This is a genomic window from Curtobacterium sp. MCSS17_008 (assembly GCF_003234185.1).
Classification (GTDB): domain Bacteria; phylum Actinomycetota; class Actinomycetes; order Actinomycetales; family Microbacteriaceae; genus Curtobacterium.
The window spans coordinates 1-57,671 of record NZ_QKSM01000014.1 but is presented as its reverse complement, the minus strand read 5'-3'; the positions used below and the strand labels follow the sequence as shown (position 1 = coordinate 57,671).

Annotated in this window: 48 protein-coding genes and 1 tRNA gene (1 of these 49 running past the window's edge); 32 read left to right on the top strand and 17 right to left on the bottom strand. The window is 72.5% G+C overall.

Features of this window, described 5'->3' with window-relative positions:
* The 3 genes in view from DEJ23_RS12910 to DEJ23_RS12900 are tightly spaced (each overlapping or abutting the next) and all read right to left on the bottom strand, a layout consistent with a single transcriptional unit that may run on beyond the window.
* Positions 1–128: the start of an ABC transporter permease gene (locus DEJ23_RS12910; RefSeq protein WP_111240652.1), read on the bottom strand. The gene continues 751 nt to the left of window position 1, outside the view; the window shows 128 of its 879 coding nt (coding positions 1–128); it begins with the start codon at positions 126–128; its stop codon lies beyond the left edge, outside the window.
* Positions 125–1,198, bottom strand: a complete 1,074-nt coding sequence (locus DEJ23_RS12905; RefSeq protein ID WP_258375526.1) for an ABC transporter permease — start codon at positions 1,196–1,198, stop codon at positions 125–127. The genes DEJ23_RS12910 and DEJ23_RS12905 overlap by 4 nt, the downstream gene beginning before the upstream one ends.
* Positions 1,183–2,835, bottom strand: a complete 1,653-nt coding sequence (locus DEJ23_RS12900) for an ABC transporter substrate-binding protein (protein ID WP_111240651.1) — start codon at positions 2,833–2,835, stop codon at positions 1,183–1,185. Before DEJ23_RS12900 ends, DEJ23_RS12905 begins: the two co-directional genes overlap by 16 nt.
* A gap of 31 nt (positions 2,836–2,866) precedes the next feature.
* Here DEJ23_RS12900 and DEJ23_RS15800 point away from each other — a divergent pair, with 31 nt between their 5' ends.
* Positions 2,867–3,466: a TetR/AcrR family transcriptional regulator gene (locus DEJ23_RS15800; protein WP_181429258.1), complete on the top strand. Its 600-nt coding sequence runs from the start codon at positions 2,867–2,869 to the stop codon at positions 3,464–3,466.
* Between the two features lie 18 nt (positions 3,467–3,484).
* On the opposite strand, the gene DEJ23_RS12890 is transcribed toward DEJ23_RS15800, so the two are convergent.
* Complete coding sequence (locus DEJ23_RS12890) at positions 3,485–4,519, bottom strand: cation diffusion facilitator family transporter (RefSeq protein WP_111240650.1); 1,035 nt, start codon at positions 4,517–4,519, stop codon at positions 3,485–3,487.
* A 242-nt stretch (positions 4,520–4,761) separates the two neighbouring features.
* On the opposite strand from DEJ23_RS12890, the gene ileS reads away from it, so the two are divergent.
* Genes ileS through DEJ23_RS12865 form a run of 5 tightly spaced genes read left to right on the top strand, consistent with a single transcriptional unit; the run spans position 4,762 to position 11,260 of the window.
* Positions 4,762–8,028, top strand: a complete 3,267-nt coding sequence (gene ileS, locus DEJ23_RS12885) for an isoleucine--tRNA ligase (protein WP_111240649.1) — start codon at positions 4,762–4,764, stop codon at positions 8,026–8,028.
* Positions 8,025–9,527, top strand: coding sequence for a folylpolyglutamate synthase/dihydrofolate synthase family protein (locus DEJ23_RS12880; RefSeq protein ID WP_111240648.1), 1,503 nt, complete (start codon positions 8,025–8,027; stop codon positions 9,525–9,527). The genes ileS and DEJ23_RS12880 overlap by 4 nt, the downstream gene beginning before the upstream one ends.
* A gap of 41 nt (positions 9,528–9,568) precedes the next feature.
* Positions 9,569–9,940: a DUF4233 domain-containing protein gene (locus DEJ23_RS12875; RefSeq protein ID WP_181429257.1), complete on the top strand. Its 372-nt coding sequence runs from the start codon at positions 9,569–9,571 to the stop codon at positions 9,938–9,940.
* Positions 9,941–9,966: 26 nt separating this feature from the next.
* Entirely contained in the window at positions 9,967–10,386 is a 420-nt protein-coding gene (gene ndk, locus DEJ23_RS12870) for a nucleoside-diphosphate kinase (protein ID WP_111240646.1), read from the top strand.
* Between the two features lie 25 nt (positions 10,387–10,411).
* The gene (locus tag DEJ23_RS12865; RefSeq protein WP_111240645.1) at positions 10,412–11,260 is read left to right on the top strand and encodes a thioredoxin domain-containing protein; all 849 of its coding nucleotides are present in this window, start codon (positions 10,412–10,414) and stop codon (positions 11,258–11,260) included.
* Between the two features lie 396 nt (positions 11,261–11,656).
* Here the strand turns inward: DEJ23_RS12865 and DEJ23_RS12860 are convergent, their stop codons facing one another.
* Entirely contained in the window at positions 11,657–12,265 is a 609-nt protein-coding gene (locus tag DEJ23_RS12860) for a vitamin K epoxide reductase family protein (RefSeq protein ID WP_258375524.1), read from the bottom strand.
* Positions 12,266–12,599: 334 nt separating this feature from the next.
* On the opposite strand from DEJ23_RS12860, the gene DEJ23_RS12855 reads away from it, so the two are divergent.
* Together DEJ23_RS12855 and DEJ23_RS12850 are read left to right on the top strand one after the other, a co-directional pair.
* Positions 12,600–15,587, top strand: a complete 2,988-nt coding sequence (locus DEJ23_RS12855; protein ID WP_111240643.1) for an Rne/Rng family ribonuclease — start codon at positions 12,600–12,602, stop codon at positions 15,585–15,587.
* 1 nt (position 15,588) lies between these two features.
* The gene (locus DEJ23_RS12850; protein WP_111240642.1) at positions 15,589–16,557 is read left to right on the top strand and encodes a hypothetical protein; all 969 of its coding nucleotides are present in this window, start codon (positions 15,589–15,591) and stop codon (positions 16,555–16,557) included.
* A gap of 243 nt (positions 16,558–16,800) precedes the next feature.
* Here DEJ23_RS12850 and DEJ23_RS12845 read toward each other — a convergent pair whose 3' ends face one another.
* Positions 16,801–17,073 carry a DUF4031 domain-containing protein gene (locus tag DEJ23_RS12845; RefSeq protein WP_111240641.1) on the bottom strand — a complete coding sequence of 91 codons (273 nt, stop codon included), beginning with the start codon at positions 17,071–17,073 and terminating at the stop codon, positions 16,801–16,803.
* Positions 17,074–17,251: 178 nt separating this feature from the next.
* On the opposite strand from DEJ23_RS12845, the gene rplU reads away from it, so the two are divergent.
* The 15 genes from rplU (at position 17,252) to DEJ23_RS12770 (ending at position 33,657) form a co-directional block, all read left to right on the top strand.
* Complete coding sequence (gene rplU / locus DEJ23_RS12840) at positions 17,252–17,560, top strand: 50S ribosomal protein L21 (protein ID WP_058741645.1); 309 nt, start codon at positions 17,252–17,254, stop codon at positions 17,558–17,560.
* Between the two features lie 14 nt (positions 17,561–17,574).
* Positions 17,575–17,826, top strand: a complete 252-nt coding sequence (rpmA, locus tag DEJ23_RS12835; protein WP_022905368.1) for a 50S ribosomal protein L27 — start codon at positions 17,575–17,577, stop codon at positions 17,824–17,826.
* A 108-nt stretch (positions 17,827–17,934) separates the two neighbouring features.
* The gene (gene obgE / locus DEJ23_RS12830) at positions 17,935–19,452 is read left to right on the top strand and encodes a GTPase ObgE (RefSeq protein ID WP_111240640.1); all 1,518 of its coding nucleotides are present in this window, start codon (positions 17,935–17,937) and stop codon (positions 19,450–19,452) included.
* A 7-nt stretch (positions 19,453–19,459) separates the two neighbouring features.
* Entirely contained in the window at positions 19,460–20,278 is an 819-nt protein-coding gene (gene proB / locus DEJ23_RS12825) for a glutamate 5-kinase (protein WP_258375523.1), read from the top strand.
* Positions 20,279–20,646: 368 nt separating this feature from the next.
* Complete coding sequence (locus tag DEJ23_RS12820; protein WP_111240639.1) at positions 20,647–21,912, top strand: glutamate-5-semialdehyde dehydrogenase; 1,266 nt, start codon at positions 20,647–20,649, stop codon at positions 21,910–21,912.
* A 44-nt stretch (positions 21,913–21,956) separates the two neighbouring features.
* Complete coding sequence (locus DEJ23_RS12815) at positions 21,957–22,157, top strand: hypothetical protein (protein WP_111240638.1); 201 nt, start codon at positions 21,957–21,959, stop codon at positions 22,155–22,157.
* 11 nt (positions 22,158–22,168) lie between these two features.
* Positions 22,169–22,768, top strand: coding sequence for a nicotinate-nucleotide adenylyltransferase (nadD, locus tag DEJ23_RS12810; RefSeq protein ID WP_111240637.1), 600 nt, complete (start codon positions 22,169–22,171; stop codon positions 22,766–22,768).
* Positions 22,765–24,324: a hypothetical protein gene (locus DEJ23_RS12805; RefSeq protein ID WP_111240636.1), complete on the top strand. Its 1,560-nt coding sequence runs from the start codon at positions 22,765–22,767 to the stop codon at positions 24,322–24,324. The genes nadD and DEJ23_RS12805 overlap by 4 nt, the downstream gene beginning before the upstream one ends.
* A 145-nt stretch (positions 24,325–24,469) precedes the next feature.
* On the top strand, positions 24,470–24,844 hold the full coding sequence (rsfS, locus tag DEJ23_RS12800) for a ribosome silencing factor (RefSeq protein WP_111240635.1): 375 nt from the start codon (positions 24,470–24,472) through the stop codon (positions 24,842–24,844).
* A gap of 106 nt (positions 24,845–24,950) precedes the next feature.
* Positions 24,951–25,023, top strand: a tRNA-Ala gene (locus tag DEJ23_RS12795).
* Between the two features lie 117 nt (positions 25,024–25,140).
* Positions 25,141–26,064, top strand: coding sequence for an aldose 1-epimerase family protein (locus DEJ23_RS12790; protein WP_111240634.1), 924 nt, complete (start codon positions 25,141–25,143; stop codon positions 26,062–26,064).
* Positions 26,043–27,557, top strand: coding sequence for an anthranilate synthase component I family protein (locus DEJ23_RS12785; RefSeq protein ID WP_111240633.1), 1,515 nt, complete (start codon positions 26,043–26,045; stop codon positions 27,555–27,557). The genes DEJ23_RS12790 and DEJ23_RS12785 overlap by 22 nt, the downstream gene beginning before the upstream one ends.
* Positions 27,558–27,666: 109 nt before the next feature.
* The gene (locus tag DEJ23_RS12780; RefSeq protein WP_146240300.1) at positions 27,667–28,527 is read left to right on the top strand and encodes a hypothetical protein; all 861 of its coding nucleotides are present in this window, start codon (positions 27,667–27,669) and stop codon (positions 28,525–28,527) included.
* Between the two features lie 77 nt (positions 28,528–28,604).
* The gene (locus DEJ23_RS12775) at positions 28,605–30,215 is read left to right on the top strand and encodes a DNA polymerase Y family protein (protein ID WP_375342279.1); all 1,611 of its coding nucleotides are present in this window, start codon (positions 28,605–28,607) and stop codon (positions 30,213–30,215) included.
* A 10-nt stretch (positions 30,216–30,225) separates the two neighbouring features.
* Positions 30,226–33,657, top strand: a complete 3,432-nt coding sequence (locus tag DEJ23_RS12770; RefSeq protein WP_111240631.1) for an error-prone DNA polymerase — start codon at positions 30,226–30,228, stop codon at positions 33,655–33,657.
* A gap of 84 nt (positions 33,658–33,741) precedes the next feature.
* Here DEJ23_RS12770 and DEJ23_RS12765 read toward each other — a convergent pair whose 3' ends face one another.
* Positions 33,742–35,325 carry a cell wall metabolism sensor histidine kinase WalK gene (locus tag DEJ23_RS12765; RefSeq protein ID WP_111240630.1) on the bottom strand — a complete coding sequence of 528 codons (1,584 nt, stop codon included), beginning with the start codon at positions 35,323–35,325 and terminating at the stop codon, positions 33,742–33,744.
* Positions 35,322–35,999, bottom strand: a complete 678-nt coding sequence (locus DEJ23_RS12760; RefSeq protein WP_111240629.1) for a response regulator transcription factor — start codon at positions 35,997–35,999, stop codon at positions 35,322–35,324. The genes DEJ23_RS12765 and DEJ23_RS12760 overlap by 4 nt, the downstream gene beginning before the upstream one ends.
* 218 nt (positions 36,000–36,217) lie before the next feature.
* Here DEJ23_RS12760 and DEJ23_RS12755 point away from each other — a divergent pair, with 218 nt between their 5' ends.
* Positions 36,218–36,559: a hypothetical protein gene (locus DEJ23_RS12755; protein WP_111240628.1), complete on the top strand. Its 342-nt coding sequence runs from the start codon at positions 36,218–36,220 to the stop codon at positions 36,557–36,559.
* Positions 36,560–36,641: 82 nt separating this feature from the next.
* Here DEJ23_RS12755 and DEJ23_RS12750 read toward each other — a convergent pair whose 3' ends face one another.
* Positions 36,642–37,718, bottom strand: a complete 1,077-nt coding sequence (locus tag DEJ23_RS12750) for an aromatic acid exporter family protein (RefSeq protein WP_111240667.1) — start codon at positions 37,716–37,718, stop codon at positions 36,642–36,644.
* Positions 37,719–37,798: 80 nt separating this feature from the next.
* Here DEJ23_RS12750 and DEJ23_RS12745 point away from each other — a divergent pair, with 80 nt between their 5' ends.
* Together DEJ23_RS12745 and DEJ23_RS12740 are read left to right on the top strand one after the other, a co-directional pair.
* Positions 37,799–39,043 carry a phosphotransferase enzyme family protein gene (locus tag DEJ23_RS12745; protein WP_111240627.1) on the top strand — a complete coding sequence of 415 codons (1,245 nt, stop codon included), beginning with the start codon at positions 37,799–37,801 and terminating at the stop codon, positions 39,041–39,043.
* Between the two features lie 478 nt (positions 39,044–39,521).
* Complete coding sequence (locus tag DEJ23_RS12740; protein ID WP_181429256.1) at positions 39,522–41,648, top strand: DEAD/DEAH box helicase; 2,127 nt, start codon at positions 39,522–39,524, stop codon at positions 41,646–41,648.
* A 155-nt stretch (positions 41,649–41,803) separates the two neighbouring features.
* Here the strand turns inward: DEJ23_RS12740 and DEJ23_RS12735 are convergent, their stop codons facing one another.
* Positions 41,804–42,076 (bottom strand): mycoredoxin, encoded by a 273-nt coding sequence (locus tag DEJ23_RS12735; RefSeq protein ID WP_111240665.1) that lies wholly within the window; start codon positions 42,074–42,076, stop codon positions 41,804–41,806.
* A 60-nt stretch (positions 42,077–42,136) separates the two neighbouring features.
* Between DEJ23_RS12735 and DEJ23_RS12730 the strand changes: the two genes are divergently transcribed.
* Positions 42,137–43,669 carry a CYTH domain-containing protein gene (locus tag DEJ23_RS12730; protein ID WP_111240626.1) on the top strand — a complete coding sequence of 511 codons (1,533 nt, stop codon included), beginning with the start codon at positions 42,137–42,139 and terminating at the stop codon, positions 43,667–43,669.
* Positions 43,670–43,725: 56 nt separating this feature from the next.
* Here the strand turns inward: DEJ23_RS12730 and DEJ23_RS12725 are convergent, their stop codons facing one another.
* Positions 43,726–45,897 (bottom strand): S9 family peptidase, encoded by a 2,172-nt coding sequence (locus DEJ23_RS12725; protein WP_111240664.1) that lies wholly within the window; start codon positions 45,895–45,897, stop codon positions 43,726–43,728.
* 67 nt (positions 45,898–45,964) lie between these two features.
* Between DEJ23_RS12725 and DEJ23_RS12720 the strand changes: the two genes are divergently transcribed.
* Positions 45,965–47,164: an amidohydrolase gene (locus DEJ23_RS12720; RefSeq protein WP_111240625.1), complete on the top strand. Its 1,200-nt coding sequence runs from the start codon at positions 45,965–45,967 to the stop codon at positions 47,162–47,164.
* Positions 47,165–47,262: 98 nt separating this feature from the next.
* On the opposite strand, the gene DEJ23_RS12715 is transcribed toward DEJ23_RS12720, so the two are convergent.
* Positions 47,263–48,153: an aminodeoxychorismate lyase gene (locus tag DEJ23_RS12715; RefSeq protein ID WP_111240624.1), complete on the bottom strand. Its 891-nt coding sequence runs from the start codon at positions 48,151–48,153 to the stop codon at positions 47,263–47,265.
* 19 nt (positions 48,154–48,172) lie between these two features.
* Entirely contained in the window at positions 48,173–48,523 is a 351-nt protein-coding gene (locus DEJ23_RS12710) for a tryptophan synthase subunit alpha (RefSeq protein ID WP_111240623.1), read from the bottom strand.
* Positions 48,524–48,606: 83 nt separating this feature from the next.
* On the opposite strand from DEJ23_RS12710, the gene DEJ23_RS12705 reads away from it, so the two are divergent.
* Positions 48,607–49,113, top strand: coding sequence for an 8-oxo-dGTP diphosphatase (locus DEJ23_RS12705; RefSeq protein ID WP_181429255.1), 507 nt, complete (start codon positions 48,607–48,609; stop codon positions 49,111–49,113).
* Between the two features lie 25 nt (positions 49,114–49,138).
* Here the strand turns inward: DEJ23_RS12705 and DEJ23_RS12700 are convergent, their stop codons facing one another.
* The 3 genes from DEJ23_RS12700 to DEJ23_RS12690 form a co-directional block, all read right to left on the bottom strand.
* Positions 49,139–49,441, bottom strand: a complete 303-nt coding sequence (locus tag DEJ23_RS12700; protein WP_111240621.1) for a hypothetical protein — start codon at positions 49,439–49,441, stop codon at positions 49,139–49,141.
* Between the two features lie 30 nt (positions 49,442–49,471).
* Positions 49,472–51,082 carry an ABC transporter permease gene (locus DEJ23_RS12695; protein WP_111240620.1) on the bottom strand — a complete coding sequence of 537 codons (1,611 nt, stop codon included), beginning with the start codon at positions 51,080–51,082 and terminating at the stop codon, positions 49,472–49,474.
* 90 nt (positions 51,083–51,172) lie between these two features.
* Complete coding sequence (locus tag DEJ23_RS12690; protein WP_111240619.1) at positions 51,173–52,861, bottom strand: sodium:proton antiporter; 1,689 nt, start codon at positions 52,859–52,861, stop codon at positions 51,173–51,175.
* A gap of 116 nt (positions 52,862–52,977) precedes the next feature.
* Between DEJ23_RS12690 and DEJ23_RS12685 the strand changes: the two genes are divergently transcribed.
* The 3 genes from DEJ23_RS12685 to DEJ23_RS12675 all read left to right on the top strand — a co-directional run bounded on the left by DEJ23_RS12685 (position 52,978) and on the right by DEJ23_RS12675 (position 56,290).
* Complete coding sequence (locus DEJ23_RS12685) at positions 52,978–54,234, top strand: inorganic phosphate transporter (protein ID WP_111240618.1); 1,257 nt, start codon at positions 52,978–52,980, stop codon at positions 54,232–54,234.
* Positions 54,235–54,289: 55 nt separating this feature from the next.
* Entirely contained in the window at positions 54,290–54,586 is a 297-nt protein-coding gene (locus tag DEJ23_RS12680) for a hypothetical protein (RefSeq protein ID WP_258375515.1), read from the top strand.
* Between the two features lie 231 nt (positions 54,587–54,817).
* A complete protein-coding gene (locus tag DEJ23_RS12675; RefSeq protein WP_111240617.1) occupies positions 54,818–56,290 on the top strand; it encodes an aspartate ammonia-lyase in 1,473 nt (490 codons plus the stop codon).
* Positions 56,291–56,477: 187 nt separating this feature from the next.
* Here DEJ23_RS12675 and DEJ23_RS12670 read toward each other — a convergent pair whose 3' ends face one another.
* Complete coding sequence (locus tag DEJ23_RS12670) at positions 56,478–57,566, bottom strand: YihY/virulence factor BrkB family protein (RefSeq protein WP_111240616.1); 1,089 nt, start codon at positions 57,564–57,566, stop codon at positions 56,478–56,480.
* Between the last annotated feature and the right edge of the window lie 105 nt (positions 57,567–57,671).

The window sequence follows — 57,671 nt, the reverse complement described above, 5'->3', positions numbered from 1 at the left end:
GCGAACGCGACGACCACCGCGGCGACCGTGCCGGTCGGCCCGAGCGTCCCCCCACGAGACCGCTCGGACCGACCGCCGACCGCCGGACGCGCACCGGCCTGGAGGCCCGGGTCCACGATGCCGCTCACCGCGCGCCCGCCCCGTGCTCGGTCCGCAGACGTGCCCGCCGCCGCGCACCCGTCACGGTGCGCGCGTCGCGCCCGCGTGGGTCGACGACCCGCTCGACCACGTCCGCGACCGCGAGCACGACGACGTAGGCGGCCGCCGAGACGAGGGCGATCCCCGCCACGAGCGGCATGTCCCGCTGCGTCACCGCCGTCACCAGCGCACGCCCGATGCCGGGCAGGGCGAACACCGACTCGACGACCACGGCGCCGGACACCAGCGACCCGAACGCCCACGCGGACAGGGCGATGCCCGGGAGCGCCGCGTGCCGGAGCAGGTGCCGTCCGAACAGCCCCGCGCGGGACTCCCCGCGGCCCCGCGCGGCGAGTGCGAACGCCGACCGTTGGGCGTCGACGACCCCGTCACGCACCGTCTCGGCCAGGTACCCGGCGACCGGCACGGCGACCGTCAGGACGGGCAGGACCCACCCGCGCGGACTGCCGTCCGAGACAGCCGGCACCCACCCGAGGGAACTCGCGAAGACGACGATGAGCACGCTGCCGAGCCAGAAGTGCGGGACGACGCTCGCGGTCACCGTGATCGCGCCCGTCAGCGCCGCCGCGACCCGTCCGCGCTGGGTCGACCACCACGCGGCGACGACCGCCAGCACCCAGGCGACGACGAGCCCGGTGACCGCGAGCGTCAGCGTCACCGGCAGCTGCTGGGCGAGGAGCGTCGACACGGGCGTGCGGAACGCGTACGAGTCACCGAGGTGTCCGGTGGCCAGGCGACCGAGGAACACCGCGTACTGCACGAGCACCGGCTGGTCGAGCCCGTACTCGCGGCGCACCGCGTCGACGGCCTCGGCCGAGGCCTGCGACCCCGGCCCACCGAGGATCGCGAGTGCCGGGTCACCGGGGATGAGCCGGATCGCGACGAAGACGATCGTGGCGACCGCCCAGAGCACGCCGATGCCGCCGGCCAGCCGGCGGAGGCCCCACAGGGTCCATGCCGACCAGCCGGCGGAGCGGCGGTCGCGGGACGGGCGCAGGGGGTGCCTCCCGGCCAGCCCGCCCGTCAGCGTGCGATCCACGCGGAGCCGAACCAGGGCGTGGAGACCGAGGTGGTCTCGATGCCGTGGACGGCGGAGCGGTACAGGAAGTGGTTCTGCTGGTCGTACAGCGGCAGGACGGTGCCGCTCGCCAGGATGCGCTGCTGCGCCTGCCGGTACAGGTCGGCGCGCTCGTCCGCGGCGGACGTGCGTGCCGCGCGCCGGAGCAGGTCGTCGACGGTCGGGTCGTCGAGCTGGGCCAGGTTCGCGAAGTAGCCGGACGGTGCGGGCTCGATGCTCGCGCTGTCGTAGAGGGTCCGGAGCACGTCGGGGCCGACCTTCGTGTACGGCGCGCTGACGACGTCGTACTCGTTCGCGGCGAGGGCGGCGTACCAGCTCGACAGGTCCAGCTCCTCGAGCCGGACGTCGAACCCGACGGCCTTCTCCGAGGCCTGGATCTGATGGAACAGGCTCCGCTCGGCCGGCACGGACTGGTTCGTCGAGACCGGGAACGTGACCGTGAGGCGCTGGCCGTCCTTCTCGCGGACCCCGTCGCTGCCGACCTTCCAACCGGCCTCGTCGAGCAGCCTCTCGGCCGTACTCGGCGAGTACTCGAACAGTGCGGGGTCGGAGTACCCGTCGGGCTCGACGCTGGACAGCACCGAGTACGAGCGCTTCGCGGTGCCGAGGAACAGGCTCTCCAGGCCCGGGTCGATGTCGGCACCGGCGATGAAGGCCTTGCGGACGGCCTCGTCACGGAACACCCCGTGGCCGGAGTTCAGCTCGAGGCGGTTCGACGCGCCGGGGCGCGGCGCGTCGAGGTCGCGTACCGCGCCCTTCGTGGACGCAGACTCCAGCTGGTCGGGCTGGGCGTTGTCGATGACGTCGACCTGGCCGGCCTGCAGCGCCGCGTACCGCGAGGTCGAGTCCGGCAGGAACCGCCAGGTGATGCCGTCGAGCCGGGGGCCGTCGCCGTCCGTGAGGGGCGTGTAGGCCTCGTTCTTCGTGAGGGTGACCCGGTCGCCGTGCTGCCAGTCGCTGACCGTGAAGGGACCGGTGCCGACGGGGGACTCGCAGTTCGTCGCCTGCGGGCGCTGCAGCGCCTTCGGCGACTCCATGCCGACCCAGGGCTGCGAGAACGACTCGAGGAGCGCGCTGTCCGGGCGGCTCAACGAGAGCGTCACGGTGTGCTCGTCGGTCGCCGTGGCCTCGTCGACCGACTGCAGCGCGAGGTAGCCCGTGCTCGACGCGGTCGCCGGGTCCTGCACGTGCTCGATGTTCGCGACCACTGCGGCCGCGTCGAACGGGGTGCCGTCGGAGAACGTGACGTCCTCGCGCAGGTCGAGCGTCAGGGTCTTCCCGTCGTCGCTCGTGGTCCACCCCGTCGCGAGGGCCGGCGTCGGCTCCCCGTCGCGGTCGAGCCCGGTCAGCATCTCGATGTACTGGGTCGACAGCAGGGCCTGCGGGTAGTTGCCGCCGACGTGCGGGTCGAGGCAGGTCGGCTCGGCGTCGCCCGAGGCGTAGGTGAGCGTCCCGCCGTCGACGGGCGTGCTGTCGGAGGTGGCCGCACCGCCGCCGGTGCAGGCGGTGAGGGCGAGCAGGACCGCGGCGGCACCCGCGGACGCGGCCAGCGGTCGACGAGCGCGGGTTCGGGTTTGTTGTACTCGGTCCAAGATCATGGCTGGTCGAGTCTAGCGGTTTACTGGCGACATGGACGAGACGATGCGCCGCGGTGGCCGCCCCCGACGCTCCAGTGCCGAGGTGCTCGCCGACGCGGCAGCCGAGCTGTTCCTCGAGCAGGGCTACGCCCGCACGACCGTCGACCACATCGCCGTCCGCGCCGGGGTCAGTCGGGCGACGTTCTTCAACTACTTCGGCGCGAAGTCGGACGTGCTCTGGCTCGAGCTCGACGCCGCGGTCGCCGACATCCCGGTGTTCCTCGCCGCCTCGACGGAGCAGAGCCCGGTGCGTGCCGTGGAGGAGGCACTGCTCGCGGCGGCCCGGGCGCACGACCCGGAGCGGGTGCCGTGGGCGATCGCGCAGGCCGAGGTCATGGACATCGGCACCGAGCTCGTCGCGAGCGTGGCCGCGCGGGTGATGGCGCAGCACGGGGCGGTGTCGGCGTTCGTCGGTGCCCGGACGGGGGAGCACCCGACGTCGCTCTGGCCGCAGACCGTGTCCGGCGCGCTGCTCGGGGCGGCGGCCGCGGCGTTCGGGGTGTGGGTCGCGGACGGCGTCGGGAGGCGGTCGCTCGTCGAGTACGTCGGCGCGGCGCTCACCCCGGTGGCCGCCGGGCTCGACGCGCGCTGACCCCACCGGCGCAGGCTGCTACTCGGCGCGCAGCGTTCCCGCCCCGCCGGCCGCGACGTCCTCGACGGTGCCGTCGCGCACCATCGCCGGCACCGCTGTGTCGCCTCGGGGCACGAGCGAGGCGTCGCCCGGGATGCTCAGGGTGAGCACCGCCTCCTCGACGTACCGGCTCTCCTCGAGCGAGGCCTCCACCCGGCGCAGCCGCACGGCGACGTGCTCCTCGTCCTCGTTGCCGGTCAGGTCCACCGCGGCCACGAGGAACACCCGCGACGGCCCCACGAACTCCAGGTGCAGGTAGGTCACCCGCTCCACCTCGTCACGGCGGAGCAGCTCGGTGAGCACGGCGTCCTCGAGCTCGGGCGAGGTGGCCTCGCCCACCAGGAACCGCCGGTTCCGCTCGATGAGCACGATCGCGACGACGCCGAGCAGCAGGCCGACCGCGATGGAGCCGACGGCGTCGAAGACCGCGAGCCCGGTCAGCTGGTGCAGGAACACGCCGAGGAACGCGATGACGAGACCGATCAGCGCGGCGGCGTCCTCGGCGAAGACGGCACGCAGCGTCGGGTTCGACGACTGCAGCACGTGGCGGAGCACCGGGACGCGACGCTTCGTCGCGGCGCCGTGCGCCTGTCGGTACGCCTGCAGGAAGCTCGTGCCCTCGAGCACGAACGCGATGCCGAGCACGACGTAGTTGAGGACGACGTCCTCGGCGGGACCGGTCTCGCCGAGCTCGGTGATGCCGTGCCAGATCGACACGACGGCGCCCGCGGTGAACAGCCCGAACGCCGCGAACATGGACCAGATGTAGGTCTCGCGGCCGTAGCCGAGCGGGTGCTTCCGGTCCCGCTGCTTGGCCCCGCGCCGTTCGGCGACGAGCAGGAAGACCTCGTTGCCCGTGTCGGCCCACGAGTGCGCGGCCTCGGCGGTCATCGACGCCGACCCGGAGACCAGGGACGCGATGGTCTTGGCGATGGCCACGAGCAGGTTCGCGGCGAAGGCGATGACGACGGTGAGCAGGGACCCGGGACGGTCCTGCTTCTCGGACGAGGGCATCGGCCCAGCATGCTCCGTCTCTTGTAGACTCGTCCCACCAGGCATCGATCCGGCCATCACCGGGGAGCCTCCGGAAGAACGCGGCAGCACCACCGCCGTCAGTAGAACCGGGCGGACCGGACCGCACCCTCTCCGGACAACGAGCGGTCGGGACCTGCGCGAGCAGTGCCCGGCAAGCGAGGTGGTACCGCGGAGCAGTGCTTCCGTCCTCGTGGAGACGAACCGACCCACAGGAGCCCACGGTGCGCTACCCCCTCAACCGTCCTGCAGACGACACAGCAGCCGGCGTCACGCCGTCCCCGTCCTTCCCCGCCGTCGAGCAGGGGATCCTCGCCTTCTGGAAGGGCGACGACACCTTCCAGGCGTCGATCGACCAGCGCGAGGGCTGCCCCGAGTGGACGTTCTACGACGGCCCGCCCTTCGCGAACGGCCTGCCGCACTACGGGCACCTGCTCACCGGCTACGCGAAGGACGTCTTCCCGCGCTACCAGACGATGCGGGGCAAGCAGGTGCACCGCCGCTTCGGCTGGGACACCCACGGGCTGCCCGCCGAGCTCGAGGCGATGCGCCAGCTCGGCATCACCGAGAAGCACGAGATCGACGACATGGGCGTCGACGTGTTCAACGCCGCCGCCAAGAAGTCGGTGCTGCAGTACACCGACGAGTGGCAGGCGTACGTCACCCGTCAGGCACGCTGGGTCGACTTCGAGGACGACTACAAGACCCTCGACGTCACCTTCATGGAGAGCGTGCTCTGGGCCTGGAAGCAGCTCTGGGACAAGGGCCTGGCCTACGAGGGCTTCCGCGTCCTGCCGTACTGCTGGAACGACCAGACGCCGCTGTCGAACCACGAGCTGCGCATGGACGACGACGTCTACAAGATGCGCCAGGACCAGTCGGTCACCGTCGCGTTCCCGCTCCGCGGGACCCGCGCGGACGAGCTCGGCGTGACCGGGGTGCGGGCCCTCGCCTGGACGACGACCCCCTGGACGCTCCCGACGAACGCGGCGCTCGCGGTCGGCCCGGAGATCGCCTACGCGGTCGTGCCGGCCGGGCCGGGAGGCGCGGCCGACGGCGGCGAGGCGGGCTCGGCGCGGTACCTCCTCGCGTCGGACACCGTGGCCGCCCACGCGAAGGACCTCGGCTACGAGTCGGCGGACGACGCGCTCGCCGCCGTGCTCCGCACGGTCGCCGGCGCCGAGCTCGACAACGTCGAGTACGAGCGCCTGTTCGACTTCCTGGCGGACCAGGAGGGCTACGAGCACGCGTGGCGGATCCTGGTCGCCGAGTACGTCGAGACGGGCGAGGGCACGGGCATCGTGCACCAGGCCCCGGCGTACGGCGCGGACGACCAGGAGGTCTGTGCCGCCGCGGGCATCCCCGTCGTGCTGTCGCTCGACGAGGGCGGCGTCTTCACGTCGCAGTTCGGCGACGTCGCCGGCATGCTGTGGTCGGACGCCAACAAGCCGCTGACGAAGGCCGTGCGCGACACGGGTCGTCTGCTCCGCCAGGCGTCGTACGAGCACAGCTACCCGCACTGCTGGCGCTGCCGGAAGCCGCTCATCTACAAGGCGGTCTCGTCGTGGTTCGTCCGCGTCACCGAGTTCCGCGACCGGATGGGTGAGCTCAACCAGGACATCAACTGGGTGCCGGACAACGTCAAGGACGGCCAGTTCGGCAAGTGGGTCGGCAACGCGATCGACTGGTCGGTCTCCCGCAACCGCTACTTCGGCACGCCCATCCCGGTGTGGCAGTCGGACGACCCCGAGTTCCCGCGCACCGACGTGTACGGCTCGCTCGAGGAGCTCGAGCGCGACTTCGGCCGGCTCCCGCTGAACGCCGACGGCGAGGTCGACCTGCACCGTCCGTTCATCGACGACCTGACCCGCCCGAACCCGGACGACCCCTCGGGGAAGGCCACGATGCGCCGCATCTCGGACGTGTTCGACGTGTGGTTCGACTCCGGCTCGATGCCGTACGCGCAGGTCCACTACCCGTTCGAGAACCGCGAGTGGTTCGAGGAGCACAGCCCCGCGGACTTCATCGTCGAGTACATCGGGCAGACCCGCGGCTGGTTCTACGTCATGCACGCGCTGTCCACCGCGCTGTTCGACCGCCCGGCCTTCCGGAACGTCATCAGCCACGGCATCGTGCTCGGCTCCGACGGCCAGAAGATGTCGAAGAGCCTGCGGAACTACCCCGACGTCTCCGAGGTGTTCGACCGTGACGGCGCCGACGCGATGCGCTGGTTCCTCATGTCCTCGTCGGTGATCCGCGGCGGCAACCTCGTCGTGACCGAGGAGGGCATCCGCCAGGGCGTCCGCGAGTTCCTGCTGCCGCTGTGGTCGACGTACTACTTCTTCACGCTGTACTCGAACGCCTCCGGTGCCTCGGGGTACCAGGCCACCCGGCGCACGGACAGCACCGACGTGCTCGACCGCTACCTGCTCGCGAAGACCCGCGTGCTCGTGACGGACGTGACCACGCACCTCGACGCGCTCGACACCCCGCTCGCGGCCCAGGCCGTCCGCGACTTCGCCGACGTGCTGACGAACTGGTACGTGCGTCGGTCGCGCGACAAGTTCTGGCTCGGCGCGGAGTCCTCGCCCGACGCCCGGGCCGCGTTCGACACGCTGTACACCGTGCTCGAGACGCTCACCCGCGTCGCCGCCCCGCTCGCACCGCTCGTCACCGAGGAGGTCTGGAAGGGCCTGACCGGCGGACGCAGCGTGCACCTCGAGGACTTCCCGGAGCCCGACGAGTTCCCGGCCGACGACGCCCTCGTCGCCGCGATGGACCGCGTGCGCGACGTCGCATCGAAGGGGCTCGCGCTCCGCAAGGCCACCGGCCGTCGAGTCCGCCTGCCGCTCGCGACGCTGACCCTGGTCGTGCCGGATCCCGCAGGCGTCGAGCCGTTCGCGGACATCCTGCGCGACGAACTCAACGTCAAGCAGGTCGTGCTCGAGCAGCAGGAGGAGTCCTCGCTCGGCCGCTACGGCATCGAGCGGAAGCTCACCGTCAACGCCCGCGCCGCCGGTCCGCGCATCGGGAAGCAGGTGCAGCAGGTGATCCCGGCCGCCAAGAAGGGTGACTGGGTCGCGACCGAGTCCGGCGTGACCGTCGGCGGTGTCGACCTCGTCGAGGGGGAGTACACGCTCGACCTCACCGTCGCGGACGACTCCGTCGCGGTGGCCTTCCTGGACGGCGGCGGCTTCGCGGTGCTCGACACCGTGACCACGCCCGAGCTCGAGGCCGAGGGGCTCGCCCGCGACGTCGTGCGCGCCGTGCAGCAGGCCCGCCGTGACGCCAACCTCGACGTCAGCGACCGCATCGTCCTGACGCTCCGCGTCTCCGAGGACGCGCACGGACCGGTCCGCGCGCACGAGCAGCTCATCGCGGGGGAGACCCTGGCGACGAGCGTCGAGGTGACCACGACGACGTTCGCTCCCGGCGAGGGCTCGGACGTCGGCGACGGTGCGAAGGTGTCCGTGGAGGTGGCACGCGCATGAGCGACAGCGAGCAGTACGACGACGACCACGACGGCATCGAGGACCTCGGTCCGCTCGACGACACGGCCGGGGTCCGGATCCCGGTCGGTCCGTCCGGCGACGCGTCGTCGACCGAGGCCCTGCCCTACGGCGGGGACGACGACGAGGTGCGGCGCGTCGAGGCGGCGCTGTACGCCCGCATCGGCGAGCAGGCGCCCGAGCACCGCCTGACCGCGACCCGTCGCGCCGTCGAGCTCCTCGGCGACCCGCACCTGGCCTACCCGGTCATCCACGTCACGGGCACGAACGGCAAGACGTCGACCGCGCGCATGACCGAGAGCATCGTCCGGGCACACGGGCTCCGCACCGGCCTCATGACGAGCCCGCACCTGGTGTCGATCCGGGAGCGCATCGTCATCGACGGCGAACCCATCGCCGCGGACCGGTTCGTCGAGAACTGGGACGACATCACGCCGATCCTCGAGATGACGGACAAGGAGCTCAGCGACAAGGGCGAGCAGCCGTTGACCTTCTTCGAGGCGCTGACCGTCCTCGCGCTGGCGTGCTTCGCCGAGGCACCGGTCGACGTCGCCGTCATCGAGGTCGGCATGGGCGGCGAGTGGGACTCCACCAACGTCGTGCAGAGCCAGGTGCAGGTCATCACCCCCGTCGCGATCGACCACGCCAAGCAGCTCGGGTCGACCGTCGCAGAGATCGCCCGCACGAAGTCCGGCATCATCAAGCCGTCCTCGTCGGTGGTGTCGAGCGCGCAGACGCCCGAGGCGCTCGCCGAGTTGCAGCGCGCCGCCGAGCTCACCGAGTCGACGCTCGCGGTCGAGGGCACGGGGTTCTCCGTCTTGTCCGACACCCCGGCGGTCGGCGGGCAGCTCGTCACCGTGCAGGGCATCGCCGGGCGCTACGACGACCTGTTCGTCCCGCTCTTCGGCCAGCACCAGGCGCACAACGCCGCCGTCGCGATCGCAGCGGTCGAGTCGTTCCTCGGGCGCGGTTCGCAGGCCCTCGACGAGGACGTCCTGTCCGAGGGGCTCGCGAACGCGACGAGCCCCGGCCGCCTGCAGCCGATCGCCCAGGAGCCCACCGTCGTGGTGGACGCCGCCCACAACCCGCACGGGGCCCGCGCCCTGGCGGAGGCGCTGCCGGTCGCGTTCCCGTCCGAGCACGTCGTCGGCGTGGTCGGGATCCTCGGTGACAAGGACGCCCGCGGCTTCGTCCGGGCGCTCAAGGACGTCGTGCAGACCTTCGTCGTCACGCAGCCGCCGGGGGACCGCGCACTCGACGCCGACGCGTTCGCCCGCGTCGTCGTGGCCGAGGTGGGCGAGGACCGCGTGGTCGTCGAGCCCTCGCTCGAGCAGGCGCTGCAGGAAGCACGCGACCTGGCGGACGAGGCGGACGCCGAGGACGCCCTGGTGCTCGTCGCCGGCTCCATCGTGATGGTGGGCAAGGTCATGGACCTCGTCCACGGCGAGGGGCTGCGTCCAGGAGGAGGTGCGGCGGCATGACGGACTCACCACGTGCCTCCCGGCCGGGTCGGGAGCCGCGCATGCGGAAGCCTCGACGTGACCGCGGGGCGCAGGAGAGCCTGCTGTCGATCACCCTGGTGCTCGAGGCGGTCATGTTCTTCTTCCCGATGCTCGTCGTGTACGGGAAGGGCACGCTGCCCCCGCTCGCCGCGTTCGGTGGGGGGATCCTGGCGATCATCGTCCTCGCAGCTGCCTCACGCCTGACGGGCAACCCGGCCGGTGTATGGTTCGGGTGGCTGCTGCAGGCGGCCATCCTCGCCACCGGCTTCATCGAGCCCTTCATGTTCGTCGTCGGCGCGGTGTTCCTGGCGCTGTGGGTGTTCTGCTTCGTCAAGGGCGGTCAGCTCGACCGGCAGAACGCCGCGTACCGGGCCGCCCAGGCCGAGGACTGACCACCACCGAACCACAGGAGAACTGCGTGTCCGATCTCGAAGAGACCCTCGTCCTCGTCAAGCCCGACGGCGTCGCCCGCCAGCTCACCGGAGAGGTCCTCCGCCGGATCGAGGCCAAGGGCTACGAGATCGTCGACCTCAAGATGGTGACCGCGCCGCGCGAGCTGCTCGACGCCCACTACGAGGAGCACCAGGGCAAGCCGTTCTTCGAGCCGCTCGTGGAGTTCATGCAGTCCGGCCCGGTCGTCGCCGTGCGCGTCGCCGGCAACGGCGTCATCCAGGGTTTCCGCTCCCTCGCCGGCACGACCGACCCGACCACCGCCGCACCGGGCACCATCCGTGGCGACCTCGGCCGCGACTGGGGCCTCAAGGTGCAGCAGAACCTCGTGCACGGCTCGGACTCGCCGGAGTCGGCGGCACGCGAGCTCGCCCTCTGGTTCGCGTGACCCCGGGAACGCAGGAGCAGACGCGATGACGAACAACGACCGGCCCACCAAGAACGAGCGCCGGCAGCACGCCCGCGACGTCGCCCGGCAGCGTGCCGAGGCCGAGAAGCGCCGCAAGCGCCGCAACAAGTGGTTCCTGCAGGGCGGCATCGGCCTGGGCATCGTGGCCGTCGCGGCGATCGTCGCGATCGTCGTGGTGAACGTGAACAGCGGCGGCACCACCTCGGCCGCGGGCCCGAAGAACATGGTCACCGGCGGCATCCAGTTCACCGGCGGTGACGGGGAGATCGAGCCCGTCACGACCGGCGGTGTCTCCGCCGACGGCACCCCGTCGCCCGTCGCGACCGCCGACAGCGACGGCAAGGTCAAGGTCGTCGAGTACGTCGACTGGGCCTGCCCGGTGTGCAAGCAGTTCGAGGCCGCCTACTCGGACCAGATCACGGACTTCGTGAAGGACGGCACGGCGACGCTCGAGGTCCACCCGGTCTCGATCCTCGACCGCAGCTACCTCGGTTCGCGCTACGCCAGCCGTGCAGCGAACGCCGCGATGTGCGTCGCGAACTACGCGCCGGACAAGTTCCTCGACGTGCAGACGCAGTTCTTCGAGAAGCAGCCCGAAGAGGGCACCAAGGGTCTGACGAACGCCGAGATCGCCGACCTGGTGGAGGCCGGCGGGGCGACGGGCTCCGACGTCTCCGAGTGCCTGTCGAACGAGACCTACAAGGGGTGGGTGACGAAGGTGACGAACCAGGTGACCTCGGACCCGGCGGTCGCCGGCCCGCAGGGCTTCGGGACGCCGACGATCCTGGTGAACGGGCAGCGCGTGGAGTCGCTCACCGAGGTCGTGCCGACCATCGAGGCCGCCGCGAAGTAGCCGTTCCGCACGACGACGGCCCCGCCGCTCCCGACCAGGGAGCGCGGGGCCGTCCTCGTTCACGGGGCCGTGCGGGCGCAGGCGCGCCGGGGTGGTCGGGCCGGGCCGGGTCGGGCGTGCGGTGCTCGGCCGGGTCGGGCGTGCCTGGTCGGGTCGGGCGTGCCTGGTCGTCCTGTCACACCAGGTACGCCCGTTCCAGCTCGCCATCGCGGGTGACCTGGTCGGATCGGGCGTGCCTGGTCGTCCTGTCACACCAGGTACGCCCGTTCCGACCGGGCATCGCGGGTGACCTGGGAAGGATCGGGCGCGGCGAGGACACGCGCGCGGACAGCACGCGCAGCGTCGGGAACGCCTCGGTGGCGGCAGCGCGAGGCGCTACCGATCGTGGGCCGGGCGTCAGATCGGGAGCGTCGTGAGCACCCGCGGGAAGACGATGAGGATGCAGACCACGATCACGGCGTAGTTCGCCAGCACGAACGCCCACGAGTACGGCAGCAGCGTCCTCCCGACGCGCTGGACACCGGCGCCGAAGCGGCCCTGCGCGGCGTTCCAGGTCGTGAAGATCCAGAACATCGGGATCGTCACCGACCAGACGAGCATGCACCAGGGGCACAGGTACCCGATGACCCACACGGTCTGCGTGAACAGCCAGGTCACGAACACCCAGGCGAGGAACACGCCCGCGTTGAAGAGGATCCAGAACCAGCGGTTCCCGTTCCGCATCCCGGCGAGCAGCACGACCCCGACGGCGATCGGCGCGACGAAGCCCATGACGCCGAGCAGCGGGTTCGGGAACCCGAAGAGCGACCCCTGCCAGCTCGTCATCACCTGCGAGCAGTTCACGAACGGGCTGACGTCGCAGCTGAGCGCCTTCGTCGGGTTCTCGAACTTCGCGAACTCGTCCAGCACGAGGTTGAACGCGGCGTAGAGGCCGACCGCACCGGTGACGATGAGGAAGACCGCCATGGCGACGGGGCGGCGGGGCGTGGTTGCGCTCGTGCTCACGGCGTCATCATCGCATGCCCGTTCCGGTACTTTCCTGGCACCTCGTGCGACAATGGCTGCAGTCGCGCGGCCGATCCGTGCGGCGAGAGAGCTTTCCGGGCGCAGCCCGGACGATCAGGTGCGGTGAGAGCGCGCCGTGACCGGGACTCGCGTCACGCCGATGCCGAGCCGGACGGGCCGGGTGCCCGACACGGAACGGCCACGGACCGAACGCCGGGATGACGCGGACCGGTCACAAGACAGCGAACGCGGGGGCGTGGACGCCGCCCGTGACAACCACAGAATTCCCGCCGTCCGTCAGGGCGCGAGTGGGGCCGAGGAGTGCACCAGATCCATGGTGGAGCAGAACACCGACAACCCGAACAACGAAGAAGTCGCACCGAAGCGCCGGGGCCGCCTGTTCGGCAGCCGCCGCGCACGGTCCACCGGCCAGGAGGCCCGTGGTGACGTCGACGAGACGACCCAGGACGTCGAGACGGTCGCGCTGACCGACGACGCGCCAACCGACGACGCACCGGCCGGCGACGCTCCTGCCGCGGACGAGACGGCCGCGTCGACCACGACCGACGCCGCGTCGGCCCCGGTCGAGGTCGCCGTCGAGCAGGTCGCGAGCCCGGGTACCGAGCCGCAGGACGTGTCGACCGTGACCGGGAGCCAGCCCGTGGTCACCGGCGACGCGTCGACGGAGGCCGAGCCCGCGCAGGCCGACCGCACCGAGTCCGCAGCCGCGGCCGCCGGTGCGGAGACCGCCGCGACGGAGGAGGAGCCCGGGGCTGCCGCACCCGCGACCGAGGTGACGGGCGCCGGCGAGGGGAGCCCCGCCTCCCGGCCGGAGCCCACGTCCGCTCCGGAGGCCGACGAGCCGTTCGTGCCGAAGGCGACGAGCACGCTGAGCCTGATCTTCCACGCCCCGGTCCTGCCCGACCTGCCGGTCCGCGCCGCCCGTGACGAGGACGAGGACGAGGACGAGGAGCAGGGCGGCGGTCGCCGTCGATCGCGCCGCCGGGGGAGCAGCGCCGACCGCCAGGAGCGCGGCGCCCGCGAGCCGCGCGACCACCAGGAGCCCCGCCGCCGCGAGCCCGAGCTCATCACCGAGCCGCAGCGCATCAAGGGGTCGACCCGTCTCGAGGCGAAGAAGCAGCGCCGGCGCGACGGGCGTGATGCCGGTCGTCGTCGCACCGTCATCACCGAGGACGAGTTCCTCGCCCGCCGCGAGAGCGTCGACCGGCAGATGATCGTCCGGTCGAGCTCGTCCAAGATCGAGATCGGCGTGCTGGAGGACAACGTCCTCGCCGAGCACTACGTCACGAAGTCGCACAACGTGTCGCTCATCGGCAACGTGTACCTCGGCAAGGTGCAGAACGTGCTGCCCTCCATGGAGGCGGCCTTCGTGGACATCGGCCGCGGTCGCAACGCCGTGCTCTACGCGGGCGAGGTCGACTGGGCGTCGGTCGACACCGGGAACCACGGTCGCCGCATCGAGGCCGCCTTGAAGCCGGGCGACAAGGTGCTCGTGCAGGTCACGAAGGACCCGGTCGGGCACAAGGGTGCCCGTCTCACCTCGCAGATCTCGCTGCCGGGTCGCTACCTGGTGTACGTGCCGAACGGCTCGATGAACGGGATCTCGCGCAAGCTGCCCGACACCGAGCGTGCGCGGCTCAAGAAGATCCTCAAGGAGGTCCTGCCGGAGCACGCGGGCGTCATCGTCCGCACCGCCGCCGAGGGTGCCACCGAGGAGCAGCTGACCCGCGACGTGCAGCGCCTGACGAACCAGTGGGAGGCGATCCAGAAGAAGGTCGCGAACGGCCACGCACCGGTCATGCTGCACTCGGAGCCGGACCTGCTCGTCAAGATCGTCCGTGACGTCTTCAACGAGGACTTCACGAAGCTCATCATCGACGGCGAGGCCGCGCGCGGCACGATCGAGGAGTACCTCGACGCCGTGGCGCCGGACCTGAAGGACCGCGTCGAGGTCTACGACGGCCCGGACTCGTTCGAGGAGTACCGCCTCAACGAGCAGATCGAGAAGGCGCTGGACCGCAAGGTCTGGCTGCCCTCGGGGGGCTCGCTCGTCATCGACCGCACCGAGGCCATGACGGTCGTCGACGTCAACACGGGCAAGTTCGTCGGCTCGGGCGGCAACCTCGAGGAGACCGTCACCAAGAACAACCTCGAGGCGGCCGAGGAGATCGTGCGTCAGCTCCGCCTGCGTGACATCGGCGGCATCATCGTCATCGACTTCATCGACATGGTGCTCGAGTCGAACCGCGACCTCGTGCTCCGTCGTCTCGTCGAGTGCCTGAGCCGTGACCGCACGAAGCACCAGGTCGCCGAGGTCACCTCGCTCGGCCTCGTGCAGATGACCCGCAAGAAGATCGGCGTCGGGCTCCGCGAGTCCCTCGACGAGGTCAACGCGAAGGTCAACGACAACACGGCCGAGCAGCAGGGCAAGAGCCGTCGGAAGGGCCGGGGCAACGCGGGCTCGAACGGTGGCAACGGCAACGCCGGCAACGGGAACGGTGGCAACGGCGGCGGGTCGGGCAACGGCTCGCACGGGGCGAACGGCCAGTCCTCGCAGGCGCACCAGATCACCGAGGACGTCAAGAACGCGCTGTCCCGCATCGCGGCGTCGACCCTGCCCCACGAGGAGGCTGCCGCCGGTGTGACCGGTGTCGCGTCGCCTCGTGGTGGTGCCGCCTCGGTCGGCTCGCCGGCCTCGGCGGAGTCGCCGGCGTCCGCCGGGTCGCCGGTGTCGGCAGGTTTGCCGGCGTCCGCGCCGGAGCAGGGCGCCGAGGACGGTCCCGGACAGCACGCCGAGCAGCCGTCCGGCCCGAAGCGCCGACGCCGTCGGGGCGGCCGGGGCAACGGCAACACGGGCAGCGACCAGGGAGCGTCGTCGAACGAGCAGACGTCGGCGGAGTCCGGTGCGCCGGTGGTCGAGCCCGACCCTGCCGCCTCGGAGGCGGTCCCGGCCACCGCGGCCCCGGCTGCTCCCGCTGCGCCGTCGCCGGACCCCGAGGCGGTCCCGGTGAAGAGCGCCAGGCCGACCCGTCGCCGGGTCAGCTCGAGTGCGCCGGTCACCCCGACCGAGAACACCGTCGCGATCCTCGACATCCCGGTCGCCGTGACGAAGCGCGAGCCGCGTCCGGTCCGCGACGACGCCGAGTCGCTCCTCGACTCCGTGCTGCAGGCGCTCCCCGAGCCGAAGCAGCCCGGCCAGGGACGGTCCCGCTCGCGGCGGGTGTCCTCGCCGAGCATCAGCGCGCCGGCGACCTCGGACGACGACGCGCAGGACGACGGTTCCGTGATCGCGGGGAACTGACGTGACCGACGCGGGTGACCCCCGCGGTCGCGGGCAGGACCGCGGGTACTACGGTGCGGGCTGGTCGCAGCCCGCACCGCCCGCGGCCGGAGACCCGGCAGGGCCCGCGTGGTCCGCACCGCAGCAGTACGGCCAGCAGCAGCCGCAGTTCGGAGGAGCCCCGGCGCGGGCGTCCCGACCCGCGTCCGATCCGCGCCGGGCGTTCGCGCCGGGAGCCTCGGTCGCGAACACGACCGGTGCGCTCATCGCGGTCGTGTCGATCGTCGTCGTCGAGTTCGTCTCGGGTCTCCTCGGTCTGCTCGGGACCTCCCTCGTCGTGCACCCCTTCTCGACGTACGGCACGGGCGCGAGCCTGCTCGGCAGCTTCGTCTCCGGGGTCTTCGCGGCGCCGTTCCCGTTCTACGCGGGGGCGTTCCTCGCGCTCGCGTTCCTCACGCCGATCGCCCGGCGCAGCCCGCTCCCGACGGTGCTCCTGCGCGCCGTGCTCGCCGGCGCGGCGGGCATCGTCGCCCTCGCGCTCGTCGGGGTCTTCACGGGGGCGTACGCGGCCGTCCGGACGGGATCCGGCGCGCGACTCGTGATCGACGTCGTCACCGGCCCGCTGCAGAACGGGGTGCCCTTCACCCTCATGCTCCTCGCGACGTCGACGGCCGCCTGGTTGTGGCTCGGACGCCCGGGCGCCGGACGAGCGGGGCAGCGGGCCACCGCCGGCCGACCGGGCTCCGTGCGCCCGGCGGACGCCGTGCCCCCGTCGACCCTGCGGCCCGGGCCGGGAGCGCCGGCGCCGCAGCAGCAGGGACAGTACGGCGCCCCGGACGAGCACGGGCGGCCGTCCGGGATGCCCACCGGACAGCAGCCGGGGCAGTCGTCCCGCGCGCAGCCGTACGGTGCGCAGTCGTCCGGCGCGCAGTCGACGGGCCAGCAGCAGGGGCACCGCCCCGACGACCGGTGGGGCCCTCCGCTGCGCTAGCGGCCGTCGACACCCGTGGGACCGCGTGACCCAGGGTGCGCACCGGCGAGGGGACCCGTCCCACGCCACGCGGTCCGCGCCGTCGAGGCGTGCCGCGCACCGTTCCGCCCCCTGCGGACCGGCCCTCGCCGTCGGCGGGCACGTCCGGGTCGGCCGTCGGCGGAGGCGGAGGCGGAGGCGGGACGACCGACGGAGGAGCGCCGTGCCTCCCGGCCGTCGGTGCGCTCAGTGCGCTCAGTGCGCTCAGTGCGCGCGCTTGTCCCGCTGCGCCACCCGCAGGCCGCTGGCGATGAGCCGGAGCACCAGCTCACGACCGGTGACGGCCCTCGCGCCTGCCGCGACGAGCTCGTCGTAGCGGGAGAGGGGCACGTCGTAGTGGTCGTGGTCGAACGCCCGACGGGGGACGCCGACGCGTTCCGCGAAGGCGTGGAGCTCGTCGTAGGATGCATCACTGACGAGGTGCGACCAGACGGTGTCGTGGGCGGGCCACGTCGGCGGGTCGATCAACACGGTCACGCGAGCCATCGTACGTGTGTCGCCGTTTGACCGGACCCGGGGGCATCGAGTATTCTCGATCCCTGGTGTCAGCGGGCCGTTCTGCCTGCGTCGCCGATCGGGCCCGGCCTCCGGGAGCCGCTCGTGCAGAAGTGGGCACCCGAGACTTCCCTCAAGCAGAGTACGTAAGGAATTCCACGTGGTTTACGCAGTAGTGCGCGCCGGCGGCCGTCAGGAGAAGGTCGAGGTCGGCACGATCCTCACGATCGACCGTGCCAAGGCCGACGACAAGGGCAACATCGACCTCGCCCCGGTGCTCCTCGTGGACGGTGACAAGATCACGTCGGCGGCTTCCGAGCTCGCCAACGTGACCGTCACCGCCGAGGTGCTCGAGGACCTCCGTGGTCCGAAGGTCGTCATCCAGAAGTTCAAGAACAAGACCGGGTACAAGAAGCGTCAGGGCTTCCGCGCTGAGCTCACCCGCGTCAAGATCACCTCGATCGCGTAAGGCGGGAGTAGAAGATGGCACACAAGAAGGGTGCGAGCTCCACTCGCAACGGTCGTGACTCGAACGCGCAGCGCCTCGGCGTGAAGCGCTTCGGTGGCGAGGTCGTCAACGCCGGCGAGATCATCCTGCGCCAGCGTGGCACCCACTTCCACCCGGGCGCCAACGTCGGCCGCGGTGGCGACGACACGCTGTTCGCCCTCTCGGCCGGTTCGGTCGAGTTCGGCACCAAGGGCGGCCGCAAGGTCGTCAACATCGTCAACGCGTAACACCAGCGACGACAAGACTCTGCGGGAGGGGCGGGCCACGTGCCCGCCCCTCCCGTTCGTTCGTGCAACACCTCTGCAACACCTCTTGCATCACCTAGGAGTGGACCCATGGCGACCTTCGTCGACCGCGTGACCCTGCACCTCACCGCGGGGAACGGCGGCAACGGCTGCGTGTCGGTCCGCCGTGAGAAGTTCAAGCCCCTCGCCGGCCCCGACGGCGGCAACGGCGGTGACGGTGGTGACATCGTGCTGGTCGCCGACCCGCAGGTGACGACCCTGCTCGGCTACCACCGCTCGCCGCACCGCTCGTCCAAGAACGGCCAGCCGGGCATGGGCGACATGCGCAGCGGTGTGAGCGGGGAGACCCTCGAGCTCCCCGTGCCGATCGGCACGGTCGTGCACGACGAGGACGGCGAGGTCCTCGCCGACATGACCGAGCCGGGCATGCGCGTCGTCGTGGCCCCCGGCGGTCAGGGCGGTCTCGGCAACGCCGCGCTCGCGACCACGAAGCGCAAGGCCCCGGGCTTCGCGCTGCTCGGCACCCCGGGGTGGACCGGTGACGTCAGCCTCGAACTGAAGACGATCGCCGACGTCGCCCTGGTCGGCTTCCCGAGCGCCGGCAAGTCCTCGCTCATCGCCGCGATCTCGGCCGCGAAGCCGAAGATCGCCGACTACCCGTTCACGACGCTGACGCCGAACCTCGGTGTCGTCGAGTCCGGCGAGGTCCGCTTCACCGTCGCCGACGTCCCCGGTCTGATCGAGGGTGCGTCCGAGGGCAAGGGCCTCGGGCTCGAGTTCCTGCGCCACGTCGAGCGCTGCGAGGCGCTCCTGCACGTGATCGACTGTGCCACGCTCGACCCCGGCCGTGACCCGATCAGCGACCTCGATGTCATCCTCGGCGAGCTCGAGCGCTACCCGGTCCCCGAGGGCCAGACCCCGCTGCTCGAGCGTCCGCAGCTCGTCGCCCTGAACAAGGTCGACGTGCCCGAGGCCGCCGAGCTCGCCGAGTTCGTCACCGCCGAGCTCGAGGAGCGCGGGTACCGCGTCTTCCCGATCTCGACCGCGTCCCGTCAGGGTCTGCGTGAGCTGACCTTCGCCCTCGCCGAGGTCGTGGAGCGTGCCCGTGCCGAGCGCCCGGTCGAGGCCGCTCCGGAGCGCATCGTGCTCCGCCCCAAGGCCGTCGACGAGAAGCCCTTCACCGTCCGCGCCGAGGGCGGCGAGGAGCACCGCTTCTACCGCGTCCGGGGCGCGAAGCCCGAGCGTTGGGTCGTGCAGACCGACTTCACGAACGAAGAGGCCATCGGCTACCTGGCCGACCGGCTCGCCAAGCTCGGCGTCGAGGACGGCCTGTTCAAGGCCGGTGCCGTCGCCGGGTCCACCGTCGTCATCGGTGGCGACGGCGGCATGGTGTTCGACTGGGAGCCCACGCTCACCTCGACCGCGGAGCTCATCACGAGTGCCCGCGGCACCGATGCCCGTGTCGGCGGCTCGTCACGTCCGACCCGCAACGAGCGCCGCGAGGAGTACTTCGAGCGGATGGACGCCAAGGCGGCCGCCCGTGCCGAGCTCGAGCAGGAGCGCGTCTCCGGCCTGTGGGCGGACGACGACCGGGACGACGAGGACTGATCCGGGCATGACCGACACGACCGCGCGCACGGACCTCGGCCCCGTCGCCCGACGCCAGGACGTCCCGCGTGCGCGCCGGCTCGTGGTCAAGGTCGGTTCGTCGTCGGTGAGCGGCGACAACACCGGCCAGATCGCCGCACTCGTCGACGCCCTGGCAGCGGCGCACGCGCGCGGGACCGAGGTCGTCCTGGTGTCCTCCGGCGCGATCGCGACCGGCTTCCCGTTCCTCGGGCTCGACGGGCGTCCGGACGACCTCGCCACCCAGCAGGCTGCCGCGGCGACGGGGCAGAACGTCCTGATGTTCCGGTACCAGAAGGAGCTCGACCGGCACGGGGTCGTCGCGGCGCAGATCCTGCTCACCGCGGGGGACCTGCAGAACCCGACGCACCGGGTGAACGCCCAGCGCGCCGTGGACCGGCTGCTCGCGCTGCGTGTGCTGCCGATCGTCAACGAGAACGACACGGTCGCCACGCACGAGATCCGCTTCGGCGACAACGACCGGCTCGCGGCGCTCGTGGGGCGGCTCCTCCGGGCTGACGCGCTGGTGCTGCTGTCGGACGTCGAGTCGCTGTACACGCGTCCGCCGGAGCACCCGGACGCCGAGCCCATCGACGAGGTCCCGTTCGGGGACGAGCTCGCCGGGGTCACCTTCGGGTCGATCGGCACAGCCGGGGTCGGCACCGGGGGAGCAGGGACGAAGGTCGCCGCAGCCCGGTTGGCCGCGGAGGCCGGGACCTCGGTGCTCGTGACGGCGACCTCGCTGGTCGACCGGGCACTCGCCGGCGAGCACGTCGGCACCTGGTTCCACGCGGCTCCGCGCGGCTGACGCCGGCGTCGGCCCGAGTGCGCGTCGCGCGGCCTGGAGGCCCGGCCCGGCCCCGAGACGCCGGCGTCGGCCCGAGACACCCCGGCCTCGCCGAGACGCCCCGGCTTCCGGCGGCGTCTCGCGCACGCGAGGGCGTCTGGCGCTGACGCCGGCGTCCCGCGCACCGACCCCTCGGCGTCGCCGCCCCGAGACACCGGCGTCTCGAGGCGATGACCCGGGCCGCCCGGGCCGTGCCCGCGTGCCCGCGTGCCTGCGTGCCCGCGTGCGCGCGTGCGGAGACTCCTGCACAGGGGTGACGCCTCCAGGCCGTGTCCACAGGTGTGACGGGACCAGCGTCACGCGCGCGGGGACCGACCTAGTATCGGACCATGTCGACGACCGTCACCGCCCCCACCCTCACCGACAAGCTCGTCGCCGCCCGCGACGCCTCGTCGGCGCTCGCGACGGCCACCACCGCGGTCAAGGACGAGGCGCTCCGCGCCGTCGCCGCAGCGGTGCGCACGGGGACGGACGCCATCGTCGCCGCGAACCACGAGGACCTCGTGGCGGGGGAGGAGAGCGGGCTCTCCTCGGGGCTCCTCGACCGCCTGCGCCTCGACGCCGCCCGCATCGAGGCACTCGCCGCCGCGGTCGAGCACGTGGTCGGTCTGACCGACCCGGTCGGCGAGCACGTCCGCGGTTCGCGGCTGCCGAACGGCCTGCAGCTCACGCAGGTGCGGGTGCCGTTCGGCGTCGTCGGCGCCATCTACGAGGCGCGGCCGAACGTCACCGTCGACATCGCCGCGCTCGCGCTGAAGAGCGGCAACGCCGTGGTCCTGCGGGGCGGGTCGGCCGCGCAGCGCACGAACGCAGAGCTCGTCGAGCGCATCCGTCAGGCGGTGGCCTCGGTCGGGCTGCCGGCGGACCTCGTCCAGACGATCGACGAGTTCGGTCGGCAGGGCGCGACGGAGCTCATGCGGGCTCGGGGCCTGGTCGACGTGCTCGTGCCGCGGGGGAGCGCCTCGCTCATCCAGGCGGTCGTCACCGAGTCGCAGGTGCCCGTGATCGAGACCGGCGCCGGCGTGGTGCACGTGTTCCTCGACGCGTCGGCACCGCTCGACCGCTCGGTCGACATCGTCCTCAACAGCAAGGTGCAGCGCCCGAGCGTCTGCAACGCCCTCGAGACCCTGCTCGTGCACGAACAGGCCGCCGAGCGGTTGCTGCCCGTGCTGGCCGACCGGCTGCGCGCCGCCGGGGTGACCCTGCGCGGCGACGACGCGACCCGGACGATCGTGCCGGGCGTGCTCCGCGCGACCGAGGCGGACTGGGGGACCGAATCGATGGACCTCGACCTGTCCGTCCGCGTCGTGGCGGACGTCGACGCGGCGATGGCACACATCGCCCGGTGGTCGACGCACCACACCGAGTCGATCGTCACGAACGACGTCGACACGGCCGAGCGCTTCCTGGCCGGCGTGGACTCGGCAGTCGTGATGGCGAACGCCTCGACACGCTTCACCGACGGCGGCGAGTTCGGCTTCGGCGCCGAGGTGGGGATCTCGACGCAGAAGCTGCACGCGCGCGGTCCGATGGGCCTGCCCGAACTCACGAGCACCAAGTGGATCGTGCGCGGGCAGGGACAGATCCGCGGCTAGACTGGGCGGCGACTTCCCACCCGATCGAACGGAGCACCGGACCGATGACCTTCCTCGCTGAAGCCGCTGAGCACGCCTCCGGGGTCCCCGCCTACGTGTACCCGCTCGTCGGCGCCCTGTTCTTCACCTTCCTCGGGTTCGTGACGTGGAGCTTCCGCGACGTGGCCTACCGTCACTCCCACAAGTTCGAGGCCACCCGCCACCACGAGACGGGTGTCGACGAGTTCGGTCACACCAAGCTCTGACACGCCGCTCGATGCTCGAGAGCACGGGGCGCCCACGCGTCGGCGTGATGGGTGGCACGTTCGACCCGATCCACCACGGGCACCTCGTGGCGGCGTCGGAGGTCGCGCGTGCGTTCGACCTGGACGAGGTCGTCTTCGTCCCCACCGGTCAGCCGTACATGAAGTCGGACGTCACCGACGCCGAACACCGTTACCTCATGACCGTCGTGGCCACGGCCTCGAACCCGATGTTCACCGTCAGCCGCGTGGACATCGACCGGCCGGGCCCGACCTACACGATCGACACGCTCCGTGACCTGCGCGAACAGCGTCCCGATGCGCAGCTCGTCTTCATCTCGGGTGCCGACGCCGTTCAGCAGATCCTCGACTGGAAAGACCATGATGGGCTCTGGGACCTCGCGCACTTCGTCGCGGTCACACGCCCGGGCCATGATCTCAGCATCACCGGACTGCCCGAACGTGACGTGAGCTTGCTCGAAGTCCCCGCACTGGCGATATCCTCGACCGATTGCCGCGACCGGGTCAGGCGCGGCCACCCCGTGTGGTACTTGGTCCCAGACGGTGTCGTCCAGTACATCTCCAAGCACCATCTGTATCGGAGCGTTGCATGAGTTCGTCCGACGCGCAGCCGCCTCTCTCGCGGCGCCAGGCGCGCGAGCGGGAGCGTGCCGCCGCGGCCAGCGGGCAGCCGGTCACGCCGCCGCCGACCGTCGCGGACCCGACCGACCAGCCCGAGGGTCGTCGTCGGCCGGGGTCGCACGTCGCGCCGTCGCCGAGCGGCCCCGCCCAGTCCGCTGCCCGCCCGACCAGCGGCGGTGCACCCGGGTCGACGGGCGGGGTGTTCCCCCTCGCTCCGGCTCCGGCCTCGGCGACCGAGATCGTCCCGGGCACCGGTGGGCTCACGCGCCGTCAGCTCCGCCTGATGCGCGAGGCCGAGGGGCACGCCGTGCAGCCCGTGCCGCTGCAGGCGCCGACGCCGCACTCGTCGGACCGCACGGTGCAGGACGTGATCGGTTCCGTCGACCGCCTCGACGAGGACGCCCAGCGCGTGCGTCCCGCGTCCGCGATCGCCCCGCGTCCCACGCCGGCCCCCGCCCCCGAGCGTGCCGCACCGGACCGGCCCGACGCCGCCGAGCGCCCTTCGCCGACCGCGGGGGATCGGCCGGCCTCCGCGCAGAGCGCGGTCCGCTCGGCCGAGGTCCCCCTCGCGCCCACCCCCGCGATCGACGCGCGGCACGACGACCAGACCGACCGAGCCGCTGCGGGGAGTGCAGCCGATCGGCACCAGGACGGGTCGGAGCCGCAGACCGAGACGGAGCTGCTCGACCCCGCTGCAGTGGCACAGGCGACCGAGGCCGACGGTTCGCCCGACGCCGTCGAGTCGCTGAGCGAAGCCGTGGCGCACGCCGAGGAGCCCCGCCGCCACCGCTCGACGTGGGCACCACCGGAGGACGACGAAGCCGACTCCGCGACCGCAGGGGCCGGTGATGCGGAGCGTTCGGTGGCAGTCCCGCCGACGCCGTCGTCCTCGACGCCCGTGGTCTTCCCGCTGTCGCTCGACGACGACACGAACGAGGTCCCGGTCCAGCGTCCGACGCCCGCCACCGCGAGTCGCGCTGACGCGGACGCCGACGCCGAAGCGCCGCGCGTGCCGGCTGCGTTCCAGCGGCGCCCCGAGCCCAAGCCGGTCACCACCGCCTTCGAGCCGCCCGCTGGTCACTGGTCCCAGCAGGCGGACGACGTCGAGGTGCACGACACGACCGGCACCCGTCGTGTCGCCGTGCAGGACACGAACTCGATCGTCCTGCCGAACTCGGCACTCGCGGACCCGACCGGCGCGCTGAACGCCACCGGTGAGGTCATCCTGACCGGGTCGATCGACCTGCCCGCGTCGCTGTCCTCGACCGGGTCGCACCGGCCGATCGACGGTGCCGAGGTTGACCGTCTGCTCGAGCAGCACGACGAGCAGCCCGAGACCGACGCGAGCCCCGTCCGCGCGAGCCGTGCGGTGTCGAGCCACACGTCGACGCGCCAGGTCGTGCTCGCGGCCGCGAAGCCGAAGGAGTCGCGCACGCCGGTGATCCTCGGCGTCACGGTCGGCGCCGTCGGCCTGGCCGCCGCGGGCGTCATCATTGTCGCCCTGCTCACCACGCACTTCGGCGGCTGAGCGCCCGCCCCCGACCGACTGCCCCTGACCACCCCGTCGCACCGGCCCGAGCCCTCCCGGCCTGGCCGCTGTCGGCGGGGTGGCCTATGATCAGGACCCATCACACGGACCCACGCCACGCGGGTCCGACGACCGGAAGGACTCCGTGACCGCCTCCTCACGCGCACTGGAACTCGTGCAGATCGCCGCCCAGGCTGCCGACGCGAAGCAGGCCGACGACCTCGTCGCCCTCGACGTGACCGGGCCGCTGCAGCTCACCGACGTGTTCCTGCTCGCGACCGGTCGGAACGAGCGCAACGTGCTCGCCATCGCTGACGAGGTCGAGGACCGCATGATCGCGGCCGGTGCCAAGCCCCTCCGTCGCGAGGGGCGCGCGGAGGGCCGCTGGGTCCTCATCGACTTCGGTGACGTCGTCGTGCACGTCTTCCACGAGGAAGACCGCCAGTACTACTCGCTCGAGCGCCTCTGGTCGGACTGCCCGACCATCCCGCTCGAGCTGCCCGTCGACCACACCGCGTAGGCGCGACGCGCCCGGGTGACGGAGCTGATTTCGTCACCCGGCGTTCGCGTGGTGTACGCTTCCATGGTGCCTCCGGGAACGGAGAACACAACGAAGAAGTGAACATGGGTCTGTGGCGCAGCTGGTAGCGCACCTGCATGGCATGCAGGGGGTCAGGGGTTCGAGTCCCCTCAGATCCACCCAGGAGTCGGAACCCCACTGCTGGTGACACGGTCACCGGCAGTGGGGTTTCGTCGTGTTGCAACGGGTTCCGCCCGCGTCCGGTCGACGTCTCCCGCGCCACTACGCTGTTGCGCATGAGCAACGACGCGCCCCTGTCCGGATCCGCCCTGACGATCACCGCCGGCGGGTACACCGCCGAGATCGCGTCGGTGGGGGCGTCGCTCCGGACGCTGCGCTCCGGCGGCCGTGACCTGGTCGTCCCGTTCGCCGCGGACGAGGTCCGTCCGGCGTTCCGCGGCGCCGTCCTCGCGCCGTGGCCGAACCGGGTCGTCGATGGCCGCTACACCTTCGGAGGGCAGGAGCACGAGCTCGCCCTGACCGAACCGAAGCGGCACCACGCCCTGCACGGGCTCGTCGCATGGACCGACTTCCGCACCGTCGCGCACGAGCCGGACCGCGCGGTGCTCGCCACGACGGTGCCTGCGCAGGAGGGGTACCCGTACCGCGTCGAGGTCGTCGTCGAGTACCGCGTCGACGGCGACGGGCTGCACACCACGATCACGGGGACGAACACCGGTGTCGACGCAGCACCGTGGGGGACCGGGCCGCACCCCTACCTCGTCGCCGGCGAGGGTCGCGTCGACGACTGGACGCTGACGCTGCCCGCCGCCGAGGTGCTCGAGGTCACCGAGGACCGTCTCGTCCCCACCGGCCTCGCCCCCGTGCACGACGCCTTCGACCTGCGCACCGCGACCCCGATCGGCGACCGCTTCATCGACCACGCCTTCACCGGCTTCGACCGCGATGCCGAGGGCCTCGCCACCATCGTGCTCACCGCGGCGGACGGGCACGGGGTGCGCGTGTCCTTCGGGCCCGAGTGCGGGTGGGCGCAGGTGCACACGGCCGACCACGTCGTGCCGGAGTACCACCGCGTCGGTCTCGCCGTCGAGCCGATGACCTGCGCGCCGGACGCGTTCAACGCCGGCGAGGACGCGGGCCTCGTCGTGCTCGACCCCGGTGCCGCGCACGCAGCTTCGTGGACGATCGCGGCGGTCTGACCGGACCCCGGGTCGTCGCGCGGCGTCTGGACGCGACCCCGGACCTCGGAGCACTGGCCGACGCGACCCGTGGTGACGTCGTCTGGCTCGACTCCGGGCTGCCGGACGGCGCCCCCGACACCGCCCACGAGCGCGCCCGCTGGTCCGTGCTGGCGCGGACCGACGGCCCGTTCGCGACCCGGTTCCGGCACCAGGCGCGTCGTGCAGTCGTGGACGTCCCGCCCGCCGCCGAGCGGTGGTTCGGGCGCTCCCGCGTCGAGGACCGCCCGGCGTTCACCGTGCTCGGCGACCTGCTCGACAGCACGCCGTCCGTCGACGCACCGGTGCCGGGCCTGGGGTTCGCACTGGGGTGGGTCGGGTTCCTCGGCTACGAGCTCGGACGCGAGTCCGGCGGCCCGGACCGCACCGCCGACGGCCACGCCGACGCGGAGTTGTGGTTCGTCGACCGCGCGGTCGTCGTGCACGCCGACGGACGCGCCTGGGCGCTCGCACTGGTGGTCGACGACGACCCGGCGGCCGGTGCGGCGAACCAGGCGTGGCTCGAGGGCCCGCACACCGGACGGACGCGGGTCGACGTGGCGGACGCGGCCCCGGGCCTCCCGGTCGGCGCGACCGGACGGGTGTCGCGCACCGCGTACGAGGCTGCGGTCGAGACCTGTCGTGCGGAGATCCGTGACGGGAACGCCTTCCAGGTGTGCCTCACCACCGCCTTCGCGGTCGGCACGGTCGGCACGGTCGGACGGGAGGCCAGGGTCGCCCCCGGCGCGGACCCGCACCTGGACGAGTACCTGCGACTGCGTCGTGCCGACCCGGTCCCGTTCGGCGCGTACCTGCGGCTCGGCCCCCTGCGGGTCGCCAGCCGGTCGCCGGAGCGGTTCCTGAGCATCGGTGCGGACGGCTCGGTGGTCGCCGAGCCGATCAAGGGCACGCGGCGACGCGACCCGGACCCGGAGCGCGACGCGGTCGTCCGCGCGGGACTCGTGTCGAGCGCGAAGGACCGCGCCGAGAACGTCATGATCGTCGACCTGCTGCGGAACGACCTGCTCCGCACCGCTGTGCCGGGGTCCGTGCACGTGGAGCGGCTCTGCGACGTCGAGACCTACGCGAGCGTGCACCAGTTCGTGTCGACGGTCTCGGCGGTGCTGCCGGAGGGGGCGTCGCGGGCGGCGGTCGTGCGTGCCGCCTTCCCGCCGGGGTCGATGACCGGGGCGCCGAAGATCAGCGCGATGGCGATCGCGGACCGGCTCGAGGACGCACCGCGGGGCGTGTACTCGGGGGTGGTCGGGTACTTCTCGGCGGACGGGTCGGTCGACCTGTCGGTGGCCATCCGCACACTGGTGACGGTCTTCGACGCCCGGGGTGCCGAGCGGTCGCGGTCGTACGGGGCCGGGGGTGCGGTGACGTGGTCCTCGGTCGCGGCGGACGAGGCGGACGAGGTCGAGACGAAGACGCGGTCGGTGTTCGGGGCGCTGGGGGTCACGGCGCGCTGGTGAACCTCCACGTGCCGCCTGACGGTGCGGTGCGTGGCGTCTGCTCGGGCGTCGAACGCGTGTTCGAGCGGCTGTCCACCCGATGTCGGACCCGGTTGACATCATCGAACACATGTTCGAATATGAGGGCATGCAGTCGGCGGCGGCACTCCTGTCGCCCGGGTCCGAGGGGGCGTCCGGGCGCGATGCCCCTGACCGCTCCGCCGCACGGTCCGGTGCGGCGCGGCCGACCCGACGCGTCGACCACCTGGGGGACGCCCGGGCGGCACTCGAACGCATCACGGCGCTGCGTTCCCGCGTGGCCGAGATGGAAGCGCCGCGGGTCGACGTCCAGGGGCTGCCCACCGCCACGGCGCTGCAGCCCCTGCTGCCGGGTGGCGCGATCCGCGTCGGCGGCTCCTACGCCGTGCAGGAGTCGGTGCTCCTCGCGATGACCATGCTGCAGGCGGCCTCGGCCGAGGGTGCCTGGTGCGCCGTCGTCGGTGTGCCGTCGTTCGGTGTCGAGGCGGCTGCGGCGATGGGCATCGACCTCGAACGGCTCGTGCTCGTCCCCGATCCCGGCGACCAGTGGCTCACCGTGACCGCAGCGCTCGCCGACGTCGCCCAGATCGTCCTGACCCGGCCGCTCGGTCGTGTGGTGCCCGGTGACGTCTCCCGGCTCTCCGCGCGGCTCCGACAGCGCGGCGGAGCGCTCGTCGCGCTCGGGTCCTGGCCGGGGGCCGACGTGACGCTGCGGGTGACGGAGTCGGTGTGGAGCGGGATCGGCGACGGTCACGGGCACCTGGCGGAGCGCCGGGCCACGGTGACGGCATCGGGTCGTGCGGGAGCGGGACGGCCGGTCAGCGCCGACCTGCTGCTGCCGGCGGCCGACGGTGCGGTGCGACCCGCGGTGGTCGGCGCTGCCGGCGCTGCCGGCGCTTCCGGTGGTGCGGACTCGTCGCGCGTGCTGCGTCCCGTCGCGGTGGCGTCGTGAGCCCCCGCGGACGGGCACGGGCGGCCGCACCCCTGGCACCCGCCAGGAGCGGCGTCGGGGTACCCGGTCCGGGTGCGGTGCGCGCCGACGCCCTGGCGCGCGGGGGAGCCCTGCCCGAGCCACCGCCCGCCCGCACGATCGTGCTGTGGTGCCCGGACTGGCCCGTGATCGCTGCCGCCCGCGCGGCCGGTTCACCACCCGACCACCCGTTCGCCCTGGTGGCGAAGGGACTGGTGTTCGCCAGTTCGGCCAGCGCCCGGCAGCAGGGGGTCGTCCGGGGGCTCCGCGTGCGCGAGGCCCAGGCACGTTGCCCGGAACTCGTGGTCGAACCGTACGACGACGCCCTCGACCACCGCGCGTTCGAACCCGTCATCCGCGCGATCGAGGAAGCGGTCCCCGGGGTCGAGGTCCTGCGGCCCGGCACGGTCGCCCTGCGCTCCCGGGGGCCGGCGCGGTACTACGGCGGCGAGCGGGCGGCGGCGGCGACCCTCGCGGGCATCGCGGCCGACCACGGTGCCCCCGGCGTGCGGGCCGGGGTGGCGGACACGCCGTTCGCGGCGGAGCAGGCCGCGCGGGCGAGACCGGCGCGGCCGGGGGAGCGGGTGCGGATCGTGCCCGTCGGCGGCTCGGCGGCGTTCCTGGCGGACCTGCCGCTCGGGGTGCTCGGCGACCCCGACCTGGCGATGGTGCTCGGGCGGTTGGGCATCGCCACCCTCGGTGACTTCGCGGCGCTCGGCGACGAGCAGGTGCGGGACCGGTTCGGCGTCGCCGGGGCGTTCCTGCACCGGCTCGCGGGCGGACGCGACCCGAGGGAGGTCGCGGCGCGTGCGGTGCCGCCGGAGCTCCGGGTCGAGGCGTCCTTCGAGCCCCCGCTCGACCGCGCCGACCAGGTGGCGTTCGCGTTCCGGCGCTCGGCGGACGACTTCGCCGCCCGGCTGCGTGCGGCCGGACTCGTCGCCACCACGATCCGAGTGGGCATCGTCGACGAGCGCGACCTGCTGCTCGAGCGCACCTGGGTGCACCCGCGCTGGTTCGACGCCGCGGACGTGGTCGACCGGGTGCGGTGGCAGCTCGCGGGCGGGGTGGACCCCACGGGGCTCGAGGCGCCCGTGGTCCAGGTCGTGCTCGAGCCGGTCGCGGTCGACGACGCCGCGAACCACGAGCGCGGACTCTGGGGCACCGGCCCGGACGAGCGCGTGCACCACGCCCTCGCCCGCGTGCAGGGACTCGTCGGGCACGAGGGCGTGGTGACCCCGCGGATCGGCGGCGGCCGCACCCTGGCCGAACGCGTCGTGCTCGTGCCGTGGGGAGACGCGCCCGTCGGGGGCGAGCGGGCACTGGCGACCGTGCGTGACCGCCCGTGGCCGGGCAAGCTGCCCGGGCCACCACCCGCGACCGTCCTCGAGCGGCCCCGACCGGTGGACGTCGTGGCCGCCGGGGGCGACAGCGTGGACGTCGACGAGCGCGGAGCGCTGACCGGTGCGCCGGAGCGGTTCCGTGCCGAGGGGGAGCGTGGTGGCCGGTTCGCCCCGGTGACCGCGTGGGCCGGGCCATGGCCGCTCGTCGTGCGGTGGTGGGAGGCCGGCGGACGGCGGCTGCACCGGCTGCAGCTCGTCGACGGCGACGGCCGTGCCTGGTACCTGGTGCTCGCCGACCACCGGTGGTGGGCCGAGGCGGTCGCGACGTGAAGGAGTCCTGATGGGGTACAGCAACCCACCCGTCCCGTGGTCGCAGTTCGAGCGCGCCCTGTCGGACAAGCGCCCGGACAGCACGCACGCCGGTGACGGCGGCGACAGTCCGGCGTGGTCGCGCAAGCGGTCCCGGTACGTCCCCCCGCCGACAGCGTCGGACGACGACGTCCCGGTCGTGCCGTACGCCGAGCTCCACGCGCACTCGACCTTCAGCTTCCTCGACGGGGCGAGCGGTCCCGAGCACCTGGTCGAGGAAGCCGCCCGTCTGCACCTGCACGGCCTCGCGCTGACCGACCACGACGGGTTCTACGGTGCCGCCCGGATGGCCGAGGTGGCCGAGGCGTACCCGACCGTGACGACCGTGTACGGCACCGAGCTGTCCCTCGGGCTGACCGAGCCGCAGAACGGCGTCCCCGACCCCGAGGGCACGCACCTGCTGCTGCTCGCCGACGGCCAGGACGGCTACCACCGGCTCGCCGCGGCGGTCACCCGGGCGCACCTGGCCGCCGGCGCCGAGAAGGGGCGGCCGCAGTACGACCTCGACGACCTCGCGGCGCAGGCGGACGGGCACTGGCGGGTCCTCACCGGCTGCCGGAAGGGCACCGTGCGCCAGGCCCTCGAGCACGGGGGCGAGTCCGCGGCGGACGAGGCACTGCGCGCGCTGCTCGACCGCTTCGGCACGGCCGGGGTCGTCGTCGAGCTCACCGACCACGGCGAGCCGCTCGACACCGCCAGGAACGACGTCCTCGCGGCGCTCGCGGCACGGCACGGGCTGCCCGTCGTGGCGACGGGGAACGTGCACTACGCGACCCCCGACCGCTTCCCCGTGGCGACCGCGCTGGCGGCCGTGCGGGCCCGGCGGAGCCTGGACGAGATCGACGGCTGGTTGCCGGCGGCACCGACCGCCCACCTGCGCTCGGGTGCCGAGATGGCCCGACGCTTCGCGCGCTACCCGGGGGCGGTGGAGACGAGCGTCGAACTGGCCGACGAGCTCGGCTTCCGGCTGCGGAGCGCCAAGCCCGGTCTGCCCCACGTCGAGGTGCCGGAGGGGCACACCACGATGTCGTGGCTCCGCGAACTCACCTGGCGGGGGGCGAGGCGGTTCTACCCGGGCAGCGCGGACGGCGTCGACCCGCAGAAGCGCGAGCGCATCGAGCGGGAGCTCTCCGTCATCGCGGACAAGGACTTCCCGGGGTACTTCCTGATCGTGCGGGACATGGTGCAGTACGCGCGGCAGCGGGGCATCCTGTGCCAGGGCCGCGGGTCGGCGGCGAACTCGGCGGTCTGCTACCTGCTCGAGATCACCGCGGTGGACTCGATCCGGTACGGGTTGCCGTTCGAGCGGTTCCTGTCGGCCATGCGGGACGAGGAGCCCGACATCGACGTCGACTTCGACTCGGACCGCCGCGAGGAGGTGATCCAGTACGTCTACGAGCAGTACGGGCGGTTCAACGCCGCCCAGGTCGCGAACGTCATCACCTACCGGCCGAAGGGCGCCGTCCGGGACATGGCGAAGGCGCTCGGGCACAGCCCCGGGCAGCAGGACGCCTGGTCGAAGCAGGTCGAGCGGTGGGGGTCGGTGACCGAGAGCCAGGACCACGACATCCCGGACACGGTGGTCGACATGGCCCAGCAGGTGCTCGGGTTCCCGCGGCACCTGGGCATCCACTCCGGGGGCATGGTGCTCACCGACCGTCCCGTGGGCGAGGTCGTGCCGATCGAGCACGCCCGGATGGACGGTCGGACCGTGCTGCAGTGGGACAAGGACGACTGCGCCTACATGGGGCTCGTGAAGTTCGACATGCTCGGGCTCGGGATGCTCGCGGCGCTGCAGTACGCGTTCGACCTGGCCGACGAGCACTGCGGGGAGCGCTGGGACATGCACTCCATCCCGAAGGAGGAACAGGGCGTCTACGACCAGCTGTGCCGGGCGGACACGATCGGGGTGTTCCAGGTGGAGTCCCGCGCGCAGATGGGCACGTTGCCGCGGCTGCTGCCCCGACGGTTCTACGACCTGGTCATCGAGGTCGCCCTGGTGCGCCCCGGACCGATCCAGGGCGGTGCCGTGCACCCGTACATCCGGCGGCGCACGGGCGAGGAACCGATCACCTACATCCACCCGTCGCTCGAGCCCGTGCTCGAGCGGACGCTCGGCGTGCCGCTGTTCCAGGAGCAGCTCATGCAGATGGCGATCGCCGTGGGCGGGTGCTCGGGGGACGACGCCGACCTGCTCCGTCGGGCGATGGGCTCGAAGCGGGGCCTCGAGAAGATCGAGCGGCTGCGCGAGAAGCTCTACGCGGGCATGGCGGCGAACGACATCCACGGCGCGGACGCCGACGCGATCTACGCGAAGATCCAGGCGTTCGCGAACTTCGGGTTCGCGGAGAGCCACTCGATCAGCTTCGCGCTCATCGTCTACGCGAGCGCCTGGATGCGGTTGCACTACCCGGGTGCGTTCCTGGCAGCACTGCTCCGGGCGCAACCGATGGGGTTCTACTCGCCGCAGACCCTGGTGGCGGACGCCCGACGGCACGGGGTGCGGGTCCTGCGGCCCGACATCCTCCGCTCGGCCGTCGACGCGACGCTGGAACCCCTGGACGGCCACGGCCACGGCGACGACGGGGCCGGAGCGCGGACCGGGGCCGACGCCTGCCTGGCCGAGGAGCAGCCGCCGGTGCTGCCGTTCGACGCCTCCCGCCCCGACGACACCGCCGAGCACCGCCGCGACGGTGCCTTCGCGGTCCGCCTGGGCCTGGCCGAGGTGGCCTCGCTGGGCCGCAGGAGCGCCGAGGCCATCGTCGCCGAGCGCGATGCGCACGGACCCTTCACCGACATGTCCGACCTGGCCCGCCGGGTGCGTCTCACGACGGCGCAGCTCGAGGCGCTGGCGGCGGCGGACGCCTTCGCCGGACTCGGCATCGACCGGCGCAGCGGCATGTGGTCCGCCGCACAGGCCGCTGCGGAGCGCCCCGACCAGCTGCCCGACACGCAGGTGACGGTGCAGCCGCCGCTCTTCGGGCAGATGACGAGCGGGGACGTCCTGATCGCCGACATGTGGTCGACCGGCATGACCACCGACGACCACCCCGTGCGGCACGTGCGGCCGCGCCTCGACGCCCGTGGGGTGCTCAGCGTGCTGGACACCGCGACGGCGGAGACCGGGCGGCGCGTCGAGGTCGGCGGGATCGTGACGCACCGGCAGCGTCCGGCGACGGCCTCGGGGATCACGTTCATGAACGTCGAGGACGAGACCGGACTGGTCAACGTGATCTGCAGCGTCGGGGTGTGGGGTCGGTACCGGCGGGTGGCGCGGGAGTCGCCGGCCGTCGTGGTGCGGGGGATCCTGGAGCGGTCGCCGGACGGGGTCGTGAACCTCGTGGCGGACCGGATCGAGCACCTCCCGCTGTCGGTACGGACCCGGTCGCGGGACTTCCAGTGACCGCGCCGGGAGCGGGACTCCTCGGAGCGCGGAGCGGGACCCCAGCGACCCGGCGTGGCGCGCCCGCTCCGCGGATCCAGACCGTCAGCCGGTGGGCTGCTCGTGCACCACGGGTACGCGCACGGTGACCTCGAGGCCACCGGAGCGGACGTTGCGGAGGGAAGCCGTGCCTCCCGACCGTTCCGCGATGGCGCGCACGATCGCGAGCCCGAGGCCGGATCCGCCCGGCGTCGGGGTCCCGCCGGTGGCCGGGTCCGGGTCACGGCGCGAGGTCCGGGCCTCGTCCGGGCGGGTGAACCGGTCGAACGCGACCGGGATGAACGACTCGGGCACGCCGGGGCCGTCGTCGGTGATCTGCAGGACGCCCTCGTCGCCCTCGACGCGCCAGGAGACGAAGACACCGCCGCCGCGGGGGAGCGCCGCGACCGCGTTGCTCGCGGTGTTCGTGACGAGCTGTGCGATGCCGCCGGTGTCGAGCCGGAAGCGCGGCTCCGCCGACCGTGCGTGGTCGGGGGACGGTCCACGGCCACCGAGGGCCGGACCGGCGGCGGTGCCGGAGCCGTCGGGCTCAGCGCTGCTGCCGGTGGGCGGTGGGGCCGGCGGCTCGAGGTCGAAGTCGACCGTGATGTCCTTCGCGGACGCGATGAGCCGGACGCGGTCCACGGCGGCCATCACCTCGTCGCCGAGGTCGCTCCACGAGGTCGTCGGCTGCGCGCCGTCCTGCTCGCGGCGCTCGGACTCCTCGATGCGGGACAGGGTGAGCAGGTCGTTCGCGAGACGCGAGAGCCGCGCGACGCTGCGCTTGGCGCGGTCGATGTGCGCCGCGAGCGCTACCGCGTCGTCACCGTCGAGCGAGGCGAGGTCGAGCTGTGTGGTGAGGATCGCGAGCGGTGTCCGCAGCTCGTGGCTGGCGTCCGAGACCATCTGCCGTTCCCGCTCGGTGGCCTGCCTGGTGCGGGCGAGGAAGGCGTTCAGGGTGGTGGCGAGCGACGCCAGCTCGTCCTGCGCGGGACCCACCGGCAACTCGGCGCGCTCGGGAGCGACGGAGAGCCGCTCCGCCTCGCGGCGCATCCGGTTCACCGGGCGGAGCGCAGCGGTGGCGAGCGCCCACGAGGCGACGCCGAACGCGATGAGGATCGCCAACCCGGTGAGGGACAGGGTGGTGGTCAGGTCGTCGACGACGATGGCCTCGGCCTGGGAGTTGCGCGCGGCCACGACGGTCCAGCGTCCGGCCTGGTTCACCGGGTGCTCGATCACGACGCGGTACTCGGAGCCGGACACCCTGATGAGCGAGGTCCCGGCCCGCGTCGACGTCAGGCTGCCGAGCGCGCGCTCGACCCGGGGCGGCATGGTCGACAGCCGGATCTGACCAGTCGGAGCGACGACCGCGACGAGTTGGGCGTTGCCCGGAGCCGACAGGTCGGGGTCGCTGTCCACCTCGAGGGTCGCCACGTACGGGTCCACGTCGGCGTCGAGCAGCGTGCGCGTGGCGCTGGCGACCACGCTCACGACCTGGAAGCGCATGACCAAGACGAGCAGGACGATCACGACCGCGGCGATGGCGGTCGAGCCGATGGTGATCCGAGCGCGGAGCGACAGCACGCGCAGGGGCCGGGGCAGCCCGTGTCGTCGTCGGGCCGGCCCGGACGTCGGAGCGGGGTCGGTCACGCCCCGAGCTGGTCGAGCCGGTAGCCGCGACCGCGGACGGTGGCGATCGCGACGGTCGCCTCGTGCGAGGTGAGCTTCTTGCGGAGGTACGAGATGTACTGCTCGACGACGTTCGGGTCGACGTGCTGCGAACCGTCCCAGACCTCCTCGAGGATCTTCGGGCGGTCGACGACGGTCCCGACCGAGCGGGCGAGCAGCCGGAGCAACGCGAACTCCGTCGGGCTGACCGCGACCCGCTGGCCCTTGATCGAGACCCGGCGTGCCTCGGAGTCGATCGCCACGTCCCCGACCTCGATCGTGCGCTGGCCCGAGGTCGACTCGCGGCGGGCGAGGGCGCGCAGGCGGGCGGTCAGCTCGGCGAAGGCGAAGGGCTTCGTCAGGTAGTCGTCGGCGCCGGCGTCGAGCCCGAAGACCCGGTCGTCCACGGCGTCGCGCGCGGTGACGAGCAGGATGCGGACCGGGTCCTCGCGCTCGCGGATGCGCCGTGCGAGCTCGAAGCCGGACATGCCCGGCATCATCACGTCGACGACCGCCAGGTCGAAGGCCTGGTCGCCGAGGGCGATGAGTGCCTCGACCCCGTTCTCCACCGCGGTGACGCGGTACCCCTCTGCTGCGAGCCCACGCTCCATGAGCGCGCGCATCTCGTCGTCGTCCTCGACCACCAACAGTCGCATGATCGACCTCCTCGGAGCCCATGGTGGCAGGGATCGCCCGGCTCGGGGACGATCCGGCACGGAACTCGCTGAATCTCGTCACAGCGACCCGGTCGGCGTCGCCCGGACAGGGGTAGGACGGCCCGTCCCGCGGAGAGGGGTATCGATGCCGAGGAGTCCTCGTTGCTATGCTCCGCAGCGGACGAGGCGTACCCGACGCGGCGTCCGTAGGGGGCTTCGTGCAGCAACAGTCAGAACCATCGGTCCACCCGGCGATCGCCCGGTTGCACGCCGAACTCGACGCCGCGCGTCGCGGCATCGCCGTGCTCGACGACCTCGAGGAAGGCCGTCGCGAGCGCGTCGTCGCCGAGTTGCTCAGCGCGGTGCCGGACATGGCGAGCCGCGCGGCGTACGAGGCGGGCGCGGACGGGGTCGTCGAGACCATCCGGCGCTTCGCGGCGCGCGGGGTCCGCGGCGCATCGGCCACGACGCTGTGGAACCGGGTCGTGCGCTCCGCCGTCGAGGCGGCCGCCGCCGTCGAGCCCGCCGTGACGCGGCGCGAGCGCGCGACGGCGTCCTGACGCGAGAGCGCGACGGCGTGCTGACGCGCGCGCGACGGCGTTCTGACGCGAGCCCGCGACGGCGTCCTGACGTCGGCGCGGCTCAGTCGTCCTCGCCGAGCAACTCCTCGCGCACACGACGGATGTCCTCGAGCAGGGCGCCGATGAGCACCCAGTGCCGCGAGTTCGGCCGCACGACCTCGAGCGGCGCCGTCAGCGCGGGTTCCGTCGCCCCGGCGCCGTCCGACGCGGCACCGGTGATGCCGTCGCTCTCGGAGTGGTGCAACCGGGTCGCCTCGACCCGGGCGCTCAGGGCGCGCACGTCCGCGCCGATCCGCGCGACCTCGGTCGCGATGCTGCCGACCACCGGGTCCGCCCGCAGGTCCGGCGCCGTGTTGTCCCGGATCGCGCGCGTCATGCCGGTCACGCGCGTGACGAGCACGCGCAGGTGCTCGGCGATCGCCGTGTCCCGCTCCAGGATCGTCCGGTGCCGACCGCCCCGCGGGTTCATCGTCAGCGACTCGCCCGCGGCCGTGAGCGAGGCCTCGGCCCGGGCGTGCTGCTGCCGGAGCGCCCTGGCCTGCAGGAGCGCCTCGTGCCATCGGTCCGCGTCCCACCCCTCGGTCAGTCCGATCGCGATCCGCTCGAACGCCGCGGCGGTGTCCCGGGCCAGCCGGGCGACCGCCAGGTGCGCCGGCTCGAGGAGCACGGGCGGCACGATGACGGCGTTCACCACGAGCGCCACCACGGCCCCGACCACCGTCTCGAGGATCCGGTCTGCCGAGTAGTTCGGCGTCACCACACCGGCGGTGAGCACGAGCATGCCGCTGATGCCGACCTGCGTCGCCGAGGTCGGGGTGAGCCGCAGCGCCCAGCTCAGCAGGATCGCCAGCACGATCACGACGAGCACGACCCACACGGCGTCCCCGAGGAGCAGGTGGAACGCGGTCGCCAGCACCACCCCGAGCACCACGCCCGCGCTGCGCTCCAACCCCTTCACGAACGACTGGTTGATGCTCGGCTGCACGACGAGCAGTGCGGCGATCGCGGCGAAGGTCGGGAACGGCCCGGCGATGAGCAGTCGGCACAGCAGCACCGCCGCGACCACCGCCACGGCCGTCTTCACGACCTGCAGGAACGGCGTGCGGCTGGAACTGCGGAGGCGTGCGACCGGGTTCACGACGACCACGCTAGCCACGAGCCGCACGCCGAGCCGCGCACGATGGCGACGAAACCGCCCCGGCACGGTTGACTGGTCCCGTGTGGCCCAACCACGAGCGCGTCATCCCGCAGGCCTTCGCCGGCTCCGGGACCTCCGTCGTGGCCGCACGCGCGCACTCGGTGGAGCCGTCCGGCAACGGGTACCTCTACGGCTACGAGGTCGACACCGTGGACCGGGCCGGCCAACGCGCCACCGTCCTGACGTACGTCGACACCGGTGGTGCACACGACCAGAACAGCGCCATCGTGACGGACCCGACCACCGGTGACCCCGTCTCGGTGTGGGCGTACCCGAACGACCCCGGGCTCCCGGTCCTGCCGCAGGTGACGTACCGCGACGCCGTCGCCGAGCTGCTCGCCGGCCTCGGCATGCCCGTCACCGACCCGACCCTCTCCGTGGCCGCGTACCGCCCGGGCAAGCGCGCTGTGGTCCGTGTCGACGCGCCGGAGCGCGTCGTCTTCCTGAAGATCGTCCGCCCGCACCGGGTCGCGCCGATCGTCGAGTCGCACGAGCAGTTCGTCGCGGCCGGGCTGCCGGTGCCGCGCGTGCTGTCGAGCCGCGGGGACGGCCTGCTCGTGCTCGAGCGGATCCGCGGTGTGCCCGCCGGCAGCCGCATCACCGAGATCGCCGACGATCCGCGCTTCGTCGCCTCCCTCGCCGCACTGACCGGCCGGATCGCATCGGTGCCGATGACGCAGCAGGCCCGCGCGGACGCCATGGACCACGCCGACTGGCACCGCCGCACGCTGGTGTCCGCGCTGCCGCAGGACGCCGCGGAGATCGACGAGCTCTACGACGCCATCGGTCGCCGGTCGATCGGCTGGGGCACGGCGACGAAGCAGGTCGTGCACGGCGACCTCCACCTCGAGCAGGTCTTCGTCGACGAGGACGAGCCGTGGCGCATCTCCGGCCTGCTCGACATCGACACCGCCGGTTGGGGGTTCCCGGTGCGCGACATCGGCGCCGTCGTGGCCCACCTCGTCGTCACCGGCCTGTGGCACCGATCCCGCGGCGACACCGAACGCGGCGCCGCCGCCGAGCGGCTGGCCGACGCCGTCGCCCGCGACTGGGTCGCCCGGAACCCCACCGAGGCCGACCGGATCGGCCCGGCCATCGGGGCGCAGCTCCTCGCGCACGCGGGCGGACAGGCGACGACCGGGTCGGCGAACGGCATCCAGACCGCGCAGCAGCTCCTGGCGGCCACGCGGGCGGCGCTCGCCGAGGCGACGCCCACCGTGCCGTCGGACGGCCTCCTCCGACCGCGGTCCGCACCGCAGGCCTGACCACCGCCGCGCGCGGGGCGCGGGCAGCCTGACGGGGCCGTGCGGTGCCTCCCGGCCGTCCGCTGGTGGGGCGGCCGCCGGTCCGGACGGGAGGCGCGACGCGCGCGGCGCCCGTCGAGTCGCCTCGGTCGGTGGTCGGGGAGTAAACTGTGCGCAGCACGCACCGTGTCGTCGCGTGCCGCGTCGTCATCCGGACGCGGCAGTCGGTCGCTTGACCGACGCGGGGACCGGGTCCGTGAGCGTCCGACAGGGCACCACGTGCGTGTGACGGCGCCGGATCCCGGCGCGGAGCGTCGTGTCGAGCACCCGTGGGAGCCGACGGAACGGTCCGCGGGACTCCACCGGACGTCCCTCGGCGGGACCGGCGAACGAGCGGGCCAGGGTGGCCCGTGGGGACCGGGGTCGTGCCAGACCCCGGTCGAGGACTTCCCGCCACGACGGCGGTGCGCCCGTGCGAACGGGCGGAACAGGAGGAGCGTTGGCTCGATCAGGCACCCGGCGAGCAGCCGGCGGGACGCGGACCGCGTCGCGTCGCACCCGCCCGCTCGACAACGACGGCGTCATCCCCGTGCTCGCGCGCGCCGTGCGCGAGGTCGAGGCGGCGGCGCAGCGCGGACCGCTCAAGGCGTCCAACCGGTCCAAGTTCCAGGCGGTGGCCCTGCTCATGCGCGAGGAGCGTGCACGGGTCAAGGCGGACCAGGAGCTCACCGACGCACAGCGCGCCGAGCAGCTCAAGCGGCTCGACGGCGTCGCGACGATCCTGGCGAAGACCGCCGCGCGGGACACCAGCGTCATCCAGCTCCTGACCGAGGAGGCCTCGGTCAGCGAGGCCACCCGCACCGTCAAGCGCGACATGATGATCGCCGGCGGCATGGAGCTGCAGCCCGAGGACCTCGTCATCGCCGCCGAGCCGACCCCGGTGGTCGAGGCCCCGGTGCGCTCGGTCGTCCCGCAGGCGGTCGTGCAGCGCCAGCTCGCGAACCCGTTCCTGGCGCCCGACTTCGCTCTCGCCGACCAGCCCGTCGCCCATCCGCGGCGCCTGGCGAACTGGGAGCTGTTCGGTCCGCTCTTCAAGTCGTTCGAGTACGGCGCGGGTGGGGGAGCGGCGTCGATGCCGCTGCCGGAGCCGACGTCGCTGCACTCGAAGTCCGGCACCACGCTCATGAAGCACCAGGCCGAACTGGTCGCCGCGGCCGCGCAGGGGCACCGCTCGTTCCTGCTCGCCGACGAGCCGGGCCTCGGCAAGACGGCGCAGTCGCTGCTCGCCGCCGACGCGGCGAACGCGTTCCCGCTGCTCGTCGTCGTGCCCAACGTCGTCAAGACGAACTGGGCACGCGAGGCCGAGCGCTGGGTCCCGAACCACCGCGCGACCGTCATCCACGGCGACGGGGACGACCTCGACGGCTTCGCCGACATCGTCATCGTGAACTACGAGATCCTCGACCGGCACGTCGGCTGGCTCGGCTCGTTCGGCTTCAAGGGCATGGTCGTCGACGAGGCGCACTTCATCAAGAACAAGGAGTCCCAGCGCTCCCGGTTCGTGCTGCAGCTCGCCGAGAAGATCCGTGAGCGCACGGCGGCGCCGCTGCTCATGGCGCTCACCGGCACGCCGCTCATCAACTCCGTCGAGGACTTCCGCACCATCTGGGAGTTCCTCGGCTGGATCGACGACAAGAAGCCCCGCGCGAAGCTCATGAACGAGCTCGAGGACATCGGCCTGACGCCGGCAGACCCCGGGTTCTTCGTCGAGGCACGCAAGGCCGTCATCGACCAGGGCATCGTCCGACGCCGCAAGGTCGACGTCGCGGCGGACATCCCCGCCCGGCGCATCGCCGACATCCCCGTCGAGCTCGACGGCGAGGAGGGGCGTTCCATCCGCGACGCCGAGCGGGAGCTCACCGCGAAGCTCGTCCGCCGCTACCACCAGGCCCTCGACGCGCGGACCGGGCAGGACCCGGTCGTCGGCATCGACCACAAGCTCGTCCGCCAGGTCGCGCGGTGGGAGCTCGAGGACCAGGACGCCTCGTCGACCGGCGAGAACGTGTTCTCGATGGTGCGCCGCATCGGCCGTGCCAAGGCGCAGCTCGCCGCCGACTACGCGGCGCAGCTCGCGTCGAACGTCGGCAAGGTCGTCTTCTTCGCGAAGCACCTCGACGTCATGGACCAGGCGGAGGAGGTCTTCGCCCGTCGCGGCCTGAAGACCGCGACCGTCCGCGGCGACCAGACACCGGCCCAGCGCACCGCCGAGATCGACGCGTTCGTGAACGACCCCGACGTCGCCGTCATCGTCTGCTCGCTCACCGCGGCGGGCGTCGGCCTCAACCTGCAGGTGTCGTCGAACGTCGTGCTCGCCGAGCTGTCGTGGACGAGCGCCGAGCAGACGCAGGCGATCGACCGGGTGCACCGCATCGGGCAGGAGGAGCCCGTCACCGCGTGGCGGATCATCGCCGCGCAGACGATCGACACCAAGATCGCCGAGCTCATCGACTCGAAGGCGTCCCTGGCCGCTCGCGCGCTGGACGGCTCGGACGAGGAGATCGAGGACTCGGGCGACATCCAGCTCGACGCGATGGTGGCGCTGCTCACCGAGGCGCTCTCGCGCTGACGGGCTGCTCGGGCCGCTCGGGCCGCTCGGCCAGAGCCGTGCTCTCGGGCCGCTCGGCCTGAGCAGCAGAACACCGGTGGTTCACGCACCGAACCGCCGTACGTGCGTGTTCGGAGCGTGAACACCGGTGTCCTGCGTCGCTGGGCCGGTACGCGTCAGATGCGCGACTGCACCTCGGCCAGGGACGGGTTGGTGGCCGTGCTGCCGTCCGGGAACACCAGGGTCGGCACGGTCTGGTTGCCCCCGTTCACCTCGGCGACGAGCTCGGCCGTACCGGGGGTCTGCTCGATGTCGACCTCACGGAACCGCACACCCGCCTTCGACATCTGGTTCTTCAACCGGGCGCAGTAGCCGCACCAGCTCGTCGTGAACATCGTGACGCCGCCGGCCTCCGGCACGAACGCGTCACGGGTGACTGTCTCGCTCATGTCCACAGGCTAACCCCGCCGGTTCGGGGAACACCGGTGCGCCCTGGTAGACAGGACCGCGTGACGGACACCCACCTCGAGATCGAGCGCACGTACGACATGCCCGAGGGCGACGACCTCCCCGACCTCGTCGGCGTCGGCAGCATCGCGCGCACCGAGCGTCAGGAGCCCTTCGTCCTCGACGCGACGTACTGGGACACCGAGCGGTACGACCTGGTCGCCTCGCGCGTCACGGTCCGTCGGCGCACCGGCGGCCCCGACGCCGGCTGGCACATCAAGCGTGCCGCCTCGGACACGGTCCGGCACGAGCAGCACTTCCCCCTGACGGACGACGCCGACACCGTGCCGGACGATGTCCTCGCCGCCCTGTTCACGGAGCGCCGCGGACGCGGTCTGCGTCCGGTCGTCCGGATCACCACGACGCGCGCCGTGACCCGTCTGCTCGACGAGGACGACGACCAGGTCGCCGAGCTCGCCGACGACCGTGTGGTCGCGCAGCGGCTCGACGACCAGGCACCGACCGCGCCCCGCACCTGGCGCGAGGTCGAGGTCGAGACCGTCGGCGAGGTCGACGAACAGGTCGCCCACGAGTTGTTCGCGTCCCTCGACGGGCGCTTCGCGACGGTCGGAGCCGCACCGGCGGCGGTCGCGTCGAAGCTGGCACGGGGTCTCGAGGGCGCGCCGGCAGCACGCCTCCGGACCGCCGAGAAGCCGGAGAAGGGCACGGTGGCCCGCGCGCTGACGAAGCGACTCCGCAAGCTGCGCGCCACGCTGCTCGGACAGGAGGCCCGGCTCCGCTCCGGCGAGGACGCCGACCTCCGCGAGACGGCCCGGACCGCCCTCGACATCGCCGCCGTCCTCGGGTCGTACCGCCCCGCGTTCGCCGCCACCGCCGCCGCGGACCGCGCCGCCGAGGCGGCCGACGCCCTGGCGGCCGTCACCGCCCGGGCCGCGCTGGCCGACTACCTGGTGGAGCGACTGCCGCACGCGTCCTCGCCGGCGCAGGACCTGCTCGTCGACGCCATGACCCGCGAGCGGATCCTCGCAGCGACCCGTGAGCGCCGTTCCGTCGCGGTCGGCGAGGTCACGGCGTTCCTGCACTCGGAGCCCTACCTCGAGCTGCTCGACGCCCTCGACGACGCCGTCGAGCGTCCTGCGCCGACCGCCTGGGCGCTGCGGTCGCCGAAGCTCGTCGCGCAGGACGTCTCGGCGATCGAGAAGCCCCGCGTGCGTGAGCTCGTCCGGAACGCCGTCGGGGACGACGACGAGAGCCTCGGGCTCGTCGACCGAGAGGCCGCCGACCGTGCAGCGACGGAGGACGCCTGGCGTGCTGCCTCCCGAGCCCGGGCGGCCATGGACGTGCTCGGGGACGACGCGTTCCCGCACGCGCTGTGGAAGCGCATCGGCGACGCGGCGGACGTGCTCACCGAGCGGGTCCGGTCGCTGCACGCGCTCGACGTGCTCCGGGTGCACTCGGGGATCGCCGAGCGTGGCGGCGAGGGCACCTTCGGGTACGGCGTGCTCGCGGGCGACCGCGTGCGCCTGGCCGAGGAGTCCTACGACCAGGCGGTGCACGCGCTCAACCGCGTCTGACGCGGGCCGGTGGTGCGGCGGCAGGAACCGCGGCGCCGCAGGCCGTGCCGTTCCGGTCAGCCGGCCGCGATCGGCTCCGCGGACGCCGCGGCGGGGTTCACGTCGGCCAGACCGAGGACGTCGAGCAGCCACGCCAGTTCGAAGGCCCGCTCCTTCCAGGAGTCGTACCGGCCGCTCACACCGCCGTGCCCCGCGGCCATCTCGGTCTTCAGCAGGACCGGCGCGCCGACCTCGCGCAGCTTCGCGGTCCACTTCGCCGGCTCGACGTAGAGCACCCGGGTGTCGTTGATCGACGTGACGGCGAGGATCCGCGGGTACCGCACGTCGTCGCGCACGTTCTCGTACGGCGAGTACTCGCTCATGTACCGGTAGACCTCGGGGTCGTGCAGCGGGTCGCCCCACTCGTCCCACTCGATGACGGTGAGCGGGAGGTCCGGATCGAGGATGCTCGTCAGCGCGTCGACGAACGGGACCGCGGCGAGGATGCCGGCGAAGCGCTCCGGGGCCAGGTTCGCGACGGCGCCCATGAGGAGTCCGCCGGCGCTGCCGCCCTCGGCCACGAGCCGGTCGGCGGTCGTCCGCCCGGTGTCGACCAGGTGCTCGGCGACGGCGACGAAGTCGGTGAACGTGTTCTTCTTGGTGAGGGTCTTGCCGTCCTCGTACCAGTGGCGGCCCATCTCCCCGCCGCCCCGCACGTGTGCGACCGCGAACACCACACCGCGGTCGAGCATGGACAGCCGCATGACGCTGAAGCCGGGGTCGATCGAGTGCTCGTACGACCCGTACCCGTACAGGTGCAGCGGGGCAGGGGCGTCGGCGTCGACGGCGTCGCGGCGCCACACGAGCGAGATCGGCACCTTCGTGCCGTCCGGCGCGGTCGCCCAGTCCCGCTCCTGCACGTAGTCGGCCGGGTCGTAGCCGCCGAGCACCGGCTGGCGCTTGAGCACGGTGACCTCGCCGGTCGCCAGGTCGAGGTCGCTCACCTCGGACGGGGTGACGAACGACGTGTAGCCGATGCGCAGGGTCGGCTGGTCCCACTCGGGGTTGCCGCCGAGGCCGGCCGAGAACAGCGCCTCGTCGAAGGGGACCTCGTGCGCGTCACCGTAGCCGTCGGACTCGATCGGGATGACGGCGACACGGGGGAGTGCCTCCGACCGGTACTCGAGCGCCAGGTGCCCCGCGAACGCGTCCACCGACTCGATCCGGCGCTCGGGGTGGTGCGCGACGACCACGCGGCGGTCGTGCTCCGAGGTCGGGTCGTCCGCGGGCACGTCCACGAGCTCGAAGTTCTCGGCGCCGTCGTTGTGCAGGACCAGGAAGCGGTCGCTGCCGCCCACGATGGCGTGCTCGATCTCGTACTCGACGCCCTCGCGCCGTGACCACACGACCTGGAACTCGCCGGTCGGGTCGGCGGCGTCGAGCACCAGGGCCTCGGAGGTGATCTTCGACCCGAGCTCGATCACGATGTACTGCGACGAACGGGTGACGCCCACGCCGACCCAGTAGCGGTCGTCCGGCTCCTCGAACACGACGACGTCGTCGGACGCCGCGGTACCGACCGCGTGGCGCCAGATGCGGTCGGGGCGCCACGACTCGTCGACCGTCGGGTAGAAGACGAACCGACCGGACGGGTCAAACGTCGCTCCACCGCCGGTGTTCGGGATCGCGTCGCCGAGCTCCGTCCCGGTCGTCAGGTCCCGGACGTGCAGCGTGTAGCGCTCGTCGCCCTCGACGTCGACGCCGTACACGAGCCGCGTGCCGTCGTCACTGATGTCGTAGCTGCCGAGCGAGAAGAAGTCGTGCCCCTCGGCCAGCGCGTTGCCGTCGAGGACGACCTGCTCGCCGGGGAGCGCCGAGGCGCCCTCGTCCACCGCGGGCGGCGTCCAGTCGTCCGGACCGGCGATCGGGGCACGGCAGTGCACGCCGTACTGGCTGCCCTCGGCCGTGCGGGTGAAGTACCACCAGTCGCCCATGCGCACCGGCACGGAGAGGTCCGTCTCCTGCACGCGGTTCTTCACCTCGGCGAAGATGCGGTCGCGCAACCCGGCCAGGTGGTCCGTCTGCGCCTCGGTGTACGCGTTCTCGGCCTCGAGGTACGCGAGGGTGTCCGGTGACTCCTTGTCCCGCAGCCACTCGTAGTCGTCGACGAAGTCGATCCCGTGGTGGGTCCGCGTGACGGGCCGCTTGGCGGCGGTCGGCGGGGTGGCCTGGACGTGCTCGCTGCTCACCACGCCACCCTATGCGCACGGGCCTCGACGTCGTCCCGCCCGCGCCACCGCGACGTAGCGTGGTGGCATGCGCAACTCCTTCGTCGTCACCGGGGCGCACGTCGTCCCCGTCACCGCTCCCGAGTTCGACGGCGGCGCCGTCGTGGTCGAGGACGGCCGCATCACCGCCGTCGGGAAGGACGTCACCCCGCCGCCGGGCCTGCCAGTCGTCGACGCCGCCGGTGCGTGGCTCGTCCCCGGCTTCGTCGAGTCGCACGGGCACGTCGGCATCCACGAGGAGGCCAACGGCTGGGCGGGGAACGACACGAACGAGATGACCGACCCGAACACCGCCGCGGTCCGCGCGATCGATGCCGTCGACATCGACGACGAGGGCTTCCGCGACGCCCTGTCCGGCGGCATCACGAGCATCGTCGTGAAGCCGGGCTCCGGCAACCCGATCGGCGGACAGACCGTCGCGATCAAGACCTGGGGTGGGCGGACCATCGACGAGCAGCTCATCTCCGACGCGGTCAGCGTGAAGAGCGCCCTCGGCGAGAACCCGAAGCGGGTGTACGGCGAGAAGGGGCAGACCCCGTCGACACGGCTCGGCGTCGCGAAGGTCATCCGCGAGGCCTTCGTCGCCGCCCAGGACTACCGCGCCGCCCGGGACGCAGCAGCCGCGAAGGGGGAGCCCTTCACCCGTGACCTGACGAAGGAGACGCTCGTCCGCGTGCTCGACGGCGAGCTCGCCTGGGACCAGCACACGCACCGGCACGACGACATCGCCACCGCGCTGCGGTTGGCGGACGAGTTCGGCTACCGGCTCGTCGTCAACCACGGCACCGAGGCGCACAAGATCGCCGACGTGCTCGCCGAGCGCGACGTCCCGGTCATCTACGGGCCGCTCTTCACGAGCCGGTCGAAGGTGGAGCTCCGCGACCGCGGGATCCCGAACGTGGTGGCGCTCGCCGCGGCCGGCGTGCGCGTCGCCATCACGACGGACGCCCCGGTGGTGCCGATCGCCATGCTCGTCGACCAGGCCACCGCCGCCGTCAAGGAGGGCCTGCCGTGGCAGACCGCACTCGAGGCCCTCACCACCAACCCCGCCGACTTCCTCGGCTTCGGCGACCGGGTCGGCCGCATCGCCCCGGGCTTCGACGCGGACATCGTGCTCTGGGACGGCGACCCACTCGCCGCGACCAGCCGCGCGACGCGCGTCTGGATCGAGGGCGCGTCCGTCTACGAGTGGGCCGACGGCACGGGCGTCACCACCCCGCGCTGGTGACCCCGTGACGGTCGGGAGGCTCGGTGCGGTCCCGCCCCGGGCCTCCCCTCCGCCTCTGCCGTCCCCACTCGCGTGTTGCGGAAGGTGCCTTCCGGGCGTCAGGCGTCGCGGGAGAGCAGGAAGTCGTTGATGCGGGCCGTCAGCTCGAGGTCCATCGTGCGCGTGACGCCGTTGACCGACCGGATCGGCGCGGCCTGGCGGACGCTCGAGAGCAGCCACAGGGCGTCGGCGGCCTCGAGGTCGGCGAGCGTGACGAGCTCGTACGACGTCTCCATCCCGGCGCCCTCGGCGAAGCGGAACACGTCCGCCTGCGTCGTGCCGGCGAGGATGCCGATGTCCGTCCGCGGCGTGACGAGCCGACCGCCCACGGACATCACGAGGTTCGCGCGGGTGCCCTCGAGCACGTACCCGTCCGTCGACACGAAGAGCGCGTCGTCGGCTCCGCGGCGCTCGGCCTCGCGGAGCGCCGCCATGTTCACCGCGTACGACAGCGTCTTCGCGCCCTGCAGCAACCACGGCGAGGTCCGCTCGACGTCGTGCCGGTAGCCGCGGTCGAGCGTCACGACCGAGATGCCCTCGGTGCGGGCGGTGGTCTGGTCGCCCGACGGCGCCGCGTACACCCAGCCGGTCGGACGCCCGCTGCCCTCGACACCGCGGGTCATCACGGTCTTGGCGAACGCCTCGTGCACGGGGTCGAGCCGCGCGCACACCGCCTCGATCGCCTGCCGCCACGCGTCGACGTCCGGCGTCGGCAGGTCGAGCATCGACGCGGACCGGACGAAGCGGGCCAGGTGCGGCTCGAGCGCCTGCGGACGACCGTCGACGACCGTGATGGTCTCGAACACCCCGTCGCCCCGGATCGCGCCGAGGTCCTGCACCTGCAGGTGCTCCTCGAGCGGCTTCGCCCAGGTGTACGCATCGGCCGCCGGGTCGTGCGGCTCGGCGTCGCGGGAGGGCTGGTTGAGGACGGCGAGGACGGTGTGGGTCATGGCACCATCCAACCGCAGCTCAGCGCTCGCCGGGCAGCGATCCCATCAGCTTCCACACCGCCGGGGTGAGCTCCGGGTGCTGCAGGGCGATGCGGCGCAGTCGGTGGTACTCCTCGCCGAGCTCGGTGCCCTGCCCGGACGCCGGGTGCCCGGCCCAGTGGGCGCTCCGCTGGCCGATCGCCGCGTCGAGCTCGACGGCGTCGGCGCGGAGGATGAGCACCACCTGCTCGTCGACGGTCGGCAGCGTGGGCATGAACTCCCACGGGTCCTCGCCGGCACGGCTCCGGTGCTCGACGATCATCGAGATCTCCTCCGCGGCCTCGGCGCGCAGCACTTCGAGGCTGCGCCCGGTCCTTCGGGGCTCAGCCATGGTGCCCCCGCAGCACGCCTGCCATGAGGAGAGCGTACGCCAGCGGCGGGTGCTCGCCGGACACGTCCGCCAGACTGGGGACCGTGACGGAACGCGACGAGACGAAGTCCCAGCACGCCCCGGTCGTGGTCGTCTACCTGCTGCGCGACGGTGTCGCCGGACCCGAGGTGCTGCTCGGCGAGAAGCGCCGCGGCCTCGGCACGGGCCGTCTCGTCGGACCGGGCGGCAAGCGGGAACCGGGCGAGCCGCCGGTGGCGGCCGCGGTGCGCGAGGTCGCCGAGGAGGTCGGCCTGCGGCTCGACGCCGCCGACCTGGAGGCCCGTGGCACGTTGGACTACCGGTTCCCGTTCCGCCCGTCCTGGTCCCAGGTCTCGGACGTCTTCGTCTGCCGCCGTTGGCAGGGCGTCCCGTCGGGGAGCGACGAGCTCGAACCACGGTGGATCCCGGTCGACGCCGTGCCCTACGACGCGATGTGGGACGACGCGCGCTACTGGTTGCCGGGGGTGCTCCGCGGTGGTTCGGTCTCGGCGCGCTTCACCTTCGCCGAGGACAACGCGACCGTGGCCGGCTTCACCGGGTCCGGGGTCTGACGGTCCGTCGTCCGACGGGTGGCGGCTAGCGGGCCGCTGCGCCGCGGTCCTGCTGCGTGCGGGTGCTGCCCGTCCGCGCCTCCTCGGCTGCGGCGAGGACGTCGGCGTCCCCGCTGCGGCCGCCGAGCGGGCGGACGAAGAAGTCGACGATGCCGGCGACGATCGCGCCGATGACGGCGAACATCGCCCATCCGACGAAGAGGCCTGCGGTGTTCCGGCCGTCGGCGGGCGCGAGGAGCACGCTCGCGGCGTAGAGCACGGCCGCGAGCACGAGGAACGCGACGACGACGGTGACGAGGACGCGGTGCCAGGCGGTGCGCGGGTTCATCCCACCAGGATACGGCCGCTGCCGCGCCGCTCAGCGCTCCGCGTGCCGACCGTGCTCCCGCTCGCCGTCGGGTCGGCGGGTGCCGCGGCCGGTGCGCTCGGTCTCCGGGTGCCGGCCGGCGCCCGTCGGTCGCCGGCCGGACGCGTCCACGCGGGGGACGGGACGGGTGCGCGGGCCGTTCGCCGTGCCTGGCTGCCGGGTGGCGCCGGACCGGTCGCCCGGTCGCACGACCGGGATGCGGCCGGTGGGGGTCGGCTCCTGTTCGAGTCCGTCGCGGCCGCCGGTGAAGACGTCGCCGCCGACGCGCTCGTCCTCCCACCCGTCGTCACGGAGCACGCTGAGCGTGCCGGTCTCGGTCGAGGTCAGGCCGTGCCGCTCCAGCTCCGCGTCGCGCTCCTTGCCGAGGAACTCGCGGTTGGCGTTCTGCGCGTCCTGGAACATCGTGGTCCGCCCGGTGACGATCGCCGTGATGCGGCGCCGCTCCCACCACTGCTTGCCGAAGAACATGAGCACGAGCCCGGCGGCGGCGTAGCAGGCCATCGTCAGCAGGCCTCGTGCGGAGCCGGGCCCGACGCCGTAGACCTCGTGCTTGATCATGTCGACCATGCTCGAGCCGACCACGACGTTGTTGAGCCACGCGAACGGCTCCGGCATGAACCACTTCGGGTAGGCACCACCGGACGAGGGCATCGACAGGAAGACGAAGCAGATCATGGCCGGCGCGGCGATGAACCGGCCGACGAAGTAGCTCAGGCCGTTCACCGCGAGGCCGATCGCGACGATCCAGCCCCACGCGATGAGGACGAGCTGGACCCAGTGCCCGTGGATCGCGCCGACCACCGGCCCGGCGAGCGTGTTCGTGACGAGGGAGATCACCAGGCCGCCGACGACGATGACCGTCATCCGGGTGCGGTGCCGCAGCGGGCCGCCCATGATGCCGATGAACATCGCGACCATGTACCCGCCGATGCACCAGGCGAGCATGACGTACATCGCGACGGTCCCGTACTCGTCGTACGCCGGCAGCGGGGCGAGCTCGGTGACGGTCGGCGCCGCGACGCCGATGCCGGTGAGCACGCCGGTCAGGGTCGCGGGCACGAGCGACGCGACCTGGAACTGGTGCGCGCTGGCCGTGAAGAGCTCGTTCGACGATGGGTCGTAGGCGACCGCCATCGTGCCGGCGAGGACGTCCCGCTGGGCCCGGGCCAGCGAGTCGTAGGAGTGGAAGACGTACTGGCCCGGCAGCGCCCGGTCGACCGCGGCGACGAGCGTCGGGTCGCTGCCGACGAGGGCCACGGGGACGTCGTGCGGGTGCGGCGCGTGGAAGGCGAAGACGTAGCAGAGACAGAAGCCGACGATGAAGAACAGCGGCATCCAGAGCTGCAGGCCGATGAGCTGCAGCGAGGGGTGCAGCGTGCCGTACCAGCGACGGTAGCGGCTGATCCGCTGCGGTTCGGGGACCGGTGCCTGGCGGACGCGGGCCGAGCGACTGCCGGCGACGGGTGCGCCCCGGCGCGGCCGCGAGCCGCCCTGGGTGGACGGTCGCGTCTGGCGTGCCCTCGGATCGGCTGACCGGCGCGGCGCTCCGTCCTGTTCCCGGAGGTCGTGGTTCCTGGGGAGGTCGTTCCGCGGCTCGCTCACTCGGCGCTGTGCTCCTCTGCTGGTCGGAGCGTCACGATACGCCCGGTCGGCTCGCCGCTCGCCGAGAGCGATCCCGGCGTCCCGGAAGCGTCAGGACCGGCTGCGGGACGCCTGCGACGAGTCCATCGCGAGCTCCTCGGCGTCGAGCGTCACGAGCACACGGCGCATGACCTCCTCGTCGAGGTTGCCCTTCTCGCGCTCCTCGAGCACGATCTCACGTCGCCGGTCGAGCAGTTCGCGGCGGATGTCCTGGATCTGCGATCCGCGGAGGCGCATCGGTGCGTTCCGCTCCTCGTCCTCCTCTTCCTCGGCGTCGCGGCGGAAGGTCTCGGCCTGGCGCTCGAGCCGGGCCTTCAGTCGGTTCACGACACTGTCCACGGCCTCGGCGCCGTACTGCTGCGACCAGGCGGGACGCCGACGTTCGAGCAAGGCGATCGCGGCCTCGGTCGTGCGCTGGTTGAGCCGCATCTCGCTGCGGACGTCCTCCTCGCCCTCGGCCGGGTCCTGCACCTTGAGTGCTCGGATGACGAAGGGGAGCGTCAGGCCCTGCAGCAGGAGCGTGCCGACCGTCACGACGAACGCGATGATGAAGATGGTGTCCTGCGCCTTGATCTCGACGGGGTCCGCCACCACCGCGACGGCCGCGGCGAGCGTCACCACGCCGCGCATCCCGGTCCACGAGATGACGGTGAGCTCGCGCCAGTTCAGCTTCGGCTCCGCCGTGCCGCGCAACCACCGCAGCGAGGGGTGACCGCGGGACAACCGGACGCGCAGGGGCCGGAGCCACCGCCCGTTGATGCGGTTGCGGACGTACGACTCGAACACGAAGAGCGGCCGGACCAGGATGACGACGACCAGGACGACGCCCGCCGCGGTCAGGGTCTGCGTCAGGCTCCGGTCGCTCTCGACCAGGTCCTGCACGACGGTCTTCAGCTGCAGGCCGATCAGGGCGAAGACGAAGCCCTCGAGGATGACGTCGATGCTCGTCCACAGCGGTCGCTCCTGCAGCCGCGTGGCGTAGCCCTCCTTCGGCGAGTTGTAGCCGATGTACAGGCCTGCGGTGACGACCGCGATGACGCCGGAGCCCGACAGGTGCTCGGCCAGGACGTACGCGACGAACGGCAGCAGGATGCTCATGATCGTCTCGACGACCGGGTCGTTGATGCGCATCCGGATCCAGTGCACCGCCACGCCGAGGACGATCCCGACCGCGAACCCGACGCCGATGGCGAGCCCGAAGATGCCGAGGTCCTGCCAGATCGTGAGCGAGGTGCCCGCAGCGATGAGCGTGAAGACCCGGACGAGTGTCAGCGAGGCCGCGTCGTTGATGAGGCTCTCACCGGACAGCACCGTCATCACGCGGCGGGGGAGCCCGAGCTTCCGACCGATCGCCGCGGCGGACACCGCGTCCGGCGGCGCCACGACGGCACCGAGCAGGATCGCTGCGGGCCAGTCCATGTCCGGGATGAGGACGTAGGCGGCCAGACCGACCGCGAGCGCGGTGACGATGACGAGGAAGATCCCGAGCCGTCGGATCTGCTTGATCGATTGGCGGAAGCTCTGCCACGAGACGTCGAGCGCCGCCGAGTAGAGGAGCGGGGGCAGCACGACGGTGAGGATGACCTCGGAGTCGATCTCGATCTCGGGCAGCCCCGGCACGAACGAGACCGCGAGCGCCACCGCCGTGACGAGCAGCGGGGCGGGCAGGCCCTTGGCGCGTGCGAACCCGGTCACCGCGAGCGAACCGATCAACAGGATGAGGAGTTCCGCGGTGTCCATGTGTCACATTCTCCCATCGACATGGTTCGCGAGCTGAACCATCTCACAGGCAACGTGAACGGCAGGTGAACAGCAGGGTTTGCCACGAGGCCGATCGACTGGGACACTTGCCCGCGGTGGACATCACACTCATAGTCGTCCTGGTCATCGCGTTGGCCCTCTTCTTCGACTTCACAAACGGATTCCATGACACCGCCAACGCGATGGCGACACCGATCGCCACCGGTGCCATGAAGCCCAAGGTGGCCGTCACGGTCGCCGCGGTGCTCAACCTCGTCGGTGCGTTCCTCAGCACCGCCGTCGCGACGTCGATCTCGCACGGCCTGATCAACGAGGGTCCCGGTGGCGTCGCGATCACGCCGGAGATGATCTTCGCCGGCCTCATCGGCGCGGTCGTGTGGAACATGATCACGTGGCTCCGTGGCCTGCCGTCGTCGTCCTCGCACGCGCTCTTCGGCGGGCTCATCGGAGCTGCGATCGTCGGTGCGGGCTTCGACTCCGTGAACTACGCGGCGCTGCTGACCGTCGTGATCATCCCGGCGTTCCTGTCGCCGGTGATCGCCGCGCTGGTGTCGTTGCTCGCCACCCGCATCGCCTACCGCGTCACCCGCCGTCCGGTGTTCCCGAACGAGCGCGGCGGCTTCCGGATCGGCCAGGTCTTCACGAGCTCGATGGTCTCGCTGGCGCACGGCACGAACGACGCGCAGAAGACCATGGGCGTCATCACGCTGACCCTCATCGCCTCGGGAGCGCAGTCGGCCGACCAGGGCGTGCAGTTCTGGGTCGTCGTCGCGTGTGCGCTCGCGATCGCCCTCGGCACGTACACCGGCGGCTGGCGGATCATCCGCACGCTCGGCTCCGGGATCACCGAGATCCGCGCGACGCAGGGCTTCGCGGCCGAGGCGTCCACCGCCGCCACGATCCTGGCGTCCAGCCACCTCGGCTTCGCACTGTCCACGACGCAGGTGTCGTCGGGCTCGATCATCGGTGCCGGTCTCGGTCGACGCGGCTCGAAGATCCAGTGGTCCACCGCGGGCAAGATCGTCATCGCCTGGTTCATCACGCTGCCGGCGGCGGCTGCCGTCGGCGCGGTCGCCTCCGGCATCGCGCGGCTCGGTGTCGGCGGTCTCGTGGTCGACGCCGTAGTGGGCGCTGCCGTGATCCTGGGGCTGTACCTCTGGTCGCTCCGCAAACCGCACGAACAGGCCGCGGCGATCGAGGTCGACGTGGCCGCGAACGCGGTCCTGACCCGCAAGGAGCTCCGCGACCTGCAGCGCAAGAAGCGCGCCGCGCAGGTCGCCGCGCGTCGCGCGGAGCTCAGCCGTGAGCGCACCCTGCGCCGCATGGCCGGACGGAACGGAGGACGCCGCTGATGGGTATCGCCACTGATTCGCGCTGCTCTGCCTTCCTGGACGGAGGACGCCGCTGATGGGCATCGACTGGCTTGCCTTCCTGACCGTGGCCGTGGTGGCGGTCGTCTCCGCGTGCTTCGTGGTCCTCGTCTACTCGATCGGCCTCCGACTCTGGAGCGCCGCCGACACCCGCGCCGGCAAGTACACCGTGAAGGACGACGGCACCGTCGGCCCCGCCACCGCCGGTTTCCCCCAGCCGGGCGCCGTGCAGCCCGCGGTGCGCGCCTTCCGCGCGCTGGCCGTCGCGTGCTTCGCCGTCTCGGGTGCGGCCGTGCTCTACGGGATCTACCTGATCGTCCCGCAGTTCCACTGACGCGGCCCACCTGACGGACGGGAGGCGCGGTGCCGGCTGGTACCGCGCCTCCCGTCCGTCGCGTGGTCCGTCCGTGCGCACGCAGGTCCGCGCGACCCCGTCTCGGCTCCGTGGAGCAGACGACGTCGAGTCGCGCGCTCGCGCTCGACGTCGTCTGCTCCATCGACGCCCGCCCGCCGGACCCGCCCGCCCGCCGGACCCCGACCGGCCGGACGGGCTAGCCTCGTGAGGGTGACCGGCAACGAAGCAGCACGAACGCGCACCGAGACCGACTCCCTGGGATCGCGGGAGGTCCCGATCGACGCCTACTGGGGCATCAACACGCTGCGGGCGCTCGAGAACTTCCCGATCACGTCGGTGCCGATCGCCGTCTACCCCGACCTCATCGAGGCGCTCGCCACGGTCAAGCAGGCCGCCGCCCGGGCGAACAAGGAGATCGGCGTGCTCGACGCGGAGCGCGCGGACGCCATCGACCAGGCCGCGCAGGAGGTCCGCGACGGCGCCCTCCGTGAGCAGTTCGTGGTCGACATCGTGCAGGGCGGCGCGGGCACGTCGACGAACATGAACACGAACGAGGTCCTCGCGAACCGGGCGCTCGAGCTCCTCGGCCGCGAGAAGGGCGACTACGGGTACCTGCACCCGATCGACCACGTCAACCGCAGCCAGTCGACGAACGACACCTACCCGACGAGCATCAAGCTGGCGATGATCCTGGGGGTGCGCCGGCTCACGGCCGAGCTCGAGCGGCTGTCGGACGCCTTCGCCGAGCGCGGTCGGGCGTTCCAGGACGTCCTGAAGATCGGGCGGACCCAGCTGCAGGACGCCGTGCCGATGACGCTCGGGCAGGAGTTCACCGGGTTCGCGCACACCATCCAGGAGGACGTCCTCCTGCTCCGCACGGTCTCCCCGCTGCTCGCGGAGACAAACCTCGGCGCGACGGCGATCGGCACCGGCATCACCGCCGACCCGCAGTACCGGGACGAGGTCCGCCGGCAGCTGCAGGTCGCGACGGGGCTCGACATCGTCACCGCCCCCGACCTCATCGAGGCGACGAGCGATGCCGGCGCCTTCATGACCCTGTCCGGCACCGTGAAGCGCAGCGCCGCGAAGCTCTCGAAGATCTGCAACGACCTGCGGCTGCTCGCCTCGGGGCCGCAGGCCGGGCTCGGCGAGATCTCGCTCCCCGCGCGGCAGGCCGGGTCGTCGATCATGCCCGGCAAGGTCAACCCGGTGATCCCGGAGGTCGTGAACCAGATCGCGTTCGCCGTCGCCGGGGCCGACACCACGGTGACCATGGCTGCGGAGGGCGGTCAGCTGCAGCTCAACGCCTTCGAGCCGATCATCACGCACGCGATCCTGCAGTCGCTGCAGTGGATGGCGAGCGGGTGCGCGACGCTCCGGGTGAACTGCGTCACCGGCATCGAGGCGAACGAGGCGAAGCTCGCGGCCCAGGTCGACACGAACGTCGGGGTCGTGACCGCCCTGACGCCCTACATCGGGTACGCGGCCGCGGCGTCGATCGCCCACACGGCCCTGACCACCTCGACCCCGATCGCGACGCTCGTCACCGCCGCGGGGCTCATGGACGAGGACCAGGTGCAGCGGGTGCTGTCGCCGGCGCGGCTCTCGGGCATCGAGCTCGCGACGGGCGCCATCCCGGTCGTCACCGAGCAGATGTTGGACGAGGCCGCGCGCGAGCGCTGACGCGCGCGGCGACGCACCGCCCGCCGGTCGGCAACACGCAACGTCGGCGGCTGTGCGCAGCGGTACCGCGCTGCGCGCACCCGTCGAGGTTGCGTTGCGGGATCGCCATCGGGTGTGCGTCCGTGCTGGAGGCCGGGCGGGCGTGCGTGCCGGACGCGGGTGTGCGTCCGTGCCGGACGCCGGGCGCCTAGGGCAGCGGGGGCTCGCCGACCCGGACCTGACGTGACACCGCGCGCAGGTGCTCCTCGGTCGGGGTCGGCTCCTCGTGCTCGTCCGCCGCGCGTCGCTGCGCGGCGACCCGGACGTGGTGCGCGGTCGCGACGTCCTGGTCCCGCCACCGGGCGAGTGTGAAGTTCCGCGTGACGTCGCGGAGCGGCAGCCGGATCGACTCGTCGGCCTCGATGCCGGCGAGCAGTTGCCGCATGCGGATGACCTCGGAGTCCAGCTCGCCGCCGACGACGAGCACGAAGTTCGAGATGTACAGGTAGACGAGCAGCAGGATCGCGCCGCCCAGCCAGCCGTAGGCCCGGTTCCCGCTGCCGCCGACCGTCTCGACGTAGAGCGAGAAGCCGAGGGTCGCCAGCGCCCACGTCCCGATCGCGAACGCCGCGCCGGCCGACACCCACCGCAGCTGCGGGGTCTTCACGTTCGGCGTCGCGTAGTACAGCACGGCGACCATCACCACGAGGACGACGGCGAGCACGGGCCACTTGGCCACGTTCCACAGGTCGTCGATCCACGGCGCCCACCCGAGCTGCCGGACGATCGCCGCCGAGATCGTCGGGGTGCCGAGCAGGATGACGATCGCGATCGCCCCGCCCACCATCACGAGCAGCGTGACGAGGAGCATCATGCTGCGGAACTTCCAGATCCGCCGGCCCTCCTCGACCTCGTAGGCGGTGTTCATCGCGCGACCGAACGCAGTGGCGTACCCGGAGAGCGACCACAGCGTCAGGACGAGCCCGATCGAGAAGCCGACCCACGGGTTGTCGAGCGTCAGCAGCTGCCGCAGCGGCCCCTCGAGGTGCTGCGCGGTCTCCGGTCGGACGATGAACCCGAGCACCTGGACGATGTCGGTCACGCTGTCGCCCTGCCGGTCGACGACGGAGAGCGCCGACACCACCGTGAGCGCGGTCGGGAACACGGTCAGCAGGGCGAAGAACGTGAGCGAGGCCGCGGCGTCGACCACGCGGTGCCGGATCACCGAGTGGTAGGTGCGCCGGACGACCGCGCGGACGCCGGTCCGCTGCAGGTCGCGCGAGGCGCTGTCGGGCATGCGACGTACGGTACCCGACCACGTGACGGACGGGAGGCGCGGTGCGGGCCCGCCCCGCGCCTCCCGTCCGTCACGTGGTCGGGTACCGTACGTCGCATGCCCGAC

Excerpts from the sequence above, each read along its gene's own strand:
- DEJ23_RS12900 (WP_111240651.1), bottom strand. The coding sequence starts at position 2,835 with ATGATCTTGGACCGAGTACAACAAACCCGAACCCGCGCTCGTCGACCG.
- DEJ23_RS15800 (WP_181429258.1), top strand. The coding sequence starts at position 2,867 with ATGGACGAGACGATGCGCCGCGGTGGCCGCCCCCGACGCTCCAGTGCC.
- DEJ23_RS12890 (WP_111240650.1), bottom strand. The coding sequence starts at position 4,519 with ATGCCCTCGTCCGAGAAGCAGGACCGTCCCGGGTCCCTGCTCACCGTC.
- DEJ23_RS12880 (WP_111240648.1), top strand. The coding sequence starts at position 8,025 with ATGAGCGACAGCGAGCAGTACGACGACGACCACGACGGCATCGAGGAC.
- DEJ23_RS12875 (WP_181429257.1), top strand. The coding sequence starts at position 9,569 with ATGCGGAAGCCTCGACGTGACCGCGGGGCGCAGGAGAGCCTGCTGTCG.
- DEJ23_RS12865 (WP_111240645.1), top strand. The coding sequence starts at position 10,412 with ATGACGAACAACGACCGGCCCACCAAGAACGAGCGCCGGCAGCACGCC.
- DEJ23_RS12855 (WP_111240643.1), top strand. The coding sequence starts at position 12,600 with ATGGTGGAGCAGAACACCGACAACCCGAACAACGAAGAAGTCGCACCG.
- rpmA (WP_022905368.1), top strand. The coding sequence starts at position 17,575 with ATGGCACACAAGAAGGGTGCGAGCTCCACTCGCAACGGTCGTGACTCG.
- obgE (WP_111240640.1), top strand. The coding sequence starts at position 17,935 with ATGGCGACCTTCGTCGACCGCGTGACCCTGCACCTCACCGCGGGGAAC.
- proB (WP_258375523.1), top strand. The coding sequence starts at position 19,460 with ATGACCGACACGACCGCGCGCACGGACCTCGGCCCCGTCGCCCGACGC.
- DEJ23_RS12820 (WP_111240639.1), top strand. The coding sequence starts at position 20,647 with ATGTCGACGACCGTCACCGCCCCCACCCTCACCGACAAGCTCGTCGCC.
- DEJ23_RS12815 (WP_111240638.1), top strand. The coding sequence starts at position 21,957 with ATGACCTTCCTCGCTGAAGCCGCTGAGCACGCCTCCGGGGTCCCCGCC.
- nadD (WP_111240637.1), top strand. The coding sequence starts at position 22,169 with ATGCTCGAGAGCACGGGGCGCCCACGCGTCGGCGTGATGGGTGGCACG.
- DEJ23_RS12805 (WP_111240636.1), top strand. The coding sequence starts at position 22,765 with ATGAGTTCGTCCGACGCGCAGCCGCCTCTCTCGCGGCGCCAGGCGCGC.
- DEJ23_RS12790 (WP_111240634.1), top strand. The coding sequence starts at position 25,141 with ATGAGCAACGACGCGCCCCTGTCCGGATCCGCCCTGACGATCACCGCC.
- DEJ23_RS12780 (WP_146240300.1), top strand. The coding sequence starts at position 27,667 with ATGTTCGAATATGAGGGCATGCAGTCGGCGGCGGCACTCCTGTCGCCC.
- DEJ23_RS12770 (WP_111240631.1), top strand. The coding sequence starts at position 30,226 with ATGGGGTACAGCAACCCACCCGTCCCGTGGTCGCAGTTCGAGCGCGCC.
- DEJ23_RS12760 (WP_111240629.1), bottom strand. The coding sequence starts at position 35,999 with ATGCGACTGTTGGTGGTCGAGGACGACGACGAGATGCGCGCGCTCATG.
- DEJ23_RS12735 (WP_111240665.1), bottom strand. The coding sequence starts at position 42,076 with ATGAGCGAGACAGTCACCCGTGACGCGTTCGTGCCGGAGGCCGGCGGC.
- DEJ23_RS12720 (WP_111240625.1), top strand. The coding sequence starts at position 45,965 with ATGCGCAACTCCTTCGTCGTCACCGGGGCGCACGTCGTCCCCGTCACC.
- DEJ23_RS12715 (WP_111240624.1), bottom strand. The coding sequence starts at position 48,153 with ATGACCCACACCGTCCTCGCCGTCCTCAACCAGCCCTCCCGCGACGCC.
- DEJ23_RS12710 (WP_111240623.1), bottom strand. The coding sequence starts at position 48,523 with ATGGCTGAGCCCCGAAGGACCGGGCGCAGCCTCGAAGTGCTGCGCGCC.
- DEJ23_RS12700 (WP_111240621.1), bottom strand. The coding sequence starts at position 49,441 with ATGAACCCGCGCACCGCCTGGCACCGCGTCCTCGTCACCGTCGTCGTC.
- DEJ23_RS12690 (WP_111240619.1), bottom strand. The coding sequence starts at position 52,861 with ATGGACACCGCGGAACTCCTCATCCTGTTGATCGGTTCGCTCGCGGTG.
- DEJ23_RS12680 (WP_258375515.1), top strand. The coding sequence starts at position 54,290 with ATGGGCATCGACTGGCTTGCCTTCCTGACCGTGGCCGTGGTGGCGGTC.
- DEJ23_RS12670 (WP_111240616.1), bottom strand. The coding sequence starts at position 57,566 with ATGCCCGACAGCGCCTCGCGCGACCTGCAGCGGACCGGCGTCCGCGCG.